This window comes from Streptomyces tubbatahanensis, from assembly GCF_022699385.1.
In the GTDB taxonomy this organism is placed as follows: Bacteria; Actinomycetota; Actinomycetes; order Streptomycetales; family Streptomycetaceae; genus Streptomyces; species Streptomyces diacarni.
On record NZ_CP093846.1, the window covers coordinates 2,977,403 to 3,034,723 of the forward strand.

Genomic DNA, 57,321 nt, shown 5'->3' on the forward strand with positions numbered 1-57,321 from the left:
GCAGGGCGACGGCGGTCTTGCCGGTGCCGGGGCCCCCTTCGACCTCGGTGACGGAGGCGGCGGGCGCGCGGATCACCTCGTCCTGCTCGGCCTGGATGGAGGCGACGATGTCGCGCATGGTGTGGCCGCGCGCCTGGCCGAGGGCGGCCATGAGGGCGCCGTCGCCGACGACGGCCAGCGCCTCCCCGTCGAGCCGTGCCGTGGCCTCGGGGCGCAGCAGGTCGTCCTCGACGCTGTGCACACGGCGACCCTTGCTGCGGATCACGCGGCGGCGCACCACGCGGCCCGGAGCGACGGGTGTCGCGCGGTAGAAGGGGGCTGCGGCGGGGGCGCGCCAGTCGATGACGAGGGGCGTGTAGTCGGCGTCGAGGACGCCGAGACGGCCGATGTGCAGGGTCTCCGCGATGTCCGCGATCTTGACCGTGCCCGTGCCCCCGTTGCCGTTCGCGTCGGTGTCGGTGGCCTCGCGGAGGGCGCCGTCGGCGGGCTCCACCGAGATGTAGGCGCCGTCGGGACCGCGTTCGCCGGTCTTGCCTTCGAGCAGGTCGATACGGCCGAAGAGGAAGTCCTCGAACTCGCTGTTGAGGCGGTTGAGGTGGATGCCGGCGCGGAAGACCTGCGCGTCGCGCTCGGCCAGGGCGCCGGGCGTGCCGACCTGGCCCCGTTTGGAGGCGTCGTCCATGAGGAACTCGGCCTCGTGGATCTTCTCCTCCAGCCGCAGGTAGACCCGGTCGAGATGGCTCTGCTCCGCGCGGATCTCGCGGTCGCGGACGCTCTGTGGCTCCGCTGTGTGCTGCGCGTTCAACGCGGCGGCCCCCTTCTGCTCTCCCTAGGGCAGCCGTCAACCGTACGCGATTCCGCCCCGCCGGGCGGCCCCTATCACCGGGCCCCGGGCGCCAGCGGGTGACTCCGCAGGCGCACGCCGTGGTGGCGGCGCAGCCTGCGGGTCTCCAGCAGGCCGAGAGCCGTCACGGTCACCGGCGCGCCGAGGATGAAGACGACGCCGAGTCGCAGGCCGAGCCCGTGGAGGTCCCCGGTGACCAGATCGGGCACGGCCGTCAGCCACGCGGTGACCGTCGCCAGCACCGGCGGCAGGGCGCGGTGCACGGCGGCCGTACCGAAGAAGTTGGCGTTCAGCCGTACAGCGGCACAGCCCAGGAACGCCAGCAGCCACAGGCCCAGCGGGCCCAGGAGCAGCACGAAGAGCCCCGACGTGGGCGCCACGCGCAAAACGGTGAAGGTCAGCAGCGCGGTCCCCACGAACCGCAGCAGCAGGTTCAGCGACCCCCACAGCGAGCCGCGCAGCGGCCGGATGGGGCCACCGGACCGCCACACCATGAGCAGCACCCCGACGGTCAGCGGCGTGACGACCAGCAGCACCAGCGAGGCCACCACCACGTTCTCCAGCGCCTCCTCCAGGGAGAAGCCACCCGCGACGACGGTGTAGACACCCAGCGCCGTCACCAGCCCGGCGACGACACGGACGCGCTTGAGGCCTTCGACCAGGGGGTCCACCGGTTCCGGTATCCACGGCGGGTCGAAGACGCGGCGCGCCGCGTTCTGCGGCCGTGCGAGCCGGCGCCGTGGTGCGGCGCCCCGCCCGGGCCCGTGGCCGTACGCGCCCGGGCCGGGCCGGTGGCCGTAGGCGCCCGGCCCGGACCGGTGGCCGTACGCGCCCGGGCCGGACCGGTGGCCATGGGGGACCCTGCCGTTGCCGTAACCACCTTGGCCAGTCACGTAGTTCGCCCCCCGTTCGGCCGCTCCATGATCGGCAGGTGAGTCTAGGCCCTGACAGGGCAGGCCTACAGCTGGGAGCCGCCGCCGTCGACGACCAGCTCGGCGCCCGTGGTGTAGGTGGCGTCGAAGGCGAGGAACACCACCGCCCTGGCGATCTCGGCCGGTGTCCCCATGCGCCGCATGGGGTTGTCCGCGGCCATCCCCGCCTTGGTCTGCTCGGCGGCGTCCTTCGGCATCGACTTCTCCAGGATCCCGGAGTCGATGGGGCCGGGGCTGACCGCGTTGACCCGGATGCCGTGCGGCAAAAGTTCCCGGGCCATCGAGCGGGCCATCGAGCGCAGCGCCGCCTTGCCGGCCGCGTAGGCGCTGAGCATGGGCAGCCCCAGGGTGTTGGCGACCGAGGTGGTGAGCACCACGCCACTGCCCGCGGGCAGCAACGGAACGAACTTCTGCACCGTGAAGTACGGGCCCTTGGCGTTGATGGTCATGAGCTGGTCGAAGAGTTCCTCGCTCGTCTCCCCGAACGGCGCGAACCCGTTGACGCCGGCGTTGGCGAACAGGGCGTCGACCGTGCCGAACTCGGTCTTCACCCGGTCCGCCAGCGCATCGGTGTCGGACAGCGACCCGGCGTCGCTGACCACCGTGATCGCCTGCGGGCCGAGCTGTTCGCCTGCGGCGTCGAGCCGGGCCCGGTCACGCCCGGTGACGAGCACCCGCGCCCCCTCGTCCACGAGCAACTGCGCCGTGGCCAGCCCGAACCCGCTGCTGCCGCCGGTGATCACGGCCTTCTTTCCCTCGAACCTGCCCATGACGGACACACTCCTTCGACGAAGACTGGTGGTTTCCCCTTCCGGCGGGCCGCCCCGGCCGGACACCCACGAGTCAACAGCCGTCGGACCAGGGCGGTCCAAGACCTGTTCCGCACCCCGTCATGCGGCATCCGCATGACGGATAGGGTGTCGGTGTGCCAGACAAAGCCCCGCTCTCGTCAGCGCCAAGTCCCGGCCCTGACCTCGATCTGCGGCTCGTGCGGTACTTCACGGTCGTCGCCGAGCACCTCAACTTCGCCCGGGCGGCCGCGGCGCTGCACGTCGCCCAGCCCTCGCTGAGCCGCCAGATCCAGCGGCTGGAAGACGCCCTCGGGGTGCGCCTGCTGGAGCGCACCCCCCAGGGCAGCACGCTGACCGCGGCCGGAGCGGCCTTCCTTCCGCAGGCACAGGCGCTGCTGCACAACGCCCGGCATGCGGTGACCACCGCCCGCGACGCCGCGCCCCCGCGCACGATCACCGTCGGTTACGTCGAGGACCTCGTCATCACCCTCGCGGTGCGGGACCTGCGGCGCCGCTTCCCCACCGCGCACGTGCGCACCCGCCACCTGGACTGGGACGAGGCCCGCGCCCTGCCCGACGGCCGGGTGGACGCCCTCGTCCTGCGCACCCCCTTGCCGATCCCCGCCGACGGCCTCCAGGTGACGGTCCTCTACGACGAACCCCGCGCGCTCCTCGTGCCGACCGACCACCGGCTCGCCGGCAAGGAGTCCCTCACCTCGGCGGACTTCGCCGACGAGCCCCTGGTGGCCTGCGCCGGTATGGCCGCGGTGTGGACCGGCTTCTGGCGGCTCGACCCGCGCTCGGACGGCAGCCCGGCCCCCCTCGGTCCGCTGCTCGTCGACACCTTCGAGGACAAGCTCGAGGTCGTCGCCGACGGCCGGGCCGTCGCCCTGGTGCCGGCCGGGGACCGACGCTGCTTTCTCCGCGACGACCTGGTCACCGTGCCCGTCGAGGACATCGAACCCTGCCAGGTGGTCGTCGCCACCCGCCACGCGGACCCCCACCCGCTCCTCGGCCCCTTCCGCGCCTGTGCGAAGGAGAACCTCGTCCGCGGGGCCTGACGCGCGGAGCCCCGCCGTCACCTGTCACCGGGCGAGCAGCCGGCGAACTCCGCCCACACCACCTTTCCCGGGTTCCGCTCCCCCACCCCCCACTTGTCCGCCAGCGTCTCGACGAGGAGCAGGCCCCGGCCCGTCTCGGCCTCGCCGTCCGGGCACCCGACGCGGGGTGCGCCGTCACCGCTGTCGTGCACCTCCACGCGGAGCAGGCCGTCATGATCCAGCCAGATCATGACGCGGAACCCCCGTCCGGGCGGTACGCCGTGCAGCAGCGCGTTCGTCGCGATCTCGCTGACGCAGACGAGTACGTCGTCGCGCCGCTCGCCCACACCCCAGGCGGTGAGCGCCTCCCGTACAAATGCGCGAGAACGGGGAATGGAACGGCGCTCCCTGCGGTAGAAGTGCTCACGGAAATGGGGCAGATGAGTTTCCCGGTTCATGAGAGAACCGTCGCGATCTGTGGATACGCTCACCAGGGAGGGAGGCCGTACAGCTCGGCTGTACGGCCCCGGCAAAACTCAACCGGGCGTGGGTTGGGGAGAGACATGGCTATGCCACAGAAGAAGCGTCAGAAGAATGCGTCCGCCATGAAGATGGTCGGCCAGTTGCTGGCCAACTACCGCCGCGTGGCGGGCTTCACGCAGTGCGGGCTCGCCAAACAGGCGTGTGTCGACGAGGAGACCATCGCCTCCATCGAACAGGGCCGACGCCCCCTCAAGAGCGACCTCGCGGAACTGTTGGACGACATCCTCGGAACGAAGAACTCGCTGGCGATCGCCGTCGCCAACCTCCCCGAGATGGACAAGTATCCGCTGTGGGCGGAGGAGTTCATCGATCGGGAGCGGGAAGCTTTGGCCATCGACTGGTTCGAGAACCAGGTGTTGCCCGGACTGTTGCAGACGGAGGATTACGCCCGAGCGGTTTTTCGGAGCAAAGAGCCGCCGTTGAGCGCGGACGAGCTTGAGGTCCAGGTTGCCGGTCGTATGGATCGTCAGAGCGTGTTCCACCGGAAGACTCCGCCCTCAGCGAGCTTCGTCATCTCTGAAGCCGTGTTGATGGACCGGCTAGGTGGAGACGCGGCTCGTCGCCAGCAGATGTGTCGCCTCCGGCGAGACTCGGACCTCCCGGGTGTCTCGATCCAGATCATGCCGCTCGGTCGAGAGACTCATGCCGGACTCGATGGCCCTTTCATCGTGCTGGAAACCCCCGAGAACGAGCAGTTGGGATACATGGAGACCCAGCGTGGCAGCATGCTCGTCTCCGAACCGAACGAGGTCAGCATTCTTGCTCGGAAGTATGCGATGCTGCGAACGCAGGCTCTCAACATCGAAGACTCCCGAAGCCTGCTAGATCGGCTGCTAGGAGAGGCATGAGCAACGCACAGTCCACACCCGGCACCGGCAACCTGGCGTGGTTCAAGTCCAGCTACAGCGGCAGCGAGGGCGGCGCCTGCCTCGAAGTCGCCTACACCTGGCACAAGTCCAGCTACAGCGGGACAGAAGGCGGCAACTGCCTGGAGGTGGCGAGTTGTTCGCGCGGCGTCGTGCACGTGCGGGACTCGAAGAACCCGGGCGGGCCCGCCCTCGCCCTCTCCCCCGCCGCCTGGGCGCGGTTCACCACCCACGCCACCACCACCCACCCCTGACTCGTCACCCCCTCAGGGGGTGACGCTCCTACATCAGGTCCTGCGCACCTCTCGGCCGCCATCACACGAGAGGTATCGGCCAGTGGACCCGGCCGGAGATCCCCGCGACGGCGGACGACGGTGACGGTGACGGCGCCAAGAACGCGGGCTCGACCGGTTCGGGCTCCACGGGCGGCGGCTCCGAACAGGAAGAGACCGGCCGCCGTCGCGCATACTCGGGGCTCCTGGACCGCCCCCGGCACCCCGCCGTGCGGTCCGCACCGCGCCTCCTTCCCGAACGCCTTCCCGAGCCGGTGAGGTTGGGCGAGGTGGCGCGCGCGGCGGGGCACGCCCCAGAGTGGAGGGGCAGCACACCCGGGCCCACGGGGGATGTTCCGTCTCGCCGTGCGCTGCCGCAACCGGGCAGCACGGGCCGCACGGGGGTCGGCCTGCACACCGTCCTGCCCCTGCCCGCCGACCTCGCCCGCGTCCTGGACGAGGCGTCGGCGTCCGGACTCTGACTGCCCTCGGAGTCCCCACGCCCGGCCGGAGAGGTGGAGGGGGACCTTCCCGGTCGCAGCCCTCGATAAGTTTCCCGTTCCCGTGAACTTCCTCCCAGGGCTCGGCATCACAACTGATGCGCGCCCGGCGATCCCGTGGCGGCGCGCCGGATTGAACCGGTGAACCCGCGTTCCCGTGAAGCCAGTGCGCGCTTCGGCGACGGCGTCCCGCTCCCGTGCCCCCACGGATGACGGAGCGAGCGCACGCGTCGCCACCGCGCGCAGCACCCCCACCAACGCCATACCGCAGATGCGGAGCACTCCCAGATGACTGTCAGAATGCCGAGCCGTAAGGTCGTTGCCGCTGTCGCCGGCGGCGGGGCGCTGCTCGTGGCCACCCCACTGGTCGCCCACGCCGTCATCTCCCGCGACGCCCCTCCGACCGTCGCCGCCAAGGGCGCCGCGCTGGTCGACGTGAGCGGCAAGGACGACGAGGGCGGCAAGGACGGCAAGTCCGTCTTCGCCAAGGAGGCCGACACCGTCCGCCCCATCGCGAGCACGACGAAGATCATGGTCGCCACTGTCGTCCTCGACACCGAGAACGTGGACCTGGGGCGCCGGGTTCCGGTCGAGCAGGCGTACCGCGACTACGTCACCGAGCACCACGCCAGCACGGCTGATCTTCAGACGGGCGACAAGCTCACCGTCCGCCAGCTGCTCTATGCCGCGCTGCTGCCGTCGGGCGCCGACGCCGCCTACGCGCTGGCCGACACCTTCGGTGAGGGCGACACCAAGACTCAGCGGGTGAAGTCGTTCGTCGGGAAGATGAACGCCAAGGCCGACTCGCTGCACCTGAACAAGACGAGGTTCTCCACCTTCGACGGCACGGGCGAGGACGCCAGCACCCCGAAGGAACTGGTGCAGCTGGCCCGGCACGCGATGCGGAACCCCGTCTTCCGCAAGGCCGTCAAGACGGAGAAGTTCAAGAGCGAGGCCCCGGCCGCCAACGGCCGTACCCGCTACTACACCTGGAACAACACCAACCATCTCCTCGACGCGTACGACGGCGTGATCGGCATCAAGACCGGGACCACCGCCAAGGCGGGCGAGTGCCTGGTGTTCGCCGCCACCCGTGGCGACAAGGAGTTCGTCGGCGCGGTCCTCAACAGCAAGGACAGGTTCCAGGACGCGGCCAAACTGCTGGACCACGGCTTCGGGTCCGACGACGCGAAGGACATGGAGATCGAGGAAGAACCGTCGGACGGCGCGCAGGACTGACGGCCCCCCCTGCCCGCGCGGGTGGGCGGGGGCGTCACCCCGCCCCGGCAAGGACCGTGACCACGGACCGGTGCACGGCCGCCGTGTCGGGCGGGGTGCCCGTGCGGTCGGCGAAGAGCAGATGCGCGGCGCCGATCAGCGTCGGGGCCAGGACGTCGATGTCGGCGTCGGCCGCGACGCGGCCGAGGCCGCGTTCGGCGGCGAGGTAGGCGGCGATCATCGCCGTGGCCTCGGCGAGCAGCGGGACGCCCGTGGGGCGGGACGCGCGCAGCCGGGCCCGCAGTTCGTCGCGTGAGGTGACCAGCCCGACGATCGCGACGGCGACGGACTCGAACACCGTCGTCAGCGCCTCCGTGAGGTTGTCGGCGACGGTACGGCTCCCGGCCGCGTCGCACAGGGCGCGGGTCTGCGCGTCGAGCCGGGCGACGCGGTCGAGGACGAGTGCGGCGAGGAAGCCGTCGAAGTCGGTGAAGTGCCGGTGCAGTACGCCCTTGGCGCAGTCGGCTTCCGTGGTGACGGCCCGGCTGGTGAGCGCGCTGGGCCCCTCCCGCAGCAGGACGCGTTCGGCGGCGTCGAAGAGCCTGCCGCGTACGTCGCTCAGGTGCACTCCGGTCGGCACTCGCATCCCTTTCCGTTGCCTAGTGGGCACTTGCCCACTACGGTGGGCGCATGCCCACTCTACCGCCGGACGGCGCACAGCCCGCCACGCCCGCATCCCACCACGAACGCCGGATGGCCGAATCGTTCGGCGCGGACGCCGAGCGCTACGACCGGGCGCGGCCCCGCTACCCGGAAGCGCTGGTACGGCGGATCGCCGCCGGCAGTCCTGGGCCCTCCGTGCTCGACGTCGGCTGCGGCACCGGCATCGCCGCCCGCCAGTTCGTCGCGGCCGGCTGCCACGTCCTCGGCCTCGACGTGGACGCACGCATGGCCGCCTTCGCGCGGCGCGGCGGCGTCGAGACCGAGGTGGCGGCGTTCGAGGACTGGGACGCGGCCGGGCGCGTGTTCGACGCGGTGGTCGCGGGCCAGACCTGGCACTGGGTCGATCCCGTCGCCGGGGCGGCCAAGGCGGCCCGGGTGCTGCGCCCGGACGGCAGGCTGGCCCTCTTCTGGAACGTCCCCGCGCCCTCGCCCGAGGTCGCGGGGGCCTTCCACGCCGTGCACCAGCGGGTGCTGCCTCACGAGCCGCTCAACCAGTGGGCGAAGCCCGCCCTCGACGGACACGTGGCACTGCTGGCCACGGCCGCCGACGGGATACGGCAGGCCGGCGCGTTCGACGAGCCGGAGGAGTGGCGGTTCGCGTGGGAGCGGTCCTACACGCGCGAGGCCTGGCTGGACCAGATCCCCACCAGCGGTGTGGCGGCCCGCATGCCGGCCGCCACGCTCCGGGAACTGCTGGCGGCGACCGGTGCCGCCATCGACGCCATGGGCGGCGCGTTCACGATGCCGTACACCTCCGTGGTGGTCACCGCGCGGCGGACCGCCACCGACAGCTGAGCCGGCGCCCACGGCGGTGACGGCACGCTGCGGGTGCCGCCGTGGTCCGCCCCGGCTACGGCGTGCCGCCCTCGTCCTCCCCGCCGCCCGCGACGACCTCGTACGCCAGTTCCACGAGAGCGGGGACGGCCGGGTGTCCCGGGCCCTCGCGCCAGGCGAGGACCACGGGTACGGCCGGCGCGTCCACCAGCGGGCGGTAGACCAGCGAGGGGTGCGTGTGGTTGCGCGGGGTGGCCGTCGTGGACACGCCCACGGCACGGTCCGCGGCGATCGCGATGAGCCACTCGTCGGTGTTGGTCACCTCGATGGCCCCCACGGGCCGGGCGGCGGGCGGCCACAGCTCCATCGTCGTCGTACCCGAGACGGTGTTGAGGACGATCGGGCGGGTGGCGAGGTCCGCCAGCGTCACCTGCGGCAGCGCGGCCAACGGGCTGTCCGCCGAGACGACCGCCACCCGCTCCTCCCGCAGCAGCAGGCGCGTGGCGATCCCCGAGACGGTGACGGTGCCGCGCAGCAGGGCCACATCGACCGCGCCCCGTGTGAGCCCCGCCGTGGCGTCGTCGATCCGCCGCAGCTCCAGCGGCACGCCCGGATGCGTCTCGTCCCAGCGGCGCATCAGCGGCACGGTGTGGTCGCCGAGCGCCGCCCAGGTGTGGCCGAGCCGCAGCGGCCAGGCCGTCAGCCCGCGGGGGTCGAGCGCGACCTCGACCGCGGCGAGGGCCGCGGCCGCCTTGTCGCGGAACACGCGTCCGGCGGCCGTGAGTTCGAGATGGTGCGTGGAACGGTCCACGAGGCGGGTCCGCAGGTGGTCTTCGAGCTGGCGCAGCGTGCGTGAGAGCGCGGGCTGTCCCACGTGGAGGCGGGCGGCGGCACGGGTGACACTGCCCGCCTCGGCGATCGCGAGGAAGGCCCGCAGATGGCGCAGCTCCATGGTCATGCCTCCCGAGCATAACCACTGCGGAATCGGCATTTCACCCGCGCGGGAAGAATCCCTAGCGTGAAGGCCATGACCTCCACCGCGCCCGATCCCGCCACCGCGGCGTCCACGTCCGTTCCTCCCGCCGCATCCGCGTCTCCCGCCCCGTCCATGACCGCCACCACGTCCGTGACTGCCGCCGGGCCGGAAACGACGACCGGGCCGGAGGCCTCGGCGGTGCGTGTGCACGTCGGCGGATCCACCGGGCGGGGCAGTCTCACCGGAGTCGGCCTCGTGCTGGCCGGGACGTTGTCCGTCCAGTTCGGTTCCGCCTTCGCCGCGCTGCTGTTCCCGCGGGCCGGCGCGCTCGGCACGGTCGCCCTGCGGATCGCGCTCGCCGCCGTCCTGCTGCTCCTCGTCACCCGGCCCCGGCTGCGCGGCTACACGCGCGCCGACTGGAGCGTCGTCGCCGGCTTCGGCCTGGCCCTCGGCGGCATGAACATGCTCTTCTACCAGGCGATCGACCGCATCCCCCTCGGACCTGCCGTCACCCTCGAAGTACTCGGGCCGCTGCTGCTGTCCGCCGTCACCTCCCGCCGCGCCGCCGGTCTGCTGTGGGCCGGCCTCGCGCTGGCCGGCGTCTACCTGCTGGGCAGCGGCGGCTTCGACCAGCTCACCCTCCCCGGCATCGCCTTCGCCCTGGGCGCCGGAGCGATGTGGGCCGCGTACATCCTGCTCAACGCCCGCGCGGGCGCCCGTTTCCCCCGCCTGGACGGCCTCGCCATCGCGATGAGCGTCGCCGCGCTCGTCAGCCTGCCGCTCGGCCTCACCTCCACCGGGACGACCCTGCTCGAACCCGGCGTGCTCGCGCTGGGCCTGGCCATCGCGGTGATGTCCTCCGGCGTGCCCTACACCCTCGAACTGCTCGCGCTGCGCCGCCTGCCCGCGGCCACCTTCGCGGTCCTCACGAGCCTGGCACCGGCCGTCGCCGCGCTGGCCGGATACCTGGTGCTCCACCAGGGGCTCTCGGCGCTCCAGTGCGCCGCGATCGCGATGGTGGTCGCCGCGAGCGCGGGAGCGGTACGGACCGGCAGACGGTGACCGCGCCCCACCAGCCGGGGAAGCCCTGACTCAGTCCGGCGCCGCCGCAGGGACGTCCTCCTCCGGAGCGAGGAGCCCCGTCAGTACGCGGGTGACGAGGCGGTCGAAGAGGGCTTCGGCTGATCCCTCCCCCACGCCGCCCTGGCCGCCGGCCTGCTGCCCGGCGGCCCCCTGTCCGGCGGCCAGTGCGGCGACCAGGTGGGGGTGGTCGCCGTCCGTCGCGAGCGCGGTCAGATACGCGTGCTGGGCCTGCTGCCACTGCGGGAGCGCCCCCCGCCCGGCGGCGGCCTGGTCGAGTTCGGCGCGGCTGAGGGAGGCGACCACGGCGTTCATGACGCCGATGGCCTCCAGCTTGCTCCGCGCGCTGCCGGGGGTGCCGGCGAGTACGGCCAGCGCCTGTTCGAGGTAGGCGACCCCGTGCGGGCCCAGGGGGCGGCGCGTGGCCGTCGCGTCCAGCAGCCACGGGTGGGCGAGGTGGAGGCGACGGCTCTCCCGGGCGAGAGCGAGCAGCCCGGCCACGGGGCGACGGCGGTCCGCACCCGGCCCCGACCCCGCCGGGGGGACGTTCATCTCCGCGTGCACCTTGTCGACCATCAGCTCCAGCAGCTCGTCGCGGGTGGTCACGTACCGGTACAGGGACGCGGGCGCCGAGGCGAGGGCCCGCGCCACCGCCCGCATGGTGACGGCCGCGAGCCCCTGTTCGTCGGCCAGCGCGACCCCCGCCGCCGCGAGGTCCTCGCGCGCGAACGTCGGCGCCGGCCCCTTCCCGGCGCGTACGGGGCGCAGCCAGATGCTGCTCGGCGGCTCCTCGGGCACGGCCACCTCCTGTTCTGCGAACAACGTGTGCGGTAGATTACCGGACAGGTACCGCGAACACCGATCGCAGTAAGGCCCGCGGAGGGCCGCACAGAGCGGCCACAGCGCGCGGCCACAGTCCGAGGAGGGCGCGACCATGCCGGAACAGGCACCACCTGGAACGCACTGGAGTGCGACCCGCTTCGCCGATAACGGCGGGGTACGCATCGCCTACGACACGTTCGAGGACGCCGGAGGCGCACCACTCCTCCTGATCATGGGGCTCGGAGTGGCGCGGCACTGGTGGCCGACAGGGCTGTGCCACGCCTTCGCCGACGCCGGATTCGCCGTCGCCCGCTACGACCAGCGCGACGCCGGCGCCTCCAGCCGCATACCGGACACCGCCCCGAGCAACCCCTTCCGCAGCCTGCTGCGCGCCCGGCCCGCGCCCTACACGGCCGAGGACATGACCGACGACGCCGTGGCCGTCCTGGACGCACTCGACTGGGAGCGCGCCCACGTCTTCGGCCACTCGCTGGGCGGCCTGCTCGCGCAACGGCTCGCCCTGCGCCACCCCGACCGGGTGGCGAGCGTGACCACCTCCGCGGCGCTGCCCAGCGACGTCGCCGGCCTCCGCGTCCTGCGCTACCTGCGCCCCGGCCTGCTCACCCGGCTCGCCCGTGCCCGCTTCCCCGAGGGCCGCGAAGGAGACATCGAGGCGAGCGTCGCCGTCTGGCGCGGCGTCTCCTCCCCCGGCTACCCGTTCGACGAAGCGGCCGCCCGCGCCTGGGCAGAGGCGCAGGCGGACACCGGTCCGCGCGACACCAAGGCCCAGAGCCGGCAGATCGGCGCCCCCTGGCACGGCCCGGCTCTGCGCACCCTCGGGCACCCCACCCTCGTCCTGCACGGCCAGGAAGACCCGATCCTGCGGGTGGCCGCGGCCCGGGCCACCGCCCGTACGGTCCCGGACTCGCGCCTGGTCGCCTACCCCGGCGTCGGCCACGACCTCCCCGCAGCCCTGTGGCCCGACATCGCCCGCCGAGTCGCCACCCTGGCCACCTCGACCACCCTGCGCCCCACCCGCCCCTGACCGGGGGGGGCGGCACCCGGGGGCCGTCAGCGCACGGGCGGGCGGGACACCAGCGTGTCCCAGGAGGCCATGGCGGCGTGCGCCACCGCCAGGAGGTCGTCGCGTGTGGCACCGTCCCGCGCCTGGACGGAGAGGCCGAAGAGGACCGTGGCGTAGAACGCGGCGAGGGAGCGGGTGTCCGCGCCCGCGGGCACGTCGCCCTCCGCGACACCGCGGTCGATCCGGTCGCGGAGCGAACGCTCCATCACCCGGCGGTCGTCGCACAGCAGAGTGCGGACGGTCTCGTGCTCGGGAGCGCAGGTGGTCGCGGACAGCACGACCATGCAGCCCCGGGGGCTGCCCGGCTCGGTGTAGGCGCAGGCGTTGCCGCGGAGCACCTCACCGATGGCCTCGCGCGCGGTGCCCTCCTCGCGCAGGGCGCGCGCGGTGACGCCGCCCTCGGTGCGCCCGTAGAGCTCCACCGCCTCGCGGAAGAGCTGCTCCTTGGAGCCGAAGGCGGCGTAGAGGCTGGGCGGCCTGATGCCCATGGCGCCGGTCAGCTCGGCCAGGGAGGCCGCCTCGTAGCCCCGTTCCCAGAAGACCCGCATCGCCCGTTCGAGCGCGGCGTCCCGATCGAAGGCGCGCGGCCGCCCGCGTCCCGCTCCCATCCGGACCCCTTTCTGTAGCGCTCGTTTCCGAAAGCCCTTGACGCCCGAGGATACTCGGGGGGTTAATTACGAAGCGATCGATACAGAAATGGGCCCTGCGACGGCCCCCGACCCCGAGTGAGGACTGCCATGACCACCACTACCGAGGACCGACCCACCACCCACCCCCCGCTCACCGGCACGAGCGCACTGGTCACCGGCGGCAGCAGAGGCATCGGCGCCGCCATCGCCAGGCGGCTGGCCGCCGACGGAGCGGACGTCGCGCTGACCTACGTCAGCGCCGAAGAGCGCGCCAAGGAGGTCGCCGAAGACATCCGCGCCCTCGGGCGCCGCGCCCTGGCCCTCCGGGCCGACAGCGCCTCACCCACCGAACCGGTCGAGGCCGTGCACCGTGCGGCCCGCGAGTTCGGGCGCCTCGACATCCTGGTCAACAACGCGGGCATCTTCCCCGCGGGGCCGCTGGAGGAGCTCACGCCCGACACCATCGACCGCGCCCTCGCCGTCCACGTCCGCGCCGCCCTGCTCGCCGCGCAGGCAGCGGCCGGACACATGCGCGCAGGCGGCCGCATCGTCACCATCGGCAGCAACCTCGCCGACCGCGTGCCCCGCAGCGGCATCACCCTCTACGCCGCCTCCAAGTCCGCGCTCAGCGGCCTCACCAAGGGCCTCGCCCGGGACCTGGGGCCCCGCGGCATCACCGCCAACCTCGTCCATCCCGGCTCCACGGACACCGACATGAACCCCGCCGACGGCGACAAGGCAGACGGACAGCGCGCCCTCACCGCACTCGGCCGCTACGGCACCCCGGAAGGCATCGCGGCGACGGTCGCCCACCTGGTGCACCCCGACGCGGGCGGCACCACCGGTGCGGCTTTCACGGTGGACGCGGGGGCGAACGCGTAACGCTCGCGCGGCTACGCGTGTATGCGGCTACGCGGCTACGGGGCGGGGGCGGCTGGTGGGGGCACCTCCCGGCCGAAGCCCCCTGGGGGTACCTCCCGGCCGGAGGCTGGGGGACTCCGGCCGGGAGGTACCCCCAGGGGAGCGGTTCCTCGCGCCCCTCCGAGGTGCGCCGCGGTCACCTCGTGGTGGGGGACAGTGCCTCGTCAGCCCTCGGGAGCCAGGTGTCGGGCGCCCGCGCGAGCCATCCCTCGCGGGCGCCCGCCGCGCGCGCCGCGTCCGCCAGCGCCGTCAGGCCCGCGTGGCGCAGGCCCCTGCGCCACACCATCGAGACGGGCGACAGCGGCACGGGATCGGTCAGCGGGCGCAGCACCATGCCCTCGACGCCGACGAAGACGCTGGTCGCCAGCACCGACCAGCCCCTGCCGCGCACCACCCGCGCGAACTCCCGTTCGCCCTCGATCTTCGGAAAGGGTTCCGCCAGCCTGATCCCGTACCCGGCGAAGAGGTCGGCGGCGTAGGAGGTCCACTCGGCGGTTCCGGGGTTCCCCGCACCGGCGTACAGGGTCTCCCCCTCCAGCGCCGCCAGCGGCACCTCGTCCAGGTCTGCGAGCCGGTGCCGGCCGGGGAGCAGGACGGCCACGCGCTCGTACCGCACCAGCCGGTGGTCGAGCCCGCGCAGCACCTCGCGGGGCAGCCCCGCCACCCGGCCGAACGCCACGTCCAGACCGCCCGCCAGCAGGTCGTCGGCCGCGGCGGTCAGGCCGCTGTAGTAGCGGGCGACGAACTCGACTCCGGGCGCCGCCTCGCGCGCCGCCTCCAGCACCCGGCTTCCCGTGGACACGGGGGCGGCGACGTCGACGGTCAGCGGCCGCCCTCCGGCCGCTGGCCCCCTGCCGAACGCGGCGTCCAGGGCCTCGTGCGCGGCCAGCACCCCCCGCGCGTACGGCAGCAGGCGCTCGCCTTCCGGGGTCAGTGTCACCCGCCGGGTGCTCCGCACGAACAGCACGGCACCCAGCTCGCGCTCCAGCGAGCGGACATCCCGGCTGAGCGCCTGCTGAGCCACGTACAGGCGCGCGGCCGCGCGGGTGAAGTGCAGCTCCTCGGCGACGGCGACGAAGCCCCGCAAAAGGCGCGGGGACAGCTCACTGGGCACCAGGGGACGGTAAGCGGGCCGCCCCACCATTCACAACACAGGTGCGTGAACGGAGCCTCAGAAGGTGTTGGACCCCGCCCGTGACCTGCGGCGACGCTGAACTCATGACAGTCACCTACCACCGCCCCAGAACGCAGCCCTCCCACCCGCCGGCCTCACTCACCGACCGCACGACGCTGTACGCCCTGCACGGCAGCACCCTCGTCGCCGCACGACTGCCGGCACCCCGCGCGCACCCTGCGCCGCCTCGCACGCCCTCTCGGCAACGTTCCCCGCGCGCCCCGCTGCGCGCCCTGCTCGCGGCACTGTCCCGGCACAGGCGCGGCGGGCGCGGGAGAGGGTGACCCGTCACCGGACGGCATCCGCCCAGGGCGGGCGTTCCGCCCAGGGCTGGGCGTCCGCCCGGGACGGGTGTCCGCCCGAAACGGGCGCTCTTCACCCGCGGGGCGAGTAGTGCTGGGGCCAGTCCCGTTCCTCGGGCGGGGGCAGGTTGCGGGACGGAGTCTCCACCGGCGGGGCGTGCTCGGCGCGCAGCCCCCGCGCCCGCTCCCATCCGGCCCGCGCCCTGGGATGGAACCGGCGCGCCGGCGGCACCAGCTTCCAGCCCCAGTGGATGAGCCGCCCGATCCTGCGCAGCCTGCGCTCGTCCCGCACCGTCCACACGTAACCGAGGCGGCGCCGCACGGCGGGCGGGAAGAAACCGACCGTGAACCACACCGAGGCCCGCGCCTGCGGCGCGCGCACCAGCCGCCACACCGCCTCGGGCAGCCACCCGAGCGCGGGCGGCTTCGCCAGCGCCGTCAGATCGAGCACGTCCCTGGCCGGCGTGTTGTCCTCCAGCACCTCCGCCGCCATACGGTCCCAGTACACGCAAAAGTCGTCCCAGTTGGCCGGCACGGGGCGCATGCTCATCCCGTACAGCCGCCACCACTGCACGTGCTCGTCGAACAGCCGGCGCTTCTGCGCCTGCGTCAGACCCGGCCCGAGCCGGTCCGCGACCAGGAGAGTCAGCACGAAGAAGGTGGCGTGCGCCCAGTAGAACGTGTCCGGGTCGAGGGCGTGATACGGGCGCCCTTCGCGGTCGGTCCCCTTGATGGTGTGGTGGTAGCCGCGCACCTGCCGCGCCGTCTCGACCGCACGCGGCCCGTCGTAGACGACACCGCCGATCGGATACAGCGAACGGAACAGCCGCTCCCACCGCTCCTCGAAGAAGCGCGAGTGCTCGGCGACCCCCGCGCCCAGCTGCGGATGCATGTTCTGCATCGCCCCGGCCCAGGGCGCCAGCAGGACGCCGCGCCAGTCACCGAAGTACTTCCAGGTCAGCGAGTCGGGACCCAGCGGTTCCGGCATGTCGCCTCGCACGCCTCGCACCATCGGGCGCTCCTTCCGCTCCGGGCGCGGCCGCCCGCTCGCAGCGTAGAGGCCGCGCGCGCCGACATCAGCCCCCCGCCGAGGCCCCGCTCGCCGCCGCCGTCCGCGCGTCGAGCGCCTTCTTCAACGCGGGCCCCGCGACCCCCGCGCGGGCCGTCAACTCCTTGAGCCGCCGGCGGTTGCGGTGCCGCACCCCCCAGCTCAGCTCGGGGCACAGCCGAGCCAGCGCCGCGAACGAGGCGAGCGCGGCGCGCGACGGCTCGACCCGGTCGACCGGATCGCTGCCCGTCAGCGTCGCCACGGCCTCCGCCCGCAGCAGACCCGGAAGCCGCTCGTCACGCACCGTGATCTCCTTGCGGCGCAGCGTCCGGGACGCGACGGAGATCAGCCCCGCTCTGGCCAGGTCGTCCTCGACCGCCAGGCACGTCTCCCGGCGCTCCTTCTGCACGAGCGTGTGCCAGCGGCGGGCCCGGGAGTGGCCCTCGATGGAGCGCAGGGCGCCGTCCAGCACGGGATCACCGGTACGGCGGCCTCCCCCGACGGGCCGGGCCTTACCCCGGTCGTCCTTCAGACACGCCCGCGCCTCGAGCTCGGCCAACGTCGCCGCCCTGATCGCATACCCCAACTCGTCCCCCCACTTCAGCCGCTCCTTCTCGACGTCGCACGCCAGCAGGAAGAGCCGCCTAGGCAAGCTGCCCGGTATCTGTTCCATGCCCCCATCACAGCACGCCCCGGAAACCCCGGGAACCCCGAAAAGCCCTGATCAGCACACCGGAGAGCAACCGCCACCACGCCGCCCACCCCACGCAGACCGCCGGAGGACACCGAACCACACCCCGCAGACCAGGAGAGGGCACCGCCACCACGCCACCCACCCACGCAGACCAGGAGAGGGCACCGCCACCACACCGCCCACCCACGCAGACCACGAGAGAGCACCGCCACCACGCCCCCCACCCACGCAGACCACGAGAGAGCACCGCCACCACGCCCCCCACCCACGCAGACCACGAGAGAGCACCGCCACCACGCCCCCCACCCACGCAGACCACGAGAGAGCACCGCCACCACGCCCCCCACCCCTGTGAGGGGGGGTGCGGGTGGCGAAGCCCCCGCCCACGCGCGGCGAAGCCGCGCAAAACGACGAAGGCGAGGCGGCCCACGCTGTCCGTGGGCACACCTCGCCTCTCGCCTTCGTGGAGATGGCGGGAATCGAACCCGCGTCCAACGAAGTGGAAACAGGGCTTCTCCGAGCGCAGTCCGCTGCGATTTTCTCGGCCCCGGAGATCACGCGGACAAGTCTCCGACGGGCCCAGTCACTGTGTGATGTCCCGGCAGGCCCCGTGACCGGACCTACGCGGTGAGTTCCCTTAGCTGATGCCAGGAACCGGGGCGGAAACTACCCCGGGCTGACACTTCGCAGGTCGCTGCTCAGGCAGCGAGGGCGAAGGAATCGCGCTTGGTGTTGGCGATTATTTTTTTGCGGCACGTGGTTAACGAGATCATTGCCGCGTTCCTCGGCTCGCTTCCCCTGCTTCGACGTTCGCTGTCGAAACCGATCATCCCCATGTTGAGTTGAGAAACTCCGCCCCGCTGGGAGGGCTGACGCCCATAGTACGTGACCTGTGCGCACCTGTGCCAACCCTTTCGGGTCCTCGCCTATTCCGCCCGGCTCCCGGGCGCGGCCCAGGGCCCGGCGGGACGGCTACCTGGCCATGCTCCGCTGCCGCCGCCGGGCCGCGGACATCGCGCGGTCGGCCTCGCGCCGGTCCTGCTTCTCGCGGAGCGTGTGCCGCTTGTCGTACTCCTTCTTGCCTCGCGCGAGGGCGATCTCGACCTTGGCGCGGCCCCGGTAGAAGTAGAGCTGGAGGGGGACCAGCGTCAGACCCGTCTCCTGGAGCTTGCCGGTGAGCTTGTCGATCTCCACGCGGTGCAGCAGCAGCTTCCGCTTGCGGCGGGCGGCGTGGTTGGTCCACGTGCCCTGCGCGTACTCGGGGATGTGGACGTTGTGCAGCCACACCTCGCCGCCGTCGACCTGGGCGAAGCCGTCGACGAGGGAGGCGCGGCCCATGCGCAGCGACTTGACCTCGGTGCCCGTCAGCGCGATGCCGCACTCGTAGGTGTCCAGCACCAGGTAGTCGTGGCGCGCCTTCTTGTTCTGCGCGACGAGCTTCCTGGCGTCCTTGTCGTCCTTGGCCTTCGCCTTGGTCCGTTGCGTCTTCATCTTCGCCATAGCCCGGCCATTCTCCCACTACGACCGGGCTTCGAGGCCACTCAATACTGTCCTCGCCCGCTGCATGGCCGCGTCCGTGTCGTGGACGGCGAGGTCGGGGGCCAGGCCCCGTCCCTCCACGTCGCGACCTGACGGAGTCGTGTAGTGACCGACCGTCAGCTCGGCGACGGAGCCGTCACTCTGGTGCTCGGGCATCTGCACGGAGCCCTTGCCGAAGGTGCGGGAGCCGACGACGACGGCGCGCCCCCGGTCCTGGAGCGCGCCGGTCAGCAGTTCGGCGGCGCTCATGGTGCCGCTGTCGACGAGGACGACGACGGGGCGGCGCTCCACGTCGACGCCGCCCGTCCCGCTGCCGGCGTCGTCGCGCTCGGCGTACAGGGCCCGCTGCCTGCCGTTGTCGTCGTAGGTGGCGACGAGGCCGCCGTCGAGGAAGGCGGACGCCGCGGTGACCGCCTCGTCGACCAGGCCGCCGGAGTTGCCCCGCAGGTCGAGGACGATGGCCCCGTCCGCGGGGACCTGCTCGCGGACGGCCTCGCGCACCCGTTCGCCCGCGCCGCGGGTGAAGGCGCCGACCTTGATGCGGGTGACGCCGTCACCCAGCCGCCGGACACGCACGGACTCGGTCGTCAGCTGCGCGCGCCGCAGGGTGCGGGTCAGCTCGCGCCCGTCGCGTACGAGGTGCAGCGTGACGTGGGTGCCGGGTGCGGCTGCGCCGCTCGGCGCTTCCGGGTCCGAGCCGCGCAGCAGGGCGACGACGGTGGTCACGGGCTTGCCGGTGACCGGCTGCCCGGCCACGGAGCGCAGCCGGTCGCCGGCGCGGACGCCGGCGTCGTCGGCGGGGCTGCCCGGCCGCACGCGGTCCACCTCGATCGCCGTTCGGCGGCCGTGCACAGGCCCGTCCTGCCGCCCGTCCCGGCTGCCGCCGTGCGACCGCCCGCCGTCCCCTCGGGACACCCCGTCACCCGTGTGGGTCTGGCGTACGGAGATGCCGACGCCGACGTAGCTGCCCTCCAGGGCGTGCCGCAGCTGCGCGTACTCGCGCGCCGAGTAGGCCGCGGACCAGCGGTCGCCGCTGCGGCTGACGACGACGTCGGCGTCGTCCCCGGCCCGCTCCCGCGCCTCGCGCGCGCTGCCGGGCGCCTCGCCCTTGCCGTCACCCGCGGCGCCGGGCGCACCGGCCGCGGCGCCGTGCGCCGCCGCGTCGGGGCCCGCCGGGGAGCCGAGGGCGGTCAGCTCACCGCCGAAGGAGCCGGTGGCGGCGCCGGTCGCCAGCACGCCGACGAAGACCAATGTCAGGGCCCCGCGCCGCGACCGGCGCGGGCGCGTATCGAGGAACCACGAGCCTGGCATGGTCCGGAGTGTAGGGCAGCGCGGGGCGCTCTACGGGCGGTTGCGACAAGGGCACCCCGCGTCCTGTGTCACACCTTCAGGTACTTGCGCAACGTGATGAACGCTGCTGCCGCCGGCACCAGAACCCCCACCGCGAGGATCAACGGCAGCACCTTGATCACGGCGTCCCAGCCGATGAAGTTGATCAGCAGGATCTTCTCCTGGAGCCAGTTGTTGATCAGGAAGTACTTGCCGAACACGAGCAGCACGCAGGCGAAACCGGCGCCGATCAGGCCCGCGATGGCAGCCTCCAGGATGAACGGCATCTGGATGTAGAAGCTGGAGGCGCCGACCAGCCGCATGATGCCCGTCTCCCTGCGGCGGCTGAACGCCGAGACCCGCACGGTGTTGACGATCAACAGCAGCGCCACCACCAGCATCAGCGCCATCACGCACAGCGCCGCGATGTTCATGCCGTTGAGGAGGTTGAAGATGTTCTCCAGCAGACTGCGCTGGTCCTGCACCTCCTGCACGCCCTGTCTGCCGGAGAACGCCGTCTGGAGGACCTGGTACTTCGTGGGGTCCTTGAGCTTGACCCGATAGGACTCCTGCATCTGGTCCGCGGTCAGCGAGTCGGCCAGCGGGGAGTCCTTGAAGTCCTGCTTGTAGTGCTTGTACGCCTCGTCGGCGGACTCGTAGTAGATCTTCTCGACGACGTCGAGCTTCTCCAGGTCGGTCTTGATCTCCTGCTTCTGCTGCGAGGTGACGGCACCCTTGTCGCAGTTGGGGTCCGAGGAGGCGTCGTTCTTGTTGCACAGATAGATGGAGACCTGGACCTTGTCGTACCAGAATCCCTTCATCGTGCTGACCTGCTCACGGGCGAGCAGCGAGCCGCCCGCCAGCGCGAGCGACAGGGCGACGGAGACGATCACCGCGAAGGTCATCGTGAGATTGCGACGGAGACCGACGCTGATCTCCGACAGAACGAACTGGGCGCGCATGGCGTGCTTTCCTCGGCTTTCCTCAGTGCTGGTATCCGTAGACGCCGCGCGACTGGTCGCGCACGAGGCGGCCGGTCTCCAGCTCGACGACGCGCTTGCGCATCTGGTCGACGATCTGCTGATCGTGGGTGGCCATCACCACGGTGGTCCCCGTGCGGTTGATGCGGTCGAGCAACTTCATGATGCCGACGGAGGTCTGCGGATCCAGGTTGCCTGTCGGCTCGTCGGCGATCAGCAGCATGGGCCGGTTGGCGAACGCCCGGGCGATGGCCACGCGCTGCTGCTCACCGCCGGAGAGCTCGCCCGGCATCCGCTCCTCCTTGCCGCCCAGCCCCACGAGGTCGAGGACTTCGGGCACCGTCTTGCGGATCTGGACCCGGGACTTGCCGATGACCTCCAGCGCGAACGCCACGTTCTCCCCGACCGTCTTGTTGCCCAGCAGCCGGAAGTCCTGGAAGACCGTGCCGAGCTGGCGCCGCATGTGCGGCACCTTCCAGTTCGACAGCCGTGCCAGGTCCTTGCCCAGCACATGCACCTGTCCCGTGCTGGCGCGCTCCTCGCGCAGGATCAGCCGCAGGAAGGTGGACTTGCCGGACCCGGAGGAGCCCACGAGGAAGACGAACTCGCCGCGCTCGATCTCCAGCGAAACGTCGCGGAGCGCCGGGCGGTTCTGCTTGGGATAGGACTTGGAGACGCTGTCGAATCGGATCACGGATACACCACGTCGGCCTGGGTAGGGGCAACGGAAGCCGCGGTGCGGCCCCTGGGGCACCTCCCGCGTTCAGCCGGGGGTGCGGTGTGGGCGACCATACGCGAAGCGTGGCGTGCCGTGCACGCGGCACCGGCGTACGCCACTCGCACCGGCGTCCCCCTCACCGGTGCGTCCGCGCTCCACCTGCTTGTTTCTGCGGAAGCTGCCGTCACCTGGCAGAGTGGAGTTGAGCACCTATGGGGAACGAATCACGTACGGGTGGCGTTGGCGCGACTGAGGAGGGATTCGCATGACATGCGACCGACTGGTGTGTGCCAACTGCGCGGGGCCCGTGAGCGAGGGCCGGTGCGCCGTGTGCCGCGCCCACCGCGAGCGCCTGCACCGCGAGTCCCCGCTCGCCAACCTGTCCCCCACCGCGCTGATCGCCCTGCTGGCGACGCTGATAGCCGTGGCGCTGGTGGCACAGAAGGTCGCCACGGCCTGACGCGGCACGGGGCCCGCCACCTGCTTCGAGCACCGCGCGGGCCCGAGCGGCACGCCGGTGCGGGTGCGACGACAGCGCGCCGGGCCCGGCGGCCCGAAGGCCCCCGAACCCGGCGCGTTGTGTCTCTGCGCTGTGACGCAGCCGACGTGCTGCTACACAGCAGTCGTGCTGTTACGCAGCGGTACGACGGTTGACCATGCGCGGCATCAGGCGGAAGCCGATGCCACCGGCGATCATCGTCGCGGCGCCCACGAGGAGGAACGTCGTCTCGGTCGAACCGGTCTCGGCCAGTTCGTCCTTCGGCGCCTCGGGCTTGCTGTCCTGCACCGGCTGGCTGCCGGCGCTGTCCGGGTTGGCCCCGCCGCCCTGGCAGTTGACGTTGTCGCCGTCGAGCTCGCAGGTGTCGTCGTCGCCACCGCCGGAACCGCCGATGGTCGCGGGCTCCTCGCCGCCACCACCGTTGCCGCCGTTCCCGCCGTTGCCACCGTTCCCGCCGCCGTCGGCGTTGCCGCCGTTGCCGCCGTTCCCGTTGCCACCGTTGCCGTTGTCGCCGCCGCCGTTGTCGTCACCGCCGCCGGGGCCACCGTTGCCGCCCGGGCCACCGTTGCCGCCGGGACCGCCGTTGTCGCCGCCGCCGTCGTCACCGCCGATGCCGCCGTCGTCGCCGCCGCCGTTGTCACCGCCGCCGTTGTCGTCACCGCCGATGACGGTGCCCCCGATGCCGTTGTCACCGCCGCCGTCGTCACCGCCGCCGATGCCGCCGTCGTCACCGCCGGAGTCGCCGCCGCTGTCACCGCCGCCGATGAGGCCGCCGATGATCCCGCCGATGACTCCGCCGTTGTCACCGCCGCCGGAGCCGCCGGAGCTGTCGCCCGGCCCCGCCGCCTGCGCGGCGCCTGCCGCGGTCAGCGAGGCGCCGGCCGCGAACACGGTCGCCGCGGCTATGCGCGCGACCCGCAGCCGCGTCTTCGATTTGCTCATGTTCCAACTACCCCCAGTAGCTGTACTCGTCCATGGGGCAGCTGCGCGCGGAGCGCGTCCGCACCGGGCGTGCCGTCGAGGCGAACTGGTTCGTCCCCACCCCGGGCTCCCGCCGTTTGCTCACCGGGGCGCTTTCTTCACCCCGTACATGCGCCCCTGACACAGGCATGCCGAGCGAACAGCTTTCCCCAGCCTTCACACGCCCGTCAAGCGAAGACCGGATGAACCGACTGACGGAACGTCAGTCCTGGGCCTGTTCCTGCTGCTTGCGCCAGCGGATTCCGGCCTCCAGGAAGCCGTCGAGGTCGCCGTCGAGAACGGACTGGGGGTTGCCGACCTCGTGCTCGGTGCGCAGGTCCTTGACCATCTGGTAGGGGTGCAGCACGTACGAACGCATCTGGCTGCCCCAGGAGTTGCCGCCGTCCCCCTTGAGGGCGTCCATCTTGGCCTGCTCCTCCTGGCGGCGGTGGGCCAGCAGACGGGCCTGCATGACGCGCATGGCGGCGGCGCGGTTCTGGATCTGCGACTTCTCGTTCTGGCAGGAGACGACGATGCCGGTGGGCAGGTGCGTCATCCGGACCGCCGAGTCGGTGGTGTTGACCGACTGGCCGCCGGGGCCCGAGGAGCGGAAGACGTCGATCCGCAGCTCGTTCTCGGGGATGTCAATGTGGTCGACCTGCTCGACCACCGGCAGCACCTCGACCCCGGCGAACGAGGTCTGACGGCGGCCCTGGTTGTCGAACGGGGAGATGCGCACCATGCGGTGCGTGCCCTGCTCGACGGAGAGCGTGCCGTAGGCGTAGGGGGCCTTCACGGTGAAGGTCGCGGACTTGATCCCGGCCTCCTCCGCGTAGGAGGTGTCGAAGACCTCGGTGGGGTAGCCGCGCCGCTCGGACCAGCGCAGGTACATCCGCATCAGCTGCTCGGCGAAGTCGGCGGCGTCCACGCCGCCCGCCTCGGCCCGGACGCTGACGACCGCCTCACGCGGGTCGTACTCGCCCGACAGCAGGGTGCGGACCTCCAGCTCGTCCACCGTCTTGCGGACGGACTCCAGCTCGCCCTCGGCCTCGGCGCGCGCGTCGGCGTCGCCCTCGTCCTCGGCCAGCTCGAAGAGCACCCCCACGTCGTCGATGCGCCCGCGCAGCTCCTCGACCTTGCGCAGCTGCCCCTGGAGATAGGAGAGCCGGCTGGTCACCTGCTGTGCGCGCTCGACGTCGTCCCACAGGTCGGGGGCCGCCGCCTGCTCCTCGAGCGCGGCGATGTCTGACCGCATCTTGCCCAGGTCAAGGACGGCCTCGATCGACTCCATGGTGGAGGAGAGGGACTTCAGCTCTTCGGATACATCGACGACTGCCACGCTCCCCACCCTAACCGCAAGCCGCCACCCTGGGCCTTAGCCCACTTGGGCGTCACGCTCCGCGTTCCGGTGTGCGGTCAGCGTGGTGACGAGGACGTCGCGGCGCGCCGGGTGGATGCCGTCGGCGGGCCGCACCGGGTCCACCTCGTGCCAGGTGGCGCGGTCGTCGCCGAGCAGGAGGGTGCCGCGCTCGTGCAGGGTGGTGGCCAGCACCCGGGTGCCGTCCGGTTCGGTGACGGTGCTCTGGCCGCCGACCGCGTTCTCGCGGCCGATCATCAGCGAGGTCACCAGCGTGACGCCGTCCCGGTGGCGGCCCTCGGGGGTGGGCTGCCCGTCGGCGTCGGCGGAGGCGACGACCCGGAACGGGTGCACCTTCACGCTCCACTCGTCGGCGTCGTGCAGGCAGGTCGCGAGCTGTCCGAGCATCCGGGTCAGCGACGTGAACAGGGGGTCGGCAACGAAGGCGTCGGTCAGCGGCGCGAAGTGGCGGTCCTCGCCGACGTGCAGCCGGTTGGTCTCCTCGGGCTGCGCGAAGGCCAGGTGCGGCATCGGGCGCAGCACTCCCGTGCGGTCGAGCAGGAAGTGCCCGTAGCGGCGCAGCCGTCGCGTGCCGTGCCGTGCGGCGTACCCGTCCGCCTCCAGGTCCTCCCAGTGGGAGGCGAAGCGGCTCCAGTCCGTCTCGTCCGCGCCCACGCACCGCGAGAGGGTGGCGGGCCGCATCACGTGGGCCCGCCGGGACAGCAGCGCCTGCCGGGCCTCGGCGACCTCACCCGCGCTCTTCTCCGTCTGAGCACCCGCTATGTCCACCATGCGGCAATCCTCCTACGCGCCCGCCGGGTCCGCATCCGGACTCTCGGCACCGGACCCTGCCGGAGCCGGGCCCGGCTCCGGCTGCAGCGGCGTCCGCAGCGCCGAGGCACCCGAACGCCACGCCTCCAGCAGCGCGGCTCCCAGCCGGTCCTCCAACAGGACGGTGGCGTCGGCGCCGAAGGCGATCTCCGGCTCCTGCGCGGGTTCGCTCGCCAGCAGGCCGCCGATCACCTCCCGGCGCACCACCTGCTCGTGCACGGCGTCGGCCTCCACGTGCTCGTCGTAGAACCGCTCCGCCGCCGCACCCGCCTCGAGCCTGCGCATCGCCGCCGCCAGCCGGCGGGAGCCCGGCGAGGAGGTGACCTCCACGCAGGCGAAATGGCCCACCAGCGCGCCGCGCAGCGCCCTGTGCAGCCCGAACAGCGACATCAGGTTGACCAGGGCGAGGGCAGGGCCCGGCGCGGCGTCCAGGTAGCGCCCGTAGGTGTCGTCCAGGTCCAGGTCGCGCATCAGGTCGGCGAACAGCCGGGCGTGCACGTCCTCGGCGCGGCCCGCGCCGAACTCGTCGTACTCGATGGCCACCATCGCGGCCTTCTCTGCGCCGGTCAGCCGCGGGATCACCCAGGCGTGCGGGTCGGCCTCCTTCAGGTGGTACAGGGAGCGCAGCGCCGCGTACTCGCGCAGCTGCCACCGCTCGCCGTGGTGCTGGAGGTGGTGGGCGACGCCGCCCTCGTGTCCGGCCGGCTCGACGGGCTCGACCAGGAGTTCGCCGAAGGCCTCGTCCACGGTGCGCCCCGCGGGCACGTCCCTGCGGAGGGCGGCCAGGAAGTGGTCCTCCAGCGCCCGGCGCACCCGCAGCAGCTCGGGGTCCCACTCGCGGTCCTCGGCCACCCGGGCGAAGCCGCGGTAGTGCAGCTCGTAGAGCACGTAGAGGGCCAGGTGCAGATCCTCGCCGTACGGGTCGGCGGTCCCCGCCCGGGCGGGGAGGTCGTCCAGGTGCCCGCTGCCGCCGCCCAGCGCCGCCAGGACGCCCGCTGACAGCGGACCCCGCGGCTCGGGCAGCGCGGGCCCGTGCGCGGGCGTGGTGGCGGGCGTGGCCGCCGCCGGGGGCGCGGCCGGTGCGGCGGCGGGGGGCCGCGCTGCCTGCCTGGTGGTCGCCGTCATGGGGGCGCTCCCGTCGTCTCGGCTCTCGGGCGTGCACGGAACTGGCCGCGCGTGCCGCCGCACGGTGGTGCGGGCGCGGCATGGCGTGCCCGGCCACCGGTCGGCGGTCAGCCGCCCGAGTACCCGGCCGCGGGTGCGGGCAACGACCCTGTTTCGTCCTGAGACGTGGCCAGCCAGCCGCCCACGGCGAGCGCCGCGGCCACCAGCGCGGCCACAACGCCTATCTTGAGCCGCCGCCGGCGTTCGGCAACCCGGTGGTGCTTCGCGGAACCGGCCCGCGCCTCCCCCACCGGACGGGGCGCGCGAGCGGTGCCGTGCGCCCCTCCGGCCAGTTCGTCCGCCGCCGGTACGCGCATGCTCGTGTGTGTGTCCCGGTTGGCGTCAGGGCCCACCCGCGAGTGCACGAGCGGCACCGCGCCGCCGCCCGCCGCGGCCTGGGCCGCCCCCGTGACGGGCCCGGACGCCGCCCCCTCGCCGCTTTCCTCGTCCGCCTCGTCGTGCTCGTAGCCGTCCTCGACGTGCTCGTCGATGTCGAGCGGCGGCAGCCCCTCCAGCGAGGGCAGCAGCTCCCGCAGCCGGGTCGCCAGCTCCACGGCCCGCAGCCGGGAGGCGGGAGCCTTGGCCAGACACTGGTGGACGAGCTGCCACAGCTCGTCCGGGATGCCCGGCAGCGGCGCGACGGACTCCGTCACGTGGCGCCGCAGCACCGCGCCCGGGTGCCCGCCGCCGAACGGGGTGAAGCCCGCCATCAGCTCGTAGAGCACGGTGGCCAGCGCGTAGATGTCGACGGCGGCGCGCGGCGGCAGCCCCTCCACGATCTCGGGCGCCAGGTAGTCGGGCGTACCGATGATGGAGGTGGCGCGGGTGCGGCTGGGCGAGTCGATGAGCTTGGCCACGCCGAAGTCGGTCAGCAGCGCGGGCGGCGCCCCGCCGGGGCCCTCCAGCGAGAGGGCGTCCAGCAGGACGTTCTCCGGCTTCACGTCCCGGTGCACGAGACCCGCGGCGTGCGCGGCCGCCAGCCCGTCCGCGACGTCCGCCGCGATGGCGACGGCCGCCTCGGGCGCGAGGCGGCGGTCCCGCTCCAGGCGGGTCCGCAGGTCGGTGCCGCGCACCAGGTCCATGACCAGGGCCAGCTCGTTCCCGTCCACCACCAGGTCGCGGACGCCGACGACGCGGGGGTGGTCGAGGTGGAGCAGGGCGCTGCGCTCCTGCACGAACCGCTCGACCAGGTCCTGGTCGGCGGCCAGGTCCTCGCGCAGCAGCTTGATGGCGACAGGACCCTCGGGTCCGTCGCCGAGCCACACCGTCCCCGCGCTGCCGCGCCCGAGGATCTGGTGTGCCGTGTAGCGACTGCCGATCTTCCTTGCCATGGCGACAAAGCTACGCGGCACGGCGGGCCTTGGGAGCCCCGGATACCGGTAACTGTCACTTCTGCGGGGGAAATCCCCCTTTGGAAGTCGACAAATCCCCAAGGTCGGCGGACGGCTGACGGGCCGTCCCCTCAGCCGTTGAACTTCGAGAAGAAGTCCCCTATCTCACCGAAGACGTCCTTGGCCGACTCCCAGAAGCTCTTGCCCTGCGCCCACCACTCCGGCACCGGCGTGAAGTTCCAGATCAGCACGCCCGCCACCACCAGTATGACGATCATGAACAGGCAGCCCTTGAGGCAGCCGAGCCCGGGAATCCGCATCGGATTCGCGCTGCGCTGCCGCGGCTCCCGCTGCGGCCTGGGCTCACGCGGCGGACGCGGCTCCCGCTGCGGCCTCGGCTCACGGCGCCGCGAGGGCTGCGGCTCGTACCGCTGCGGAGGCTGCTGCGGCTGCTGCCGGGGCCCGGGGTGCTGCTGCCCGCCGTACTGCTGCCCAGGCTGCTGCCCATACCCCTGCTGGCCGTAGCCCTGCTGGCCATAGCCCTGCTGGCCATAGCCCTGCTGGCCGTACGGGGCCGGGGGCGGCTGCGGGGCCTGGCGCTGCGGGCGGCGGCGCAGCGGGTCCATGCTCGGGTCCAGCGGCTGGAACTGCGTCTGCTCGTTGCGGTCCCGCGCGGCGCGCAGCTGGTTCTCCCACGGGTGCGGCCCGTCCTGCTGCGGCGCTTGCCCCTGCGGGGGGTTACCGGGAACGGGGGGCATCACCTGCGTCGGATCGGCGTGCGGGCCCTGCCCTCCGGGACCGCCGGGGCCGCCCGTCTGCGGCAGCACGTTCGTCTCCGCCGACGGGTCGTACTGCCCGCCGGACCCCGCACCGGACCCCGCACCGTGCGGAAGGACCTGCGTCGGGTCGGAGTCGCCCGCACCCGCCCCCGGGGCGCCGCCGGCGAGCGAGCCGGACTCCGGCACCGGCGCGGGCGTCGGATCGGGCATCAGCAGCGCGCCCACACCCAGCGCGGCACCGGCCGCCTGCGGAGTGGCCTGGGCACCGATGCCGTCGGCGACCGTCCGCAGCCCCCGCGCGAGATTGACGGCACTGGGCCGCTCGTCCGGGTTCTTGCGCAGACAGCGCTCGATGACCGTCCACAGCGGATTCGGAATGTTCGCCGGACGCTCGGGATCCTGCGCCAGATGCTGGTGCAGCACCGCGAGCGCGTTGTCACCGCTGAACGGCGGACGCCCGGTGACCAGCTCGTACAGCACGATCCCCGCGCCGTAGATGTCCACAGCCGACGTCTGCGGCCTGCCCTCGGCCGACTCGGGCGCCACGTAGGCGGGGGTGCCGACGAACTCCTGGGTGCGGGTCAGCCCCGGCGAGTCCGCCAGGCGCGCGATACCGAAGTCGGTCAGCATCGGACGCATGCCGTTCTCGTCCTCGGTGAGCAGCACGTTCGCGGGCTTGAGATCCCGGTGCACCACCCCGTCCGCATGGCTCGCCGCCAGCGCGTCGGCCACCTGCGCGGTGACCAGACACGCCGCGATGGGCGAGAACGGGCCGTTCTCGCGCAGATAGCGATGCAGGTCAGGGCCCTCGATGAGATCCATCACGAGCGCCAGGAGATCGCCCTCGACCACGAGATCGCGGGTTCTGACGATGTTGTGGTGCGTCAGCCGCAGGAGGACGGAGCGCTCCCGCAGGAACCGCATCACCACGTCCGGGTCGCCCGCCAGCTCCTCCTTGAGGACCTTGATCGCGACGGTCTCGCCGGGCTGCCCGGCCACCGCCGCCTCGGAGCCCGCCGTCTCACTCCCCCCAGCTCCTCCGACAAGCTCCGGAGCAGGGGGTGCCCCCACGCGGGCTCGCCAGACGGTGCCCGTGGCGCCGCGCCCCAGCGGCTCTTCGAGCAGGTACTTGCTGCCTACCGGCCGCACGTCATGCGCTCCCTGGTCTCGTACTGCTATCCCGCCCACAATAGTGCCGCCCCGCAAGGCGGTGCCGGGCCCGCGGACGTTCCCCCGCGCAGACCCGCGCCCCGCGGCACCGGGGCGCTCGGCGGCTCCCTGCTGAGACGCACTGAGCGGGGCGATGGTTGCGGCGCCACGCACACCCGGACAAGATCGTTCCGCCCGGCCTGATCATGAGGTGGCCAGGACGGGCCCCGTTGTCGGTGGCGGGTGCGAGTATGCATGCGAGAACCGGCCTGACGCACCGTAGGCGAACGATGCGGAACGGCGCGGCGGACGGCGCGCAGCGGTGCGGCGGGCCGGGCGGCGGACGGCGCGCGGCCGTGCGGCGCACGGGGCGGCAGGACGGAGAACGGCGCGGCAGGACGGAGAACGGAAGAAGCGGAAGAGCGGCGGCACGGCGGACCGCGGGCAAGGCGCGGGACGGACGGTGCCGCGAAGGGTGTCGCACACCGCGGGCGGACGCGGTGCGGGCTACGGACAGAATGACGCGGGCCAACCGCGGGCAGGACGACGCGGACGGACCGCGGAGAAGGATGCGGACGGGACCTGGAGGGGCAGATGCAGATCCGGCTGACTGTCGCCCTGGCGCCACGCGGCGCACGCAGCGCGGGAGGCTCGGGCGGCACGGCGGGCGCCGGTGGTTCCGGCACGCCGCAGACCCACCCCGTCGGGTCTGCGAACGTGCTGGTCACCGCCCCGGCCGGCACGGTGCTCTCCGCGGTGACGGGGGCGCTGGCGACCTCGACAGCGGCGGCGCTGGCCGGCTCGGCGGCTCCGGGCGACGCGGGAGCCTCGGGGGCCACGGGCGCCCCGCGCGCCACGGGGCACGAGCCGACGGCGGCCGGGGGCGGTAAGTCCGGGGGCGAGGACGGGCCGCAGGAACCCGTCGTCGTCTACGCCGGCACGCGGCGGCTCGACCCGCACCGGCAGATCATCGGCGAGCCGCCCCTGCTGGACGGCGCGCTGGTCTCGCTCCACGCACCGGTCGCACCCGCCACCCTGCCCGCGCACGGCGCCGCCCTCACGGCCCTGCGGGCGTACGGTTCGGCCAAGGCCAGGCTGCACGTCGTGGCGGGCCCCGACGCGGGCGGCATCCACCTCCTCCAGGGCGGCAAGGTCCTGCTGGGGCGCTCGGCCGAGGCGGACGTCCCCCTGGACGACCCGGACGTCTCCCGGCTGCACTGCGCGGTGACGGTCACCGACGGCGGCGCGGTCACCGTCACCGACCTCGGCTCCACCAACGGCACCGCACTCGACGGCGCACCGGTCGGCACCCAGCCGGCCCTCTTCCCTCCCGGCGCGACACTCCGCCTCGGTGAGACGTCCCTGCGGCTGGAGGCGGCGGGCTCCGGCGCCTCCGCCGAGCAGAGCAGCGCCGCGTCCCTGCCCCCGCTCGCACTGCCCACCGTCCCCGACGGCGAAGGCAGGCTCCGCCTGGCGCGCCAGGACGACTCCGCCTCCGCCGAGCGCCCCGGCACGCGGGCCGACCCCCGCCAGGCCACCGGCCCCTACGGGAACGCTGCCGGTCCGTACGGGGACGCAGGTCCGTACGGGGACGCAGGTCCGTCCGGGGAAGCCACCGGTCCGTACGGGGACGCGCGTGGGCAGCGCGGCGGCGGTGGGTTCGGCCACGAGGCGGCCGAGCGGGGCTCCGAAGGCCACGCGGAAGGCCACGCGTACGCGCCGGGCGGTCCCTTCCCCGGCGGCGGCGCCGGTGCCGGTACGCGTGCCGGTACGGAGGAGACCCACGGGTTCGGTGTCGCCCCTCCGCCGGGGCTCGGAGCGCGGGACGCGAGCGCCCGGAGAGGCAAGGGGCTCGGCGCCTGGGCGCGCCGGTTCGCGGGCGGCCGCGCGGAGCCGGCCCAGGGCCCCGATGCGAGCGAGGCCGGGGCCGCGGGTGGCCCCTCCCTCGTCAGCGAGCCGCCGCCCGCGCCAGACCCCCGCCAAGGGCTGCCCAACGGGCCCACCCGGTACGGCTCCGGCACCGCCGGCGGTCTCGCCGCGCACCCGCAGGAGCCGGGCGCGTGGGGCGCGGCCGGGCCCAGGCTCACGCCGCACGAGTGGGAGGCACGCTGGCCGGACCCGGCGGCGGTGCTGCTGAACGCGCTGGGCCCGGGGCCCCGCCTGTGGGAGCGTGCCCCGGGCCACCCCGACGCCCTCACGGTGCGCCTCGGCGTCACTCACCGCGGCGGCGGACACGGCGACCCGGCCACCGTGGACCTGCGACAGGCCGGATCCCTCGGGCTGGCAGGACCGCGCGCGCGGCTGGCCGGGCTGGCCCGGGCGGTGCTCGCCCAGCTGGCGGCCCTGCACGGGCCGAGTGCCCTGGAGATCGTCCTGCTGTCCGCGGACCGTACGCGCGACGCCGAGACCCGCAGGCAGGAGTGGTCGTGGCTGGGCTGGCTGCCGCACCTGCGCCCGGCGCACGGCCAGGACTGCGGCCTGCTGACGGCGTACGACCGCGAACAGGCCGCGGCACGCACCGCCGAGCTCATCCGGCGCCTCGACGCCCACGGCACCGCACCCGCTGTCCCGGTCACCCCGGGAGCCGTCTCCCCGGAGGGCGCCTCGCTGGGCGCCGCCGCAGGGGATGCCGCCCCCCAGGGCGGTGGCGGTCTGCCCGGCGGGGCGCGGGAAGGCCGCGCGGCGTCGCCCCGCGGCCCCCGAGTGGGCCCCGCCGTCGTCGTGGTGGTGGACGGGGACCCCGGCTCGGCGGCTCTGCGCGCGAGTGTGGAGCGGCTGGCGCGGGAGGGCGCGGCCGCGGGCATCCACCTGATCTGCCTCGCCGAGACACCGGCGGCCAGCCCCTCCTCGCCGGTGACGGCCACGGTCGAGGCGGCGAACGCGGTGTGCCCGGTCTTCCCCGAGTGCGGCACGGTCGCGCTGCTGAGCGGCGACGTCGCCACGGCCGTCCGGGTACTGCACCGCGCGCCCGGCCGCCCCGACCCGACGGGGCACCCGGAGCACCAGGGCCGTCCCCCCGGCCGTCCCGCAGCGCCGGGCCACCCGGCGGCGCCCGGCGGCGGCGCGGCGCCCGGACACACCTTCACGGCGGACGGTGCGGGCGGTCCCGTCGCGACCGTCGACGCCGTCTCGCTCGCCTGGGCCGAACGGTTCGCACGCGCGCTGGCCCCCCTCAGGGAACCGGACGACGCGGCGGCCCGCGCGGGCCTCACCCGGCCCACCGTGACCCTGCCCGAACAGTGCCGGCTGCTGGACGAGCTGGGCCTGGCCCGCGCCACCCCCGCCGCGCTCCTGGCCCGCTGGTCGGAACGGCTCGGCACCCCCACGGGACATGCCCCGCTCGTCTTCGGCGCGGGGCCCCACGGCCCCGTGGAGGCCGACCTCGCCCACCTCGGCGACCGGGCGGGAGCGGCCACGGACCCGGCGACGGCCGCGGAGCCGGCAGGAACGTCGACGACGGCGGCGGCGCAGGCGGCCCAGGCCGGCGTCGAAGCCGCCCCCGCGGGGGGACACGCCCTGATCAGCGGAGCCGCCGGGGCCGGGAAGACGGAGCTGCTGCGCTCGCTGTCGGCGTCGCTCGCCGCCGGGGAGCGGCCCGACAGGCTCGCTCTCGTCCTCGTGGACGGCGCGGGGGCCGGCTCCGGAGAGGGCCTGCGCGCCTGCACGGACCTGCCCCACGTCACCGAACACCTGGTGGCGGGCGATCCGGTGCGCATGCGGCAGTTCGCACAGGCGCTGAGCGCCGAAGTGAAGCGGCGCGCGGAGCTGATCGGGGACGACAGCAGCTACGACGCGTACGTGCGGCTGGCCGCCAGGCCCGGCGGCCGCGTGGTGGCCCCGCGCCAGGCGCCGGAACGGGCGGCGACGCCCGCCGCCGGTGTGAGTTCCCGCGCCGGGACGGCATCCGCCCCCGTGACCGCCTCGTCGGGCGCGGTCTCCTCGTCGGGCGCCGTCTCCTCGGGTGAGTCCTCGTCCGCCGGAGCCGAGGTGCAGGTGCCTGCCCCCGCTCAGGCGCCGGACGAGCGGACGGCGGTGGCCGCCGGGCAACCCGCCCGACAGGGCCAGGGCCTTGGGGGCCCTGGCCCGCGCGGCTCAGGTGGCGGGCAGGGCGGCAGCCCCGCCGACGGCGCGGGCGGTTTCGGCGGCTCCGGTGGCGCGCCCGGTGTCCACGCCGAGTCCCGCCCGTCCGCCGAGAGGTACGGCAAGAGGCGGGAGACGCTTCCGTCCCAGGCCACGCAGTCCCAGGCCACGCAGTCTCAGGACCCGGCCGACGGGGCCGGTGACGCCTCGCCCGGCGGCGTCCCCCGTGCGGGCACCCCGGCCCCGGCCGGCAGCCATCCGGGCGCTCCGCCCGGCAGCCAAGCCCCCGGCGGCCAAGAGGAGCGTGCGGGTGGCGAGGCGGCCGGTGCGGTGGAGTCGGACCGGACACAGCGCACCCTGCGGCTGCGCCAGGTGAGCGGCGAGCGGGGAGGCGGCGAGCGGGCCGGGACGTCCGAGGCGGCGAGCGCGCTCGCCACTCCTTCGCCCCTGGGACCCAACGGCGTGCCGCCCCGCCTCGTCGTCCTCGTCGACGACTTCGACACGCTGGTCGATCCGGCCCTGGGCAACCCCGGCCGCCCCGCGGCCGGTTCGGTCGTGCGCGCGCTGGAGGCCGTGGCCAGGTCGGGAGCGCGGTTGGGCGTGCACGTCGTCGCGGCCACGGGACGCCCCGACCGGACGGCGGCCACCCTCCTGGCGCAACAGGCCGCTCTGCGCGCGCAGTTGACAGGAGGTGAGACCGGGCCCGCGGCCGCGCCGCCCGGGCGCGGCACTCTGGTGCTCCGAGGAGGCCGGGGGGCCGGGGACGCCGAGACCGCCGACGACGGAGCCCCCGTCGCCTTCCAGGCGGGGCGGGTGACGGGACGCATCCCGCGGACGGCGACGGTGCGGCCGACCGTGGTGCCGTTGGACTGGGCGCGGGCCGGTGATCCGCCCGCACGGCGGCAGGTGCGCGAGCTCGGCAACGGGCCGACGGACCTGGCGCTGCTCGCCAGCGCCATGGAGCGCGCCGCCCAGCAGGCGGCACGCGCACGGTAGAGGCCACGAGGCCCCGCCCACGGGCGGGCCCTGGGCCGCGGCCGGCCGCGTGCGCGCCGTCGGCCCACGGTGAGCGGGGCGTGCGCGAGCCATGCAGCGCTGCGGGTGACGGGAGGGGTCGGGGGCGGGTCTACCGAGGGGGCGCGCGCCCCGGTAGCGGCGGGGAGGCCGCGCGCCCTCCGCGGGGGCTCGGGCGCCGCGTGAGGGAGAGCGTCCGCTCGCGACGGCGGAGGGTGCGCGCCCTCCGTGCGGGTGACTCAACTGCCCCGTGGCTCCCAGGAGTTCGCAGTGGGCGGCGCGTTGTTGCGGGGCGGCAGGTCACGGACTGATCAAGATACCGGCGGGGGTCCGCACAGTGTTGCCACGGGTACTCATCCGGGCGTACAAACTTCCGCACAGAAAGGTACGGCGCGGTACCCGCCACGGCTGGCCGCGCCCTGCTCGTTTCCCGTTCGGCCGACACGGGACGGGACACATGGGGGAAAGGGACGGCCTGAACATGCGTCACTCGCGTGCTCCACGCACGGCTCTCGCACTCGCCTCCGTCATCGCCCTCACACTCGCCGTCGCGGGCTGTGCCAAGGAGGACGAGGGAAGCGCGTGGGCGGCTTCGCACGAGCCGACCGTCGACCTTCCCGATCTCCACGGCAAGAAGCTCCAGGTGGCGGCCGTGTGGACCGGTGCGGAGCAGGAGAACTTCCGCAAGGTGCTGGACGAGTTCGAAAAGCGCACAGGCGCGACGGTGGAGTTCGTCCCCACCGGCGACAACGTGGCCACCTACATCGGCTCCAAGATCGAGGGCGGCGCCCCGCCGGACGTGGCGATGATGCCGCAGGTGGGCGTGTTGCGGCAGTTCGCCGAGAAGGGCTGGCTCAAACCGTTGGGCAAGGAGGCGCTGGCCGAGTCGGAGAAGAACTTCAGCAAGGGCTGGCGCGACCTCGGCAGCGTCGACGGCACGCAGTACGGCATCTACTACAAGGCCGCCAACAAGTCCCTGATCTGGTACAACGCCCAGGCGTTCGCGGACGCGGGGGTGGGTGAGGCCGAGGACTGGGACGCCTTCGTCGAGGACGCGCAGACCCTCTCCGACTCCGGTGTCGACCCGGTGGCGATCGGCGGCGCCGACGGCTGGGTGCTCACCGACTGGTTCGAGAACATCTACCTCTCCCAGGCCGGCCCCGAGAAGTACGACAAGCTCGCCTCGCACGACATCGCGTGGACGGACCCCTCGGTCACCAAGGCGCTCAAGACGCTGGCCCAGCTGTGGGGCGAGAGCCACCTGCTGGCGGGCGGCAACAAGGGCGCGCTGCAAACGGCCTTCCCCGACTCCGTCTCCAAGCCGTACGGGAACCTGGCCTCGCCCGAGGCCGCGCTCGTCTTCGAGGCGGACTTCGTGGGCGTCAACATCGCGACCGACACGAAGGCCCGCATCGGCGAGGACGCACAGGTCTACCCCTTCCCGAAGGTCGGCGCCCAGCCCCCGGTGGTGACCGGCGGCGACGCGGCGGCCGTGCTCAAGGACAGCAAGGGGGCACAGGCGCTGGCCACCTTCCTGGCCTCCAAGGACGCGGCAGGCATCTGGGCGGCCGAGGGCGGTTTCATCTCCCCGAACAAGGAGCTGGACCTGTCGGCCTACCCGAACCAGCCGCAGCGGGAGATCGCCAAGGCGCTCATCGGCGCGGGCGACGACTTCCGCTTCGACATGTCCGACCAGGCCCCCGCCTCCTTCGGCGGGACGAAGGGCGAGGGCGAGTGGAAGGCCCTCCAGGACTTCCTTGCGAACCCGAAGGACATCAAGGGCACCCAGCGCGCACTGGAGAAGGCCGCCGCCAAGGCGTACGAGAAGTGAACCGCGCCGTGACCACACCCGCCGCGACCCGTACCGACCGCGCGCGCCGCACATGCCGCGGCGCCCGCCGTACGGCTTCCGCGATCTCCACGCCTCACTGACGGACCAGGACAGGGGAGACCACCGTCATGCCGACCCCGAGCAATCCATCGAGTGGCGCGACCGGAGGCATACCGGACGACACCGGTGCCCCCGACGCGCCGGTCACCGGCGCAGCGACCAGCACGTCCTCACACACCGACCCGGCGGCACCCGGCCCCGACACCGACACCGACACCGGCACTGCGGCCCCCTCAGCAGCCGGCACCGGCAAGGGCGCGGGGTCCGGCCAGGGCGCGGGGGCCGGCGCCGGAAAGGTCGCCGCGGGGGCCGCGGCGCTGCGCCGACGCCCCTGGATCGCCGCACTGTTCCTGCTGCCCGCGCTGGTGGTACTGGGAGCGCTGGTCGTCTACCCGATCGGCTACTCGATCTACCGCAGCTTCATGGACGCCGACGGCTCGTCGTTCGTGGGCCTCGACAACTTCGCGGAGATCTTCACCGACGACGGCACGCTCATCGCGTTCCGCAACAACCTGGTCTGGGTCATCGTCGCCCCGGCCGTCTGCACCGCACTCGGCCTGATCTTCGCCGTACTCACCGAACGAGTGCGCTGGGGCACGGCGTTCAAACTGCTGGTCTTCATGCCGATGGCCATCTCCATGCTCGCCTCGGGCATCATCTTCCGGCTCGTCTACGAGCAGGACCCCGACCGCGGCATCGCCAACGCCATGTGGACCACCGTGCACGACACGTTCGCCGACACCGCGCCCTGGCCCGAGGCCCGGCCCCGCACCGACGCCCCGCTGAAGGCCGTAGGCGGCGGCGCGTACCTCACCCGCGAGACCGTCGACGCGGCCAGCCCGGTCTCCCTGCCCCTGGTCGGCATCCCGCCGAAGGAGGCGAGCGGCGCGGCACCCGCGAAGAAGGCGGCCAAGGCCCAGGACGGGAAGGTCACCGGCACCGTGTGGCTGGACTTCGTCAAGGGCGGACGCAGCGAACACGGCGTCATCGACCAGCAGGAGAAGGCACTCGCGGGCATCGAGGTCGAGGCCGTCAAGGACGGTCGGACAGTGGCGAAGGCCACCACAGGCGAGGACGGCACCTTCACCCTCCCGGCCTCCGCCGACGGCGCCACCCTGCGGCTGCCCGCCGGAAACTTCGCCCAGCCCTACAACGGCGTCGACTGGCTCGGCCCCACGCTGGTGACCCCCGCCATCATCGGCAGCTACGTGTGGATGTGGGCGGGCTTCGCGATGGTGCTCATCGCCGCGGGACTGGCCGGGGTACCGCGCGAACTGCTGGAGCAGGCCAGGGTCGACGGCGCGAGCGAGTGGAAGGTCTTCCGCAAGATCACCGTGCCGCTGCTGGCGCCGGTGCTCGGCGTCGTCACCGTCACCCTGATGATCAACGTGTTGAAGATCTTCGACCTCGTCTACATCATCTCGCCCGGCGCCACCCAGCGGGAGGCCAACGTCCTCGCGCTCCAGCTGTATCTCAAGTCCTTCGGCGGCAAGCCCAACCAGGGAGCGGGCAGCGCGATCGCGGTGATCCTGCTGCTGCTCGTCGTGCCCGTCATGATCCTCAACATCCGTCGTCTGCGCAGGGAGTCCCGCCGATGACCACGCTGACCACCGACGGCGCCGCGGGCGCCCCGGGCACCCCCTCGGGCCCCTCGGCCCCCGCGCGGGAGACCGCACGCCCCCGGACCACGACCGCCCAACGGGTGGCCGCGCTGACCGGCCACTGGGCGGTGCGCTTCGCCCTCGTCGTCATCGGACTGTTCTGGCTGCTGCCGACAGCCGGGCTGCTCAGCTCGTCGCTGCGCGACCCGGCGGACATCTCCATCTCCGGATGGTGGAACATCTTCGACCTGAACGGCAGCTTCCCCTGGATCCTCAACACCGACCAGCTGACGTGGTCCAACTACGACGCCCTGTTCGCCAACGAACAGGTGATGGAATCCCTGTGGACCACCGTGCTGATCACCGTCCCGGCGACGGTCCTGGTCGTGGTGATCGGCGCCCTGGCCGGATACGCCTTCGCGTGGATGGACTTCCCCGGACGTGACTGGTGGTTCCTGCTCGTCGTGGGGCTGCTGGTGGTACCGGTGCAGGTGGCGCTCGTTCCGGTGGCCAAGCTGTTCAACACGCTCGGCATCTTCGAGACCACGGCCGGAGTCGTCCTCTTCCACACCGCCTTCGGCCTGCCCTTCGCCATCTTCCTGCTGCGCAACTTCTTCGCCGAGATCCCCCGCGAACTACTGGAGGCCGCACGGCTGGACGGAGCCGGAGAACTGCGCCTGTTCACCCGGGTGGTCATGCCGCTGGGCGGACCCGCCATCGCCTCGCTCGGCATCTTCCAGTTCCTGTGGGTGTGGAACGACATGCTCGTCGCACTGATCTTCGCGGACTCCACGAATCCGCCGATCACCGTCGCCCTCCAGCAGCAGATGCGCCAGTTCGGCAACAACATCGACGTCCTGGCGCCCGGCGCCTTCATCTCCATGCTGATCCCGCTGGCCGTCTTCTTCGCCTTCCAACGCCAGTTCGTCTCCGGCGTCATGGCCGGCGCCGTGAAATAACGTCACCGCCCCCCCGCCCCACCCCCTCTCCCGCACCACCTCGGACCCGGGCCCGGGCCCACCCCCGAACGCCGCCCCGGGGGCGACCCCGGACCCCGAGCCGGGGGCGGGACCGGCCGTGGGCCCGAGGGCGGGACCGGCCGTGGGCCCGAGGGCGGGACCGGCCGTGGGCCCGAGGGCGGGACCGGCCGTGGGCCCGAGGGCGGGACCGGCCGTGGGCCCGGAGGCCGAGCCGGGGGCGGCCCCGGACGCAGACCCGGGAGCAGCCTCGGATGCTGGCCCGGGAGCGACCCCGGACGCCGACCCGGGGGCGGGGGCCGATTCGGTCGTGGGGCCCGGGGGCGGGCCCGGACGCCGGTCCGAAGGCAGGACAGCACGCCGACCCGGAGGCAGGACCGGACACCGGCCCGAGGGCGGGCCCGGACGCCGACCCCGGAGCGGCCCCAGACGCCGGTCCGGGGGCGGGACTGGCCGTGGGCCCGGACGCCTACCCGAGGGCGGGACCGCACGCCGGCCCGGGAACGTCCCCGGACGCCGAGCCGGGAGCGGGTTCGGTCGTGGCCCCGGGGGCAGCCCCGAACGTGGCCCCGCAGGCGGCCTCGGACACCGACCCGGGGGCAGCCTCGGACGTGGGCCCGGGAGCGGGACGGGACGCTGAGCCCGGAGCGGCCCCGGACGCTGGCCCGGGGGCGGGACCGGCCGTGGGCCCAGACGCCGAGCCGAGGGCAGGACCAGACGCCAAGCCGGGAGCGGGCCCCGGGGCGGGTTCGGCCGTGGGCCCAGGAGCAGCCCCGGACACCGACCCGGGAGCAGCCCCGGACGTGGGCTCGCGGGCGGCCCCGGACACCGGCCCGGGAACGGGACCGGACACCGGCCCGAGGGCGGGCCCGGACGCCGAGCCGGGGGCAGGACCAGACGCCAAGCCGGGAGCAGCCCCGGGCGTGGGCTCGCGGGCAGCCCCGGACACCGGCCCGGGGGCAGGACGGCGCTCCGCCCCGGGAACGGGACCGGACACCGGTCCGAGGGCGGGCCCGGGGGCGGCCCCGGACGCCGAGGCCCCGGGCGTTGGCCCGGGGGCGGTCCCGGACGCCGAGCCGGGAGCGGGACCGGAGGCCGGACCGGTCGCGAGCCCGGGGGCAGCCTCGGACACCGACCCGGGAGCCGCCGCCCCGGACACCGACCCGGGGGCAGTCTCGGACGTGGGCCCGGAGGCGGGACCGCACGCCGCCCCGGGGGCAGGACCGCGCTCCGTCCCGGGAACGGGACCGGTCACCGGTCCGAAGGCGGGCCCGGGGGCGGTCACGGACGCCGACCCGGGAGCGGGCTCGCACGCCGACCCCGGCACGGCCCCGGCCGTGGGCCCGGAGGCGGGACCGGGGGCGAACTCGGCCGTGGGCCCGGAGGCGGGACCGGAGGCGAACTCGGCCATGGGCCCGGGAGTGGCCCCGGGCGCCGACCCGGGATCGGGGGCGGATTCGGTCGTGGGCCCGGGGGCGGGCCCGGACGCCCCGGAAGCGACCTCGGGCGCGGGACCGGGGGCGGGCCCGGACGCCCCGGAAGCGACCTCGGGCGCGGGACCGGGGGCGGCCCCGGACGTGGGCCCGGGAGCAGCAGCCCCGGACGCGGGCCCGGACGCGGGCCCGGACGGTGGCCGAGGGGCGGTCTCCGGCTCGGGCAGCGGCGCGGAGCCGGCCGCCCGCGCGGGCCCCGCCGCCCGCGCGGGCCCCGTGGAGAACACCAGGGTGCGTGTCCCCCAGAAACGCACCGCCGTGCCCAGCACGAGGCCGACGCCCGCGCCCGACACCACGTCCGCGAGCGTGGACGTCAGTCCGAGCCCGTATCTGGACACGCCGAGGCACCCCAACTGGACGGCGCCGCCCGCCGTGTTGACCAGCGCGAACACGCTGAACCTGCGCCAGCGGCCGGCCACCCGGCGCTCCCGCAGCCGGTAGGGGCCCAGCGCGTTGCCGGTGTACGCGACGGCGACGCCCGCGGCGAACGAGAGGGCCTTCGCGCCCATCGGGTCGAGCCCCGCCGGACCGCGCAGCCACAGGAACGTACCGAGGTCGGCGGCGAACGCGAACACTCCGACGACGGCGAACCCCGCGACCTCCGCGCACAGCGCGCGGGCGCCCGCGGGGACCCGGCCCCACACGGCGCGCGCCCCCCTCGCGCCCGGCCGCATGCCAGGACCCACGCCGGCACCCATGGGGGTCACAGGCCCGCGACGGACAGCCCGTACAGGAGGGCCCAGGTCAGTGCGGTGACGGCGAGGGGGCGGTCGCGCAGGAGGACGTCTTCGGGGGAGCCCGCGTGGCCGCGGTCGGCGAAGACGGCGTAGCGCAGGACGGCGAGGATCAGCGGCACCATGGACAGCTGCCGCCACAGTGAGCCCTCTTGGCCGCCGTCGGCCTCCAGGGCCCACAGGCAGTAGGCCAGGACGGCGACGCCGGCGGCGAGTTGCCACACGAAGCGCAGGTAGCCGACCGAGTAGTCGCGCAGGAGGGCGCGGGTGTCGCCCTCGCCCTCGCCCATGAGGACGGCCTCGGAGTAGCGCTTGGCCGCCACCATGAACAGGGCGCCGAATCCGGCGGTGAGCAGGAACCAGCGGGAGAGCGGGATGCCGAGGGCGAGGCCGCCGGCCATGGCGCGCATGACGAAGCCGGCGGTCACCACGGCGAGGTCGACCACCAGGATGCGTTTGAGCAGCAGGCAGTAGGCGATCTGCATGAGGACGTAGCCGGCGAGCAGCGCGGCGGTCGCGGCGTTGCACAGCAGGGCGGCCAGCGTGGTCGTGGCGAGGGCGAGGGCGGCGCCGAGGGTGTAGGCGAGCGGGGCGGGGACAGTGCCGGCGGCGACGGGGCGGCGGCACTTGTCGGGGTGCGCGCGGTCGGACTCGGCGTCGCGGGCGTCGTTGAGCAGGTAGACGGCCGAGGCGGCGGCGGTGAACAGGGCGAAGACGAGCGCCAGCCGCGCGACGGTGTGCAGGGAGGCGAGTTGTCCGGCGGCGGCGGGCGCGGCGATGACGAGCAGGTTCTTGACCCACTGCCGGGGCCGCGTGGTCAGCAGCAGTCCGCCGGCGAGGGTGCCGGCGAATCCGGTGGGGCGGGTGGCGGCGGGCGGGGGCGGGGCGTGGGTGCCCGCGGGCTCGGGCTCGGGCTTCAGGCGTGCGGCGGCCGCGGGGGGTTCGGCGGGTTCCGCCACCGGCGCCGGCTCGCCCGCGGGGCTGCCGGTCAGGGTGAAGCGTTCAGCCATGGCGGGGCTCCCTTCGGGTGCCCAGCCGTGCGGTTGCCGCGCCGAGGGCCGCACCGGCGAGCACATCGGAGGGGTAGTGGACGCCGGCGACCAGCCGGGAGACGCACATCAGCGCGGCGAGCGTGCCGAAGGCCCGCCGGTGGCGCAGCCCGCCGAGGGCGAGGGCCGCCGCGCCCGCGGAGGCGGCGTGGGAGCTGGGGAAGGAGTGGCGGCCCGCTGTCCGTACGAGCGGGGCGCGGCCCGCCAGCCGGGGCCGCGGGCGGCGCACGACCCGTTTGAGCCCCATGCTGGCCAGGTGGGCGGTGGCCACGAGCCCCGTGCCCCTGAGCCAGCGCTCCCGCCGCGTACGGTCGGTGGCGGCTCCGGCGAGTCCGGCGAGGAGCCAGACGGCGGCGTGTTCCCCGCACCAGGACAGGGTCCGCGCCGCACCCGCCACCCGGGCGTCGGCTGCGCAGTCATCCAGGGCGCACAGCAACCGCCGTTCCCATCGGCTCCATCGTCGTGCCGTTGTCGCTGCCACGCCCCGACTCTCGCGCGCGCGGCACCGTGACCCGGTGACCATACGATCCGACACTCCGCCTTTCACCCTTTCAGCGACGGTGACGGCGCAGCCTCCCGTGCCGGGCTTTTCCGGGCGCTTACGGTCGCGTGCATGTCCGCTCAGCACTTGCGATCCCCCCGGCGCGACGCGACCATCGCACCCCCCGCCGACGGCGGCCACGGCCGCCCCACCGAGCGGGAGGCGGCCGCCGGCTCCGCACGCCGGCTGTTGACGGGCTGGGGCGGGACCGCGCCCACCGGAGCGCGCGTGCTGCGGCCCGGTACCCGCGCGGAGGCCGCGGCGGCGGTGCGCGCGTGCGGGGCGCGCGGCAGCATCGCGCGGGGGCTGGGGCGGGCGTACGGGGACGCCGCGCAGAACGCGGGCGGCACCGTGGTGGACACCACGGGTCTAAACCGGGTGCTGGCGATCGACGCGGTGGGCGGGACGGTGACCTGCGAGGCGGGGGTCAGTCTGCACCGACTGATGACGGTGCTGCTGCCGCTGGGCTGGTTCGTGCCGGTCACGCCCGGGACCCGGTACGTGACGGTCGGCGGGGCGATCGGCGCGGACATCCACGGCAAGAACCACCACGTCTCCGGCTCCTTCACCCGGCATGTGCGGGACTTGGAGCTGCTGACGGCGGACGGCGAGGTGCGCACGGTGCCGCGGGGCAGCGAGCTGTTCGACGCGACGGCGGGCGGCATGGGGCTGACGGGGCTGGTGCTGAGCGCCACGGTGGAACTGCTGCCGGTGGAGACCTCGCTGATGAGCGTGGACACCGAACGCCTGCCCGATCTGGACTCGCTGCTGGCGACGCTGACGGCGACCGACGACCGCTACCGGTACTCGGTGGCGTGGATCGACCTGCTGGCGCGCGGCACGGCGGCCGGGCGCGCCGTCCTCACCCGCGGGGACCACGCGCCGTCCGCGGCCCTGGAGGGCGGGGGGCGCACGGCGCGCGCGGCCCGGCGGGAGCCGCTGGCCTTCCGCCCCGGGCAGCTGCCGCCCGCGCCGCGCACCGTACCGGGCGGGCTGTTGCGCGGGGCCACGGTCGGCGCGTTCAACCGGCTCTACTACCACAAGGCGCCCCGTCGCCGTACGGGTGAACTCCAGCGGCTGGCCGCGTTCTTCCATCCGCTGGACGGGCTGCCGCACTGGAACCGGATCTACGGCAGCGCGGGGTTCGTGCAGTGGCAGTGCGTGGTGCCCGAGGACGCCGACGACGCGCTGCGCCGGGTGGTGCGGCTGCTCTCCCGCCGCTCGTGCCCCTCCTTCCTCGCCGTGCTCAAACGGTTCGGTGCCGGGGACCCGGGCTGGCTGTCGTTTCCCACCCGTGGGTGGACGCTGGCGCTGGACATCCCGGCCTCGCTGCCGGGGCTCGGGGACTTCCTCGACCTGCTGGACGAGGAGGTCGCCGTCGCGGGCGGCCGGCTCTACCTGGCCAAGGACGCGCGGATGCGGCCCGAGCTGCTTTCGGCGATGTATCCGCGCCTCGACGACTTCCGCGCCCTGCGCGCCCGGCTGGATCCGCGCGGGGTCTTCACCTCGGACCTCGCGCGGCGACTGGCGCTGTGACCGCTGCCGGGTGCTCGCCCGACGTGCCCGTTCCCCCCTCCTCGTACCTCTCCAGGAGCAGCTCATGAAGGACGCCTTCGGTTCCCCCCAGTCCGTGCTCGTTCTCGGCGGCACGTCCGAGATCGCGCTCGCCACCGTGCGCCGCTTCCTGGCCAGACGCACCCGCACGGTGTGGCTCGCGGGGCGGCCGGGCCCGCGCCTGGACGCCGCGGCGGCCGGGCTGCGCGACGAGGCGGCGGCGCACGGAGCCCAGGTGGGGGTCCGTACGGTGCCGTTCGACGCACTGGCGCCCGAGACGCACGAGGAGGTGCTGGAGAAGGTCTTCGCCGAGGGCGACATCGACCTGGTGCTGGTGGCCTTCGGTGTGCTGGGGGACCAGACGGCCGACGAGCACGACCCGATGGCCGCCGTGCACGTCACCCGGACGAACTACACCGGTGCGGTCTCGGCCGGGCTGGTGTGCGCGAACGCGCTGCGGGCGCAGGGGCACGGCTCGCTGGTGGTGCTCTCCTCCGTGGCGGGCGAGCGGGCGCGGCGCGCCAACTTCATCTACGGCTCGAGCAAGGCGGGACTGGACACGTTCACCCAGGGGCTGGGGGACGCGCTGCACGGTTCGGGGGTGCACGTGCTGGTGGTACGGCCGGGGTTCGTGCACACCCGGATGACGGAGGGCAGGCCGCCCGCGCCGCTGGCCACCACGCCGGGCGCCGTGGCCGACGCCATCGCGCACGGGGTGCGCCGCCGGGCGCGCACGGTGTGGGTGCCGGCCGCGCTGGGCCCTGTGATGAGCGTGCTGCGCCACCTGCCCCGACCGCTCTTCCGGCGGCTGCCGGGGTGAGCTGAGGTGTCCCGGTGAGCCCGGGGGTGCGGCATGACCGGCGGAGCCCCGCGGAAGGTACGGCGGTCGTCTCCGGAACGGCTCCGGGGCGTGTCCGGAGCGGCGCCGGGATGTGACGCGCGGCGTCGTGTGGGATAAATCGGACTATTGGCCTGTGCGTCCGACACAGCCACCCGCGACAGCCGTCCCAGCCGTCCCAGCCGTCACGTCGATACCGGGGAACCAGCCGTGCCTCGATTCAGTGTGATCGTCCCCGTCCACCAGGTGCAGGCGTATCTGCACGAGTGCCTCGACTCCGTGCTCGGCCAGTGCTTCGGCGACTTCGAACTGATCGCCGTCGACGACCACTCGCCCGACGCCTGCGGGGAGATCCTCGACGCCTACGGCGCCGCGGACCCGCGCGTGCGCGTCATCCATCTGGCGCAGAACGCCGGGCTCGGCCCCGCCCGCAACAGCGGTACCGCGCGGGCGTGCGGCGACTACGTGCTCTACCTCGACAGCGACGACACGATGGCTCCTGGCACGCTGCGCGCCCTCGCGGAGCGGCTGTCGGCAACCGGCGACCCGGACGTTCTGGTGTTCGACCACGCCCCCGTGTACTGGGACGACCGGCCGATCCGCGCCGCCCACCCCGAACTGCTCGCGCCGCACGCCGGCCCCGCCGTCGGCAACCTCGCGGACCGGCCCGAACTGCTGCGCCTCCCCGCGTTCGCCTGGAACAAGGCCTACCGGCGGGACTTCCTCCACCGCGAACAACTCACCTTCCCGCCCGGCACCTACGAGGACACCCCCTGGTCGTTCCACGCGCTGCTGACCGCCCGCACCCTCGCCACGCTCGACCGGGTGTGCGTGCACTACCGGCAGCGGCGCGGCGGCAGCATCCTGACGACCACGACCCGCCGGCACTTCGACGTCTTCGCGCAGTACGACCGGCTCTTCACCCTCCTGGACGCGCGGCCCGAGCTGGCGCGCTGGCGGCCCGCACTGCACCGGCGGATGACCGACCACTTCGCCGTCATCCACCGGAGCCCCGGCAGGCTGCCCCGCACGGCCCGCGCCGAGTTCCTGAAGCGGGCGCGAGCGTACTGCCGCACATACGGGCCCGCGCCCGGGCACGGCGAGGGCCGGCAGCCGGCGCGCGCACGGCTGCGCCGCCGGCTGGTGCGCGGCGGGGCGCACCGCCTCCTGCGGCTGCTCTGTCTCGCCGACCGGGCCCGCCGCGCCGCCCCCGCCCCGCTCCGCCGGCTGCGCACGACGGCACGCAAGGCGCTCCTGCGCGCGTACTACGCCCTCCAGCGCCGCCGCCCGATCGAGGGCGACCTCGCGGTCTTCTCCGCGTACTGGAACCGCGGCTACGCGTGCAACCCGGCGGCCATCGAGGCCAAGGCCCGCCAGATGGTGCCCGGCATCCGCACGGCGTGGATATGCGGCCCCGAGTACGCGCACACACTCCCGCCCGGCGTGCGGCGCCTGACGCCGGGCACTGCCGCGTACTGGAGGGCGCTGGCCCGCGCCCGCCACCTCGTCAGCAACGTCAACCTCCCGCACAGCTTCGTCAAACGCGACGGCCAGACCCTGCTGCAGACCCACCACGGCACCCCGCTCAAACACATGGGCCTGGACCTGATGCCGTATCCGGCCGCCGCCGCCGGGATGGACTTCGAGCGGCTGCTGGCCCACACCGACCGCTGGGACTTCAGCCTCTCCGCCAACCCGCACTCCACCCGGGTGTGGGAGCGCGCCTACCCGTCGTCGTACACGACGCTGGAGTTCGGCTACCCGCGCAACGACCGCTTCCAGCGGGTGACCGCCGCCGAGGTGGCACGCCTGCGCGCCGGCCTCGGGGTGCCGGAGGGCGCGACGGCCGTGCTGTACGCGCCCACACACCGCGACTACCGGCGCGGGCGGCAGCCGTGGCTGGACGTGGCGCGGCTGACGGCCGCGCTCGGCCCCTCCTTCGTGGTGCTGGCGCGCGCCCACTACTTCCACGCCGGGCAGCGGCCGCCGTGTGAGCCGCCCGGCGGGCTGATCGACGTGACCGGGCACCCGTCGGTCGAAGAGCTGTGCCTGGCCTCCGACGTGCTGGTCACCGACTACTCGTCCCTGATGTTCGACTACGCGGTACTCGACCGGCCCCTGGTCATCCACGCCCCCGACTGGGAGGCCTACCGCGACGCACGCGGCACCTACTTCGACATCACGGCGCTGGCGCCGGGCCCCGTGGTCCGGGGCGACGACGAGCTGATCGACCTGCTGGCCACCGGCGCCCACGCCACCGAGCGCGCCCGGCAGCGGCGCGCCGCCTTCCGGGCGCGCTTCTGCCCCTGGGACGACGGCCACGCCGCCGAACGCGTCGTCCGCCACGTCTTTCTGGGCGAGGGCGACCCGAGGCGACCCGGTGGTGCCGCATCCTCCCGCGCCGCCACCGTGCCCGCGGCGCATCCGCCCGTGGTGCCGCTCCGCGAGCGCCACCCCGCCTCCGCGTCCGGTGGTCCCCCTTCCGGCGCGCCCGTCCCCGAGAACCCGCCCGGCTCTCCCGCACCCCTCGCAGAGAAGGACTGGTGGTCATGGTCCGCTTCAGCGTCGTCGTACCGGTGTTCAAGGTCCAGGGATACCTGCGCGAGTGCCTCGACTCGGTGCTCGAACAGTCCTTCACCGACCTGGAGCTCATAGCCGTCGACGACCGCTCACCCGACCACAGCGGCAGCATCCTCGACGAGTACGGGGCGCGCGACCCGCGCGTACGCGTGCTGCACCTGCGCGAGAACGTCGGCCTCGGACGGGCCCGCAACGCCGGCGTCGCCCACGCCGAGGGGGAGTACCTGCTCTTCCTCGACAGCGACGACAGCTACCTGCCCGGCGCGCTGGAGGCCATCGACGCGCAGCTCACCGCCTGCCGCGGCCCCGACGTGCTGGTCTTCGACCATCAGCGCTCCTACTGGTGGGGCCGCCGGGAACCCAGCTCGTTCGGCAGGCAGTTGGCCGCCACCGGCACCCAGACCTTCTCGGCGGCCGAGAACCCCGACCTGCTCACGCTCTTCCACGTCGCCTGGAACAAGGCCTACCGCCGCGCGTTCTACGAAGAGGAAGAGCTCAGCTTCGCACCCGGACTCTACGAGGACGCGCCCGTCTCGAACGAGGCGATGGTGTGCGCCCGCACCATCGGCTGCCTGCCGCGCGTCTGCGTCGACTACCGGCAGCGGCACCGCGGCGCCATCACCCGCTCCCCCGGCCGCGGGCACTTCGACATATTCCCCCAGTACGCCTCGATGTTCGCCTTCCTGGACCGCAGGCCCCACCTGGAGGCCCACCGGCGGCTGCTGTTCGAGCGGATGGTCTCGCACCTGGTGTTCTGCCTGCGCCGCAGGGAGCGCGTGCGCCCCGCCGACCGCCGCGCCTACTTCCGCCACGCGGCCCGGCACTACCGCGCCCACCAGCCGCCCGGCTTCGCCCCGCCCCGCCGCGCCGCCCGCGACTTCTGGCTGCTGGCCCACGGCGCCTACCCGCTCTTCGCGGCCCGCGAGACCGCGCGCCGCGCCAAAGGCCACACGTGGCGGGGTGCCCGCGCGGCACGCCGCAGGCTCGCCGGGCGCTGCCACCGCCTCTACTACGCCCTCCAGCGCAGGCTCCCCCTCCAGGACGACCTGGCCGTCTACGCCGCCTACTGGTACCGCGGCGCCGCCTGCAACCCGGCGGCCGTCGAACAGCGGGCGAGGCAGCTGGCCCCGCACCTGCGCAACGTGTGGATCGTCAAACCCGACGCCGTCGCCACCCTGCCCCCGTCAGCCGACCACGTCGTGCCGGGATCCCCGCGCTACTGGCGGACGCTGGCGCGGGCGAAGTACTTCGTCAACAACGTCAACTTCCCCGATCACCTGGTCAAACGCCCCGGCCAGATCCATGTGATGACCCACCACGGGACCCCGCTCAAGACCATGGGTCTCGACCAGCAGCCCTACCCGGCCGCGGCCCAGATGAGCTTCCGCAAGCTGCTGAGCCGCGCCGACCGCTGGGATGTCAGCGTCACCTCCAACCCGCACTCGGCCGAGGTGTGGGACCGCGTCTACCCCTGCGCACACGAGGACCTGCCCGCCGGCTACCCCCGCAACGACCGCTACGCCGCCGCCACCGCCGAGGAGGTCGCCGGCATCCGCGCCCGCCTGGGCATCCCGCGCGGCCGCGTCGCCCTGCTGTACGCGCCCACCGCACGCGACTACCGCAAGGGCTTCGTGCCCCGTCTCGACCTGGAGCGGCTCAGCGCCGGACTGGGCGAGGAGTACGTGCTGCTGGTGCGCACCCACTACTACTACGGGCGCGACAGCGTGCTGCGCGAACTGCACGCCCGCGGCCTGGTGCGGGACGTCTCCCGGCATCCCTCCACCGAGGACCTGTGCCTGGCGGCCGACGCGCTGATCACCGACTACTCGTCCCTGATGTTCGACTACGCCAACCTCGACCGCCCCCTGGTGATCCACGCCCCCGACTGGGAGAGCTACCGCGACGCGCGCGGCGTCTACTTCGACCTGCTCTCGGGCCGCCCCGGCGAGACCCCGGGGCCCGTCACCCGCACCGAGGAGGAGCTGATCGCCGTCCTGCGCAGCGGCACCTGGCGCGGCCCCGAGGCCCGCGCCCTGCGGGCCGCCTTCCGGGAGCGTTTCTGCCCGTGGGACGACGGCCACGCCGCCGAACGCGTGGTCAGGTCGGCCCTGCTGGGCGAGGACCCCGCCGCCCTCCCCGCGGTCCTTCCGCTGCCGGAACGCCCCGTCGCCCCCAGCCCCGAGGAGGCCGAAGCCGCCGTCGCCCCCGACCCCGATCTGACGACCTGGGGCCTGGGCACCACCCCCTGGCCCACCTCCGACGACCTCGACCAGCCTCCGGCCCCGGCTCCCTGAACCAGTTCCTGGGCAGCGTCGACACCGCGGCCATGGGCCGGATCTCGGCCGCCCTGCGCGTCACCCCGGATCTCACCCACGCAGCAGGTGGCGGAGTGCTCACTCGAAGCGGCTGCTGCCGATGCCTTCGGCCGGCACGTCCCGGAGCGACACGGCGACTGCGTGGAGGCAGGTCGCGAAGTCCTTCTCGCCGTACCCCTCAGCCCAGCGGTCGAGGGCGCTTTGGGAGGCGATGGTGGCGATCTGCGCCACCAGTTTCGCGCTGTCGTCGTCGGCGCCCCGTTGCAGGAGTGCGTCCTGGATCGCGCTCGTGACCCCAGCGAGCTTGGTGCGCTCCCGCTCCTGAAGCTCCGGACTGGAGGCGATCACGGCGCGGCGTTCAGCGGTGCGGTCGATGTGCTCGGCAAGGGCGGCGCCGACCTGAGTGAGAGCCTCGGGAGGTGCTGCGGACGTCGAGAACACCGCATCTGCGAACTGCGGCGCGAGCTCGGGCCCGGCGTTTGACCTACCAAGCCTGATGGCTGATTCCTGAGAGGAGCCGCTGGCGTGGCGTGGGATCCGCGTGGACACGTTGCCTGGCCTTTTTCACGCAGGTCTTGCAGTGTGTATCCGGGCGGTCAGCCCCAGATGGGCTTTTCCTTGTTCTGTGGCTCGTCCTCGAGAAATCCGTCGAGCCTCGCAGCCGTTTGATGGGCATATGAGGTGGTCTCTTCGGATTGCCCGTCTTGGTGATCGGGGACCGAAGCGCTCCAATGGACCGTGACTCGGAGGTTGTCACGCCGGAAGTTCACGCTGGTAGAGCTCTTCTTTTTCCCATTCTCGGTTTTCTCGTCCCAAATTGTTTGTATCTCCTCATCGGCGACGCGATCATAGACACCGACCCTGCTCGTCGTCATCGGCCCGTACTCAGAGCGGCCGAGTTGAAGTTTGGCCATGTCGTTCGCCGCGTCCTCCTTGGTGCTGAGCAACTCCGCACTGATGGTCAGATGGAACTCGTACGTGGATCCGTCCGCGTTCTTCCAGCCGCAGTTGGCCTCCTTGCTGGTGTTGGCGTAGTCGATCAGGTCGGAGGCGCCGAGTTCCGTGCGGCCGTGCATGTCGTTGCGCCTCAGGTAGTCGCAGAGGTCCGGCATCCGCAGGTATCTCTCGACGGCCTCGGTGGCTTTGGCGTCGGGTTCGTCTTCCTGGCCCTGGTCGTGGCCCAGGACCCCAGTGAAATAGCCGATACCGGCGACCATGCCAAGGCACAGCAACGCGATCATCCCGAGCTGGGCCCCTCGAGAGCCGAGCGGTCCACGTCGTGCCGGTGGTGTGCCCTCGGGCTCGTCGGTGGCCGTCCGGGTTTCCCGGGTAACGGCCGACCCCGGCTCGGGGGTTGGAGCTGTGGCGACGGCGGTGCGGGGCACTGTCGGTGGTTGTACAGGCTCCGTCTCCGCCTCCGAACCGGCCGCGTCGGTCTCGCCGGCATCCAGATTCCGGCGCAGGCGGGTAAGCCGCTGGTGGACGGCGGCGGCGGTGGCGGGACGAAGAGCGGGGTCGCGATGGAGCAGCCCCGCCAACAGGTCCGCGACGGGTGCGGGGACATCGGGGCGCAGCTCCGTCACCCTGCGGGGGTCTTCGTCAAGTTTGCGGCGGATCACCGACAGTGGGCTCCCGTCGCCGAACGGTGGCTGTCCGGTGAGGAGTACGAAGAGGACGCTGCCCAGGGCGTAGAGGTCGGAGCGTGCGTCACCGCGCTGGTCGAGGAACTGTTCCGGCGCCCCGTACTGTGCTGTGCCAACGGGAGAGAGCAGTGTGGTCGGGGCGACGGTGAAGGTGTGCGTGTGGATGAAGCCGGCGATGCCGAAGTCGACGACCTTGACACTGCCATCAAGCGTGAGCATGACGTTCGAGGGCTTGATGTCGTAATGGACGACGTGCGCCGCGTGAGCAGCGACCAGAGCGGCGCATACCTGCTCGGCGATCTCCAGGGCGCGATCGTGGGGCAGCGGACTGTGGGTGCGCAGATGCTCGGCGAGACTGGTTCCCTCGACGTATTCCATGACGAGGAAGCGGGTGTCGTCATGAGTGCCACGGTCGTACAGGGTGACGATGTGGCGGTGGTTGATCTGGGCCGCGGCCACCGCTTCGCGCTCGAAGCGGTTGAGGAGCTCGGGCATGGCGTTGTCGTCGGGGTGCAGAAGCTTGACGGCGACATCGCGGTGCAACTCCGTGTCGCGGGCCGCCCAGACCTCGCCCATACCTCCCCGGCCAAGCCGCTCGACCAACGCGTATCTGCCCGCGATCACGGTGCCGCTGTCCACCTGTGCCTCCAGGGGGCCTTCTGTTCAAAAGCATGAGCATTCCTGGTAAGCGTCCGACGCTCACTGTGATCGTAATACTCCGCTGCGGCATGCACGGTTCCGCGATACGGCGGGCTTCGTCGACCCGCTGACGCTCCTTTCCCCTTCGGGCCAAAGAGCCCGGCCCGGGAATCGACCGCGACGGCCCAGTCCCCGTCACCCTCGGTGTCGGCCTGCGTTAGCAGCGCGGTGAACACCTTCTCCCAGGTGCCATCGACCGCCCACGTGCGCAGCCGGTTGCTCAGGGGCGGGTCGCACGGGGTTCCGCGCTCGGGGCTCTCAGCCACCGGCCCAGTGGGGTGCGGCTCAGGGGGGAGAGGCGCACCGCGGAGGCGGGTCCACAGTCGTGGGCGGCGAGGTGGTCGCAGACCGCGTCGGTGTCGCCGCGCCACGCCAGCTCCAGGACGCGGCGGCGTCGGGCGTCGAGCCGCTCCACGACGCCGTCGCCGTAGGTGCCGATGAGCCGGGCGGCACCGGTGCACACCGCTTTCCGTACGCCAGGCGGCAGTTCGGGGAATTCGGGGCCGAACAGCTGGCAGACCTCGACGTGGAAGTGGCGCTTGTGGAAGGCGTCGCGCAGCGGTCCCGGGCCCAGGAAGCGGCAGGTCGCCTGGAAGAGGCGCTCGGCGCAGCGCAGGCGCGTCTCGGGGCCCGTGTGGTAGGTGATGTTGCCGGAGTCGGCGCGGCGCACGGCGAAGTAGTGCGCCTGGTCGGCCAGTACCGAGATGCGGGCCGCGCGGACGCAGGCCTCCAGCACGAACGGCTGGTCGCTGAAGGCGGGCATCGTCTCGTCGTAGCGGATGCGGTGCTCGTCGATGAGGGCGCGCCGGAACAGTTTGGTGTTGGACAGCGCCCAGGGCAGCCCGTCGCCGACCAGCCGGATGACGGGGGCCGTGCGGGTGAACACGCCGCTGGGGACGGTACGTTCACCGATCGGCACCATCTTGCACAGCAGTACGTCGGAGCGGCAGTTGTCGGCCATGGTGACCATGCGCTCCAGTGCCTCGGGCGCCAGGTGGTCGTCGGCGCCGAGGAAGAAGACGTAGCGCCCTGTGGCCAGCTCCAGGCCGCGGTTGCTGGGCGCGGCGGGGCCGCCGGAGTTGGGCTGCCGCACGGTGGTGAACAGCCGGGGGTGGAGGGCGGCGTAGCGCCGGATCTCCTCGCTGCTGCCGTCGGTTGACCCGTCGTCGACGGCGACGACCTGCATCCGCCGCTGCCCGATCGACTGTCCGACGAGCGAGTCGAGGCAGCGGGTGAGGTAGGGCATCGTGTTGTAGACGGCGATGACGACGCTGACGTCGGGCTGTCCGGCCGCGTCTGCCGCGCCGCCCGCGCCGGGCCCGGTGTTCACGCGCGCACCGCCGGGCGCCCCGCGGAGCGTCTGCCCCCGCGTCCGGCTCCGTCGCCGATCACCACGCGCCGCACCCCGGCCCACAGCGCGGGGTCGGTGACGCGCCGCCCGTCCACCAGGACGCGGACCGACGGAAGGTGGTCGGCGGCCAGGGTGCGGTAGGCGGGGTGGTCGGCCTGGACGACGGCGGCGGTGACGGGCTGCCCGGTGTGCGGGCGCAGCCCCATGTCGGCCAGTTCGTGCGGCGCGAACATCGGGTCGGAGACGTAGGCGCGGGCCCCGCGTGCGCGCAGCGCGGCGACGGTGGGGAAGACGCCGGAGAACGCGGTCTCCTTCACCCCGCCGCGGTAGGCGGCCCCGAGGACGACGACCTCGGCCCCTTCCAGGTCACCGTAGGCGTCGGCGAGCAGGTCGACGGCGTGGGCCGGCATGGCCTCGTTGGTCCTGCGGGCGGCGTCGACCACCTCGGCGCCCGGATCGTTCCACAGGTACATGCGCGGGTAGACGGGGATGCAGTGGCCGCCGACGGCGATGCCGGGGCGGTGGATGTGGCTGTAGGGCTGGGTGTTGCAGGCGTCGATGACGGCCTCGGCGTCGACGCCTGCCCGGTCGGCGAACCTGGCGAACTGGTTGGCCAGCGCGATGTTGACGTCCCTGTAGGTGGTCTCGGCCAGCTTGGCCAGCTCGGCGGCCTCGGCGCTGCCCAGGTCCCACACCCCGTTGGGCCGGGAGAGGTCGGTGCGCGGGTCGAAGTCGAGCACGGACTCGTAGAAGCGCACGCCGTCCTTGGCGGAGGCGGGCCCGATGCCGCCGACCAGTTTGGGGTAGCGGCGCAGGTCGGCGAAGACCCGCCCGGTGAGGACCCGTTCGGGCGAGAAGACGAGGGAGAAGTCCCGCTCGGGCAGCAGCCCTGAGCCCTCCTGGAGCAGCGGCGCCCAGCGGTCGCGGGTGGTGCCGACCGGGAGGGTGGTCTCGTAGCTGACGAGGGCGCCGGGGCGCAGCCCGGCGGCGACGGCACGGGTGGCGGCGTCCATGGCGCGGAAGTCGGGGGTGCCCCGGTCGTCGACGAACAGGGGGACGACCACGACGACGGCCTCCGCCTCGGCGACGGCCTCCGTGGTGTCCGTGGTGGCGCGCAGCGTGCCCGCGCCGACCGCCTCGGCCAGCCGTTCGGCCAGGCCCTCCTCGCCGGGGAAGGGCTCCCGGCCCGCGTTGACGTGCTCGACCACGCGCGCGTCGGTGTCCGCGCCGGTCACCCGGTGTCCCTTCGCCGCGAACTGCACGGCCAGGGGCAGCCCGATCTTCCCGAGCGCCACCACACAGATCCGCATTCCCGTCTCCTTCAGCGTTGTGTTGGGCTTGGTGCCCGCTCCGTGCCCGCCGGCTCGCTCCGGGCCGCCGGGCCGCGTCGGGCCGCGGGGTCGCGCCGGGCCTCCCGCCCGCGGCGGGCGCGTCCACGCCGGGCCTCAGGATCCGTGCGCGCGGACTCGTGCGGCAGCGCGGTCTCCTGCGGCAGCGCGCTCTCGCGCATCAGGCCGGTGTAGATCCGGTCGAGGGTGCGCGCCTGTGCCTCCCAGGTCCACGCGTCCAGCAGCCCGGGGCGCCCGTAGGGGGCGCGGTAGCGTTCCGGGTCGGCGAGGACGGCGTGCACCGCGCGGGCGTACCCGTCGGTGTCCTCGGCGGTGAAGACCTCGCCGATCCCCGCCGCCCGGGTGGTGGCGGCCATCGTCTCCACGTCGCTGACCACCAGCGGCAGCCGGGCGTGCGCGTACTCGAAGAACTTGGTGATCAGCGCGATCTCGTGGTTCGGCCAGTGGTGCAGCGGGATCGCCCCGGCGTCCGCCTCGGTGAGGAAGGGGACGACCTGGTCGCAGTCCACATACGGCAGCACGTGCAGCCGCTCGGCCACCCCCAGCCGGGCCGCCCGTGCGCGCAGTTGCCCCAGGTATCCGGCGGCGGGCTTGGGCACGATCAGCGCGGTGTGCACGCCGGGCAGCCCGGGCAGCGCGTCGACCATGGTGTCCAGGCCGCGCTGCGGGGCGGCGGCGCCGCTGTAGACGACCAGCGGCGTGTCGGGGCCGATGCCGCACTGGGCGCGCAGCCCCGGTACCCCGCCGGTCCTGACGGGCCGGGTGGCGGGCGTCTCGGGCGCGTTGAGGACGACGTGCGGGTCCTCGGCCAGGTGGTGGGTGCGGCGCAGCAGTCCGGCGAGGGTGGCGGAGACGGTGACGGCGGCGTCCGCGTGGGGCGCGTACTCCCTCTCGTGCGCCACGTGGGCGGGCAGCCAGCGCACGTCGTCGGTCCAGGGCCGCACGCCCGGCAGGAACTCGTGGGCGTCCCAGATCAGTTTCACCGTCTCGCCCCGGGCCGCCGCGCGGATCTTGGCGCGGGCGCCGACACCGAGCATCCGGAAGTCGTGGGCGTGGACGATCTCGGGCCGCAGCTCGTCGACGGCCCTGCCGTACGCCAGCTCGAAGTCGTAGAGGCTCGGCCACAGCCTGCGCCAGCACCGCTCCTTCAGGGTGCGCTGCCACAGTGCGACGGCGGCCCGTTCCGCGAGGGTGCCCGTGCCGCGCCTGGCCTGCCCCCGCTCGAGCTGGCGCTTGCGGAGTCCTGCCCAGTGCTGGGCCAGCCGGGCCGCGAGGCGCGGGAGGGCGAGCCGCGCGGTGCGGCGGCCCCTGGCGAGGGGCGTCGCGGGTCCGAGCGCCAGGGCGGCGCGGCGGGTGCGCAGTTCGTCGCGGCGTGCCTTGGCGCGCTGGACGCGGTAGCCGGCGGTGCCGGGACGGTAGGCCAGCGGTCCGGTCAGCAGCGGGCGGCGGCTCGCGCGCGGCGGGTGTGCCAGCGGGGTGGGGACGGGCAGCAGCCGCACCCGGGCCTCGCCGAGGCGCCAGGAGGCGGGGCGCCCGTCGGGTGAGCGGCCCAGCAGCGTGACGTCCCAGCCCGCCTCGGCGGCCGAGCGGGCCGCCTTCTGCACCCGCGAGTCTCCCCTCACCCCGTTGCACACCAGCATCACGACGCGGCCGCGCCGCCGTCCGGTGGGCTGCCCCGCGTGCGGGGTGCGGCTGTCGAACTCCACGGGCTCGCCTCTCGGTTGTCGTCCAGGACCGGCCGGG

46 protein-coding genes and 1 other RNA gene (1 of these 47 running past the window's edge) are annotated in these 57,321 nt (G+C 73.7%); 17 read left to right on the forward strand and 30 right to left on the reverse strand.

Translation table 11 applies throughout. From position 1 onward, the window contains the following. From MMF93_RS12815 to MMF93_RS12825, 3 genes are all read right to left on the reverse strand, one after another. Positions 1-805 carry the beginning of a HelD family protein gene (locus MMF93_RS12815; RefSeq protein ID WP_242751433.1) on the reverse strand. It extends 1,571 nt beyond the left edge of the window, so the window shows 805 of its 2,376 coding nt (coding positions 1-805); its start codon is at positions 803-805; the stop codon falls past the left edge of the window. A 74-nt stretch (positions 806-879) separates the two neighbouring features. After that, positions 880-1,737, reverse strand: coding sequence for a hypothetical protein (locus MMF93_RS12820; protein ID WP_242751434.1), 858 nt, complete (start codon positions 1,735-1,737; stop codon positions 880-882). 65 nt (positions 1,738-1,802) lie between these two features. Further along, on the reverse strand, positions 1,803-2,546 hold the full coding sequence (locus tag MMF93_RS12825) for an SDR family oxidoreductase (protein WP_242751435.1): 744 nt from the start codon (positions 2,544-2,546) through the stop codon (positions 1,803-1,805). 155 nt (positions 2,547-2,701) lie between these two features. Between MMF93_RS12825 and MMF93_RS12830 the strand changes: the two genes are divergently transcribed. Further along, the gene (locus MMF93_RS12830; protein WP_242751436.1) at positions 2,702-3,628 is read left to right on the forward strand and encodes a LysR family transcriptional regulator; all 927 of its coding nucleotides are present in this window, start codon (positions 2,702-2,704) and stop codon (positions 3,626-3,628) included. A 17-nt stretch (positions 3,629-3,645) separates the two neighbouring features. On the opposite strand, the gene MMF93_RS12835 is transcribed toward MMF93_RS12830, so the two are convergent. After that, on the reverse strand, positions 3,646-4,065 hold the full coding sequence (locus MMF93_RS12835) for an ATP-binding protein (protein ID WP_242751437.1): 420 nt from the start codon (positions 4,063-4,065) through the stop codon (positions 3,646-3,648). Positions 4,066-4,176: 111 nt separating this feature from the next. Here MMF93_RS12835 and MMF93_RS12840 point away from each other — a divergent pair, with 111 nt between their 5' ends. The 3 genes from MMF93_RS12840 (at position 4,177) to MMF93_RS12850 (ending at position 7,027) form a co-directional block, all read left to right on the forward strand. After that, entirely contained in the window at positions 4,177-4,998 is an 822-nt protein-coding gene (locus tag MMF93_RS12840; protein WP_114025039.1) for a helix-turn-helix domain-containing protein, read from the forward strand. After that, positions 4,995-5,270 carry a DUF397 domain-containing protein gene (locus tag MMF93_RS12845; RefSeq protein ID WP_242751438.1) on the forward strand — a complete coding sequence of 92 codons (276 nt, stop codon included), beginning with the start codon at positions 4,995-4,997 and terminating at the stop codon, positions 5,268-5,270. Before MMF93_RS12840 ends, MMF93_RS12845 begins: the two co-directional genes overlap by 4 nt. Positions 5,271-6,076: 806 nt before the next feature. Beyond that, complete coding sequence (locus MMF93_RS12850) at positions 6,077-7,027, forward strand: D-alanyl-D-alanine carboxypeptidase family protein (RefSeq protein WP_242751439.1); 951 nt, start codon at positions 6,077-6,079, stop codon at positions 7,025-7,027. Between the two features lie 34 nt (positions 7,028-7,061). Here MMF93_RS12850 and MMF93_RS12855 read toward each other — a convergent pair whose 3' ends face one another. Next, positions 7,062-7,646 carry a TetR/AcrR family transcriptional regulator gene (locus MMF93_RS12855; RefSeq protein WP_242757521.1) on the reverse strand — a complete coding sequence of 195 codons (585 nt, stop codon included), beginning with the start codon at positions 7,644-7,646 and terminating at the stop codon, positions 7,062-7,064. Between the two features lie 50 nt (positions 7,647-7,696). Here MMF93_RS12855 and MMF93_RS12860 point away from each other — a divergent pair, with 50 nt between their 5' ends. Next, complete coding sequence (locus MMF93_RS12860; RefSeq protein ID WP_423835412.1) at positions 7,697-8,524, forward strand: class I SAM-dependent methyltransferase; 828 nt, start codon at positions 7,697-7,699, stop codon at positions 8,522-8,524. A gap of 55 nt (positions 8,525-8,579) precedes the next feature. Here MMF93_RS12860 and MMF93_RS12865 read toward each other — a convergent pair whose 3' ends face one another. After that, positions 8,580-9,461 (reverse strand): LysR family transcriptional regulator, encoded by an 882-nt coding sequence (locus MMF93_RS12865; protein WP_242751440.1) that lies wholly within the window; start codon positions 9,459-9,461, stop codon positions 8,580-8,582. A gap of 69 nt (positions 9,462-9,530) precedes the next feature. On the opposite strand from MMF93_RS12865, the gene MMF93_RS12870 reads away from it, so the two are divergent. Beyond that, positions 9,531-10,541 carry an EamA family transporter gene (locus tag MMF93_RS12870; protein WP_242751441.1) on the forward strand — a complete coding sequence of 337 codons (1,011 nt, stop codon included), beginning with the start codon at positions 9,531-9,533 and terminating at the stop codon, positions 10,539-10,541. Positions 10,542-10,571: 30 nt separating this feature from the next. Here the strand turns inward: MMF93_RS12870 and MMF93_RS12875 are convergent, their stop codons facing one another. Beyond that, positions 10,572-11,381 (reverse strand): TetR/AcrR family transcriptional regulator, encoded by an 810-nt coding sequence (locus MMF93_RS12875; RefSeq protein WP_242751442.1) that lies wholly within the window; start codon positions 11,379-11,381, stop codon positions 10,572-10,574. A gap of 112 nt (positions 11,382-11,493) precedes the next feature. On the opposite strand from MMF93_RS12875, the gene MMF93_RS12880 reads away from it, so the two are divergent. After that, the gene (locus MMF93_RS12880) at positions 11,494-12,426 is read left to right on the forward strand and encodes an alpha/beta fold hydrolase (RefSeq protein WP_242751443.1); all 933 of its coding nucleotides are present in this window, start codon (positions 11,494-11,496) and stop codon (positions 12,424-12,426) included. A 26-nt stretch (positions 12,427-12,452) separates the two neighbouring features. On the opposite strand, the gene MMF93_RS12885 is transcribed toward MMF93_RS12880, so the two are convergent. Further along, complete coding sequence (locus MMF93_RS12885; RefSeq protein ID WP_242751444.1) at positions 12,453-13,073, reverse strand: TetR/AcrR family transcriptional regulator; 621 nt, start codon at positions 13,071-13,073, stop codon at positions 12,453-12,455. Positions 13,074-13,202: 129 nt separating this feature from the next. On the opposite strand from MMF93_RS12885, the gene MMF93_RS12890 reads away from it, so the two are divergent. After that, entirely contained in the window at positions 13,203-13,976 is a 774-nt protein-coding gene (locus MMF93_RS12890; protein ID WP_242751445.1) for an SDR family NAD(P)-dependent oxidoreductase, read from the forward strand. Between the two features lie 175 nt (positions 13,977-14,151). Here MMF93_RS12890 and MMF93_RS12895 read toward each other — a convergent pair whose 3' ends face one another. From MMF93_RS12895 to ftsE, 8 genes are all read right to left on the reverse strand, one after another. After that, positions 14,152-15,129 (reverse strand): LysR family transcriptional regulator, encoded by a 978-nt coding sequence (locus tag MMF93_RS12895; RefSeq protein WP_274709454.1) that lies wholly within the window; start codon positions 15,127-15,129, stop codon positions 14,152-14,154. Positions 15,130-15,564: 435 nt separating this feature from the next. Then, complete coding sequence (locus tag MMF93_RS12900) at positions 15,565-16,503, reverse strand: oxygenase MpaB family protein (protein ID WP_242751447.1); 939 nt, start codon at positions 16,501-16,503, stop codon at positions 15,565-15,567. A gap of 64 nt (positions 16,504-16,567) precedes the next feature. Next, complete coding sequence (locus tag MMF93_RS12905) at positions 16,568-17,212, reverse strand: GOLPH3/VPS74 family protein (RefSeq protein ID WP_242751448.1); 645 nt, start codon at positions 17,210-17,212, stop codon at positions 16,568-16,570. Positions 17,213-17,694: 482 nt separating this feature from the next. Continuing rightward, positions 17,695-18,067, reverse strand: a transfer-messenger RNA (tmRNA) gene (gene ssrA / locus MMF93_RS12910). 138 nt (positions 18,068-18,205) lie between these two features. Next, positions 18,206-18,733, reverse strand: coding sequence for an SsrA-binding protein SmpB (gene smpB, locus MMF93_RS12915; RefSeq protein ID WP_114024964.1), 528 nt, complete (start codon positions 18,731-18,733; stop codon positions 18,206-18,208). Between the two features lie 18 nt (positions 18,734-18,751). Further along, positions 18,752-20,083: a S41 family peptidase gene (locus MMF93_RS12920; RefSeq protein WP_242751449.1), complete on the reverse strand. Its 1,332-nt coding sequence runs from the start codon at positions 20,081-20,083 to the stop codon at positions 18,752-18,754. A 68-nt stretch (positions 20,084-20,151) separates the two neighbouring features. Then, a complete protein-coding gene (gene ftsX, locus MMF93_RS12925) occupies positions 20,152-21,063 on the reverse strand; it encodes a permease-like cell division protein FtsX (RefSeq protein ID WP_242751450.1) in 912 nt (303 codons plus the stop codon). Positions 21,064-21,085: 22 nt separating this feature from the next. Beyond that, entirely contained in the window at positions 21,086-21,775 is a 690-nt protein-coding gene (gene ftsE / locus MMF93_RS12930) for a cell division ATP-binding protein FtsE (protein ID WP_242751451.1), read from the reverse strand. A 289-nt stretch (positions 21,776-22,064) separates the two neighbouring features. Here ftsE and MMF93_RS12935 point away from each other — a divergent pair, with 289 nt between their 5' ends. Further along, positions 22,065-22,259: a hypothetical protein gene (locus MMF93_RS12935; protein WP_242751452.1), complete on the forward strand. Its 195-nt coding sequence runs from the start codon at positions 22,065-22,067 to the stop codon at positions 22,257-22,259. 171 nt (positions 22,260-22,430) lie between these two features. On the opposite strand, the gene MMF93_RS12940 is transcribed toward MMF93_RS12935, so the two are convergent. The 6 genes from MMF93_RS12940 to MMF93_RS12965 form a co-directional block, all read right to left on the reverse strand. Further along, positions 22,431-23,240: an LPXTG cell wall anchor domain-containing protein gene (locus MMF93_RS12940; protein ID WP_242751453.1), complete on the reverse strand. Its 810-nt coding sequence runs from the start codon at positions 23,238-23,240 to the stop codon at positions 22,431-22,433. Positions 23,241-23,481: 241 nt separating this feature from the next. After that, on the reverse strand, positions 23,482-24,597 hold the full coding sequence (prfB, locus tag MMF93_RS12945; protein ID WP_242751454.1) for a peptide chain release factor 2: 1,116 nt from the start codon (positions 24,595-24,597) through the stop codon (positions 23,482-23,484). Positions 24,598-24,633: 36 nt separating this feature from the next. Continuing rightward, a complete protein-coding gene (locus MMF93_RS12950) occupies positions 24,634-25,407 on the reverse strand; it encodes a 2OG-Fe dioxygenase family protein (RefSeq protein ID WP_242751455.1) in 774 nt (257 codons plus the stop codon). Between the two features lie 12 nt (positions 25,408-25,419). Further along, entirely contained in the window at positions 25,420-26,571 is a 1,152-nt protein-coding gene (locus tag MMF93_RS12955) for an iron-containing redox enzyme family protein (RefSeq protein ID WP_242751456.1), read from the reverse strand. Positions 26,572-26,678: 107 nt separating this feature from the next. Further along, entirely contained in the window at positions 26,679-27,941 is a 1,263-nt protein-coding gene (locus MMF93_RS12960; protein WP_242751457.1) for a serine/threonine-protein kinase, read from the reverse strand. 131 nt (positions 27,942-28,072) lie between these two features. Next, positions 28,073-29,869, reverse strand: a complete 1,797-nt coding sequence (locus MMF93_RS12965) for a serine/threonine-protein kinase (RefSeq protein WP_242751458.1) — start codon at positions 29,867-29,869, stop codon at positions 28,073-28,075. 594 nt (positions 29,870-30,463) lie between these two features. On the opposite strand from MMF93_RS12965, the gene MMF93_RS12970 reads away from it, so the two are divergent. The 4 genes from MMF93_RS12970 (at position 30,464) to MMF93_RS12985 (ending at position 39,414) form a co-directional block, all read left to right on the forward strand. Next, the gene (locus tag MMF93_RS12970) at positions 30,464-34,945 is read left to right on the forward strand and encodes an FtsK/SpoIIIE domain-containing protein (protein WP_242751459.1); all 4,482 of its coding nucleotides are present in this window, start codon (positions 30,464-30,466) and stop codon (positions 34,943-34,945) included. A gap of 499 nt (positions 34,946-35,444) precedes the next feature. Continuing rightward, the gene (locus MMF93_RS12975; protein WP_242751460.1) at positions 35,445-36,794 is read left to right on the forward strand and encodes an ABC transporter substrate-binding protein; all 1,350 of its coding nucleotides are present in this window, start codon (positions 35,445-35,447) and stop codon (positions 36,792-36,794) included. 128 nt (positions 36,795-36,922) lie between these two features. Beyond that, a complete protein-coding gene (locus MMF93_RS12980) occupies positions 36,923-38,452 on the forward strand; it encodes a carbohydrate ABC transporter permease (protein ID WP_242751461.1) in 1,530 nt (509 codons plus the stop codon). Beyond that, on the forward strand, positions 38,449-39,414 hold the full coding sequence (locus MMF93_RS12985) for a carbohydrate ABC transporter permease (RefSeq protein ID WP_242751462.1): 966 nt from the start codon (positions 38,449-38,451) through the stop codon (positions 39,412-39,414). The genes MMF93_RS12980 and MMF93_RS12985 overlap by 4 nt, the downstream gene beginning before the upstream one ends. Positions 39,415-39,901: 487 nt before the next feature. Here the strand turns inward: MMF93_RS12985 and MMF93_RS33705 are convergent, their stop codons facing one another. Genes MMF93_RS33705 through MMF93_RS13000 form a run of 3 tightly spaced genes read right to left on the reverse strand, consistent with a single transcriptional unit; the run spans position 39,902 to position 43,231 of the window. Continuing rightward, complete coding sequence (locus tag MMF93_RS33705) at positions 39,902-41,623, reverse strand: GtrA family protein (protein WP_423835413.1); 1,722 nt, start codon at positions 41,621-41,623, stop codon at positions 39,902-39,904. A 5-nt stretch (positions 41,624-41,628) separates the two neighbouring features. Further along, positions 41,629-42,669 (reverse strand): decaprenyl-phosphate phosphoribosyltransferase, encoded by a 1,041-nt coding sequence (locus tag MMF93_RS12995; RefSeq protein WP_242751463.1) that lies wholly within the window; start codon positions 42,667-42,669, stop codon positions 41,629-41,631. Continuing rightward, positions 42,662-43,231 carry a phosphatase PAP2 family protein gene (locus MMF93_RS13000; RefSeq protein ID WP_242751464.1) on the reverse strand — a complete coding sequence of 190 codons (570 nt, stop codon included), beginning with the start codon at positions 43,229-43,231 and terminating at the stop codon, positions 42,662-42,664. Before MMF93_RS13000 ends, MMF93_RS12995 begins: the two co-directional genes overlap by 8 nt. 90 nt (positions 43,232-43,321) lie before the next feature. On the opposite strand from MMF93_RS13000, the gene MMF93_RS13005 reads away from it, so the two are divergent. The 4 genes from MMF93_RS13005 to MMF93_RS13020 all read left to right on the forward strand — a co-directional run bounded on the left by MMF93_RS13005 (position 43,322) and on the right by MMF93_RS13020 (position 50,515). Beyond that, entirely contained in the window at positions 43,322-44,785 is a 1,464-nt protein-coding gene (locus MMF93_RS13005) for a decaprenylphosphoryl-beta-D-ribose oxidase (protein ID WP_242751465.1), read from the forward strand. A 64-nt stretch (positions 44,786-44,849) separates the two neighbouring features. Next, positions 44,850-45,623 (forward strand): decaprenylphospho-beta-D-erythro-pentofuranosid-2-ulose 2-reductase, encoded by a 774-nt coding sequence (locus MMF93_RS13010; protein WP_242751466.1) that lies wholly within the window; start codon positions 44,850-44,852, stop codon positions 45,621-45,623. A 228-nt stretch (positions 45,624-45,851) separates the two neighbouring features. Next, entirely contained in the window at positions 45,852-48,296 is a 2,445-nt protein-coding gene (locus tag MMF93_RS13015; RefSeq protein WP_242751467.1) for a bifunctional glycosyltransferase/CDP-glycerol:glycerophosphate glycerophosphotransferase, read from the forward strand. After that, entirely contained in the window at positions 48,191-50,515 is a 2,325-nt protein-coding gene (locus tag MMF93_RS13020; RefSeq protein WP_242751468.1) for a bifunctional glycosyltransferase/CDP-glycerol:glycerophosphate glycerophosphotransferase, read from the forward strand. The genes MMF93_RS13015 and MMF93_RS13020 overlap by 106 nt, the downstream gene beginning before the upstream one ends. A gap of 99 nt (positions 50,516-50,614) precedes the next feature. Here the strand turns inward: MMF93_RS13020 and MMF93_RS13025 are convergent, their stop codons facing one another. The 5 genes from MMF93_RS13025 to MMF93_RS13045 form a co-directional block, all read right to left on the reverse strand. Continuing rightward, on the reverse strand, positions 50,615-51,085 hold the full coding sequence (locus MMF93_RS13025; RefSeq protein ID WP_242751469.1) for an acyl-CoA-like ligand-binding transcription factor: 471 nt from the start codon (positions 51,083-51,085) through the stop codon (positions 50,615-50,617). Between the two features lie 47 nt (positions 51,086-51,132). Beyond that, positions 51,133-52,818: a serine/threonine protein kinase gene (locus MMF93_RS13030; protein ID WP_242751470.1), complete on the reverse strand. Its 1,686-nt coding sequence runs from the start codon at positions 52,816-52,818 to the stop codon at positions 51,133-51,135. A 280-nt stretch (positions 52,819-53,098) separates the two neighbouring features. Beyond that, entirely contained in the window at positions 53,099-54,208 is a 1,110-nt protein-coding gene (locus MMF93_RS13035) for a glycosyltransferase family 2 protein (RefSeq protein ID WP_242751471.1), read from the reverse strand. Then, complete coding sequence (locus tag MMF93_RS13040; protein ID WP_242751472.1) at positions 54,205-55,539, reverse strand: nucleotide sugar dehydrogenase; 1,335 nt, start codon at positions 55,537-55,539, stop codon at positions 54,205-54,207. Before MMF93_RS13040 ends, MMF93_RS13035 begins: the two co-directional genes overlap by 4 nt. An 11-nt stretch (positions 55,540-55,550) precedes the next feature. Continuing rightward, the gene (locus tag MMF93_RS13045; protein ID WP_242751473.1) at positions 55,551-57,284 is read right to left on the reverse strand and encodes a glycosyltransferase family 4 protein; all 1,734 of its coding nucleotides are present in this window, start codon (positions 57,282-57,284) and stop codon (positions 55,551-55,553) included. Positions 57,285-57,321: the final 37 nt, after the last annotated feature.

Coding starts and splice junctions, on each gene's coding strand:
- MMF93_RS12825 (WP_242751435.1), bottom strand. CDS start 2,546: ATGGGCAGGTTCGAGGGAAAGAAGGCCGTGATCACCGGCGGCAGCAGC.
- MMF93_RS12835 (WP_242751437.1), bottom strand. CDS start 4,065: ATGAACCGGGAAACTCATCTGCCCCATTTCCGTGAGCACTTCTACCGC.
- MMF93_RS12840 (WP_114025039.1), top strand. CDS start 4,177: ATGCCACAGAAGAAGCGTCAGAAGAATGCGTCCGCCATGAAGATGGTC.
- MMF93_RS12845 (WP_242751438.1), top strand. CDS start 4,995: ATGAGCAACGCACAGTCCACACCCGGCACCGGCAACCTGGCGTGGTTC.
- MMF93_RS12850 (WP_242751439.1), top strand. CDS start 6,077: ATGACTGTCAGAATGCCGAGCCGTAAGGTCGTTGCCGCTGTCGCCGGC.
- MMF93_RS12860 (WP_423835412.1), top strand. CDS start 7,697: ATGCCCACTCTACCGCCGGACGGCGCACAGCCCGCCACGCCCGCATCC.
- MMF93_RS12865 (WP_242751440.1), bottom strand. CDS start 9,461: ATGACCATGGAGCTGCGCCATCTGCGGGCCTTCCTCGCGATCGCCGAG.
- MMF93_RS12870 (WP_242751441.1), top strand. CDS start 9,531: ATGACCTCCACCGCGCCCGATCCCGCCACCGCGGCGTCCACGTCCGTT.
- MMF93_RS12880 (WP_242751443.1), top strand. CDS start 11,494: ATGCCGGAACAGGCACCACCTGGAACGCACTGGAGTGCGACCCGCTTC.
- MMF93_RS12885 (WP_242751444.1), bottom strand. CDS start 13,073: ATGGGAGCGGGACGCGGGCGGCCGCGCGCCTTCGATCGGGACGCCGCG.
- MMF93_RS12890 (WP_242751445.1), top strand. CDS start 13,203: ATGACCACCACTACCGAGGACCGACCCACCACCCACCCCCCGCTCACC.
- MMF93_RS12900 (WP_242751447.1), bottom strand. CDS start 16,503: ATGGTGCGAGGCGTGCGAGGCGACATGCCGGAACCGCTGGGTCCCGAC.
- MMF93_RS12905 (WP_242751448.1), bottom strand. CDS start 17,212: ATGGAACAGATACCGGGCAGCTTGCCTAGGCGGCTCTTCCTGCTGGCG.
- smpB (WP_114024964.1), bottom strand. CDS start 18,733: ATGGCGAAGATGAAGACGCAACGGACCAAGGCGAAGGCCAAGGACGAC.
- MMF93_RS12920 (WP_242751449.1), bottom strand. CDS start 20,083: ATGCCAGGCTCGTGGTTCCTCGATACGCGCCCGCGCCGGTCGCGGCGC.
- ftsX (WP_242751450.1), bottom strand. CDS start 21,063: ATGCGCGCCCAGTTCGTTCTGTCGGAGATCAGCGTCGGTCTCCGTCGC.
- MMF93_RS12935 (WP_242751452.1), top strand. CDS start 22,065: ATGACATGCGACCGACTGGTGTGTGCCAACTGCGCGGGGCCCGTGAGC.
- MMF93_RS12940 (WP_242751453.1), bottom strand. CDS start 23,240: ATGAGCAAATCGAAGACGCGGCTGCGGGTCGCGCGCATAGCCGCGGCG.
- MMF93_RS12950 (WP_242751455.1), bottom strand. CDS start 25,407: ATGGTGGACATAGCGGGTGCTCAGACGGAGAAGAGCGCGGGTGAGGTC.
- MMF93_RS12955 (WP_242751456.1), bottom strand. CDS start 26,571: ATGACGGCGACCACCAGGCAGGCAGCGCGGCCCCCCGCCGCCGCACCG.
- MMF93_RS12960 (WP_242751457.1), bottom strand. CDS start 27,941: ATGGCAAGGAAGATCGGCAGTCGCTACACGGCACACCAGATCCTCGGG.
- MMF93_RS12970 (WP_242751459.1), top strand. CDS start 30,464: ATGCAGATCCGGCTGACTGTCGCCCTGGCGCCACGCGGCGCACGCAGC.
- MMF93_RS12975 (WP_242751460.1), top strand. CDS start 35,445: ATGCGTCACTCGCGTGCTCCACGCACGGCTCTCGCACTCGCCTCCGTC.
- MMF93_RS12980 (WP_242751461.1), top strand. CDS start 36,923: ATGCCGACCCCGAGCAATCCATCGAGTGGCGCGACCGGAGGCATACCG.
- MMF93_RS12985 (WP_242751462.1), top strand. CDS start 38,449: ATGACCACGCTGACCACCGACGGCGCCGCGGGCGCCCCGGGCACCCCC.
- MMF93_RS33705 (WP_423835413.1), bottom strand. CDS start 41,623: ATGGGTGCCGGCGTGGGTCCTGGCATGCGGCCGGGCGCGAGGGGGGCG.
- MMF93_RS12995 (WP_242751463.1), bottom strand. CDS start 42,669: ATGGCTGAACGCTTCACCCTGACCGGCAGCCCCGCGGGCGAGCCGGCG.
- MMF93_RS13000 (WP_242751464.1), bottom strand. CDS start 43,231: ATGGTCACCGGGTCACGGTGCCGCGCGCGCGAGAGTCGGGGCGTGGCA.
- MMF93_RS13005 (WP_242751465.1), top strand. CDS start 43,322: ATGTCCGCTCAGCACTTGCGATCCCCCCGGCGCGACGCGACCATCGCA.
- MMF93_RS13010 (WP_242751466.1), top strand. CDS start 44,850: ATGAAGGACGCCTTCGGTTCCCCCCAGTCCGTGCTCGTTCTCGGCGGC.
- MMF93_RS13020 (WP_242751468.1), top strand. CDS start 48,191: ATGGTCCGCTTCAGCGTCGTCGTACCGGTGTTCAAGGTCCAGGGATAC.
- MMF93_RS13040 (WP_242751472.1), bottom strand. CDS start 55,539: ATGCGGATCTGTGTGGTGGCGCTCGGGAAGATCGGGCTGCCCCTGGCC.